The organism is Acidisoma sp. S159 (assembly GCF_009766125.1).
Lineage (GTDB): Bacteria > Pseudomonadota > Alphaproteobacteria > Acetobacterales > Acetobacteraceae > Acidisoma.
Window position 1 is genome coordinate 354,859 of sequence record NZ_LMUG01000067.1, and the last position, 57,671, is coordinate 412,529.

General features: G+C 59.1%; 52 protein-coding genes and 2 pseudogenes (1 of these 54 running past the window's edge). 27 read left to right on the forward strand and 27 right to left on the reverse strand.

Annotated elements, in window-relative coordinates; all coding sequences use genetic code 11:
- The 7 genes and pseudogenes from GSQ92_RS31120 to GSQ92_RS24375 all read right to left on the reverse strand — a co-directional run.
- A pseudogene (locus tag GSQ92_RS31120) lies at positions 1-504 on the reverse strand (putative PEP-binding protein); the annotation flags it as partial.
- A gap of 159 nt (positions 505-663) precedes the next feature.
- A complete protein-coding gene (locus GSQ92_RS24350; protein ID WP_254066678.1) occupies positions 664-1,701 on the reverse strand; it encodes an MFS transporter in 1,038 nt (345 codons plus the stop codon).
- Between the two features lie 121 nt (positions 1,702-1,822).
- Positions 1,823-2,608 (reverse strand): DeoR/GlpR family DNA-binding transcription regulator, encoded by a 786-nt coding sequence (locus GSQ92_RS24355; protein WP_159014163.1) that lies wholly within the window; start codon positions 2,606-2,608, stop codon positions 1,823-1,825.
- 602 nt (positions 2,609-3,210) lie between these two features.
- Complete coding sequence (locus tag GSQ92_RS24360; protein WP_159014164.1) at positions 3,211-5,148, reverse strand: sigma-54-dependent Fis family transcriptional regulator; 1,938 nt, start codon at positions 5,146-5,148, stop codon at positions 3,211-3,213.
- Positions 5,149-5,288: 140 nt separating this feature from the next.
- Positions 5,289-6,764, reverse strand: a complete 1,476-nt coding sequence (locus tag GSQ92_RS24365) for an aldehyde dehydrogenase (RefSeq protein WP_159014165.1) — start codon at positions 6,762-6,764, stop codon at positions 5,289-5,291.
- A 20-nt stretch (positions 6,765-6,784) separates the two neighbouring features.
- The gene (locus GSQ92_RS24370; protein ID WP_159014167.1) at positions 6,785-8,053 is read right to left on the reverse strand and encodes a D-arabinono-1,4-lactone oxidase; all 1,269 of its coding nucleotides are present in this window, start codon (positions 8,051-8,053) and stop codon (positions 6,785-6,787) included.
- Positions 8,050-9,180, reverse strand: coding sequence for an LLM class flavin-dependent oxidoreductase (locus GSQ92_RS24375; protein WP_216856928.1), 1,131 nt, complete (start codon positions 9,178-9,180; stop codon positions 8,050-8,052). Before GSQ92_RS24375 ends, GSQ92_RS24370 begins: the two co-directional genes overlap by 4 nt.
- A gap of 241 nt (positions 9,181-9,421) precedes the next feature.
- Here GSQ92_RS24375 and GSQ92_RS24380 point away from each other — a divergent pair, with 241 nt between their 5' ends.
- Both GSQ92_RS24380 and GSQ92_RS24385 read left to right on the forward strand, forming a co-directional pair.
- Positions 9,422-10,684, forward strand: coding sequence for an FAD-binding oxidoreductase (locus tag GSQ92_RS24380; RefSeq protein ID WP_158802484.1), 1,263 nt, complete (start codon positions 9,422-9,424; stop codon positions 10,682-10,684).
- Positions 10,685-10,886: 202 nt separating this feature from the next.
- Positions 10,887-12,410 (forward strand): APC family permease, encoded by a 1,524-nt coding sequence (locus GSQ92_RS24385; RefSeq protein WP_158802483.1) that lies wholly within the window; start codon positions 10,887-10,889, stop codon positions 12,408-12,410.
- 374 nt (positions 12,411-12,784) lie between these two features.
- Here the strand turns inward: GSQ92_RS24385 and GSQ92_RS24390 are convergent, their stop codons facing one another.
- Both GSQ92_RS24390 and GSQ92_RS30415 read right to left on the reverse strand, forming a co-directional pair.
- Positions 12,785-12,961, reverse strand: coding sequence for a LysR substrate-binding domain-containing protein (locus GSQ92_RS24390; protein ID WP_158802482.1), 177 nt, complete (start codon positions 12,959-12,961; stop codon positions 12,785-12,787).
- A 286-nt stretch (positions 12,962-13,247) separates the two neighbouring features.
- Entirely contained in the window at positions 13,248-13,691 is a 444-nt protein-coding gene (locus GSQ92_RS30415) for a hypothetical protein (protein WP_158802481.1), read from the reverse strand.
- Between the two features lie 143 nt (positions 13,692-13,834).
- On the opposite strand from GSQ92_RS30415, the gene GSQ92_RS24400 reads away from it, so the two are divergent.
- The 6 genes from GSQ92_RS24400 (at position 13,835) to GSQ92_RS24425 (ending at position 18,682) form a co-directional block, all read left to right on the forward strand.
- Positions 13,835-14,221, forward strand: coding sequence for a RidA family protein (locus tag GSQ92_RS24400; protein ID WP_158802480.1), 387 nt, complete (start codon positions 13,835-13,837; stop codon positions 14,219-14,221).
- A 67-nt stretch (positions 14,222-14,288) separates the two neighbouring features.
- Entirely contained in the window at positions 14,289-15,257 is a 969-nt protein-coding gene (locus tag GSQ92_RS24405) for an ABC transporter substrate-binding protein (protein ID WP_158802479.1), read from the forward strand.
- A 22-nt stretch (positions 15,258-15,279) separates the two neighbouring features.
- A complete protein-coding gene (locus GSQ92_RS24410) occupies positions 15,280-16,074 on the forward strand; it encodes an amino acid ABC transporter ATP-binding protein (RefSeq protein ID WP_158802494.1) in 795 nt (264 codons plus the stop codon).
- Entirely contained in the window at positions 16,071-16,742 is a 672-nt protein-coding gene (locus tag GSQ92_RS24415) for an amino acid ABC transporter permease (RefSeq protein WP_158802478.1), read from the forward strand. The genes GSQ92_RS24410 and GSQ92_RS24415 overlap by 4 nt, the downstream gene beginning before the upstream one ends.
- Positions 16,742-17,401: an amino acid ABC transporter permease gene (locus GSQ92_RS24420; protein WP_158802477.1), complete on the forward strand. Its 660-nt coding sequence runs from the start codon at positions 16,742-16,744 to the stop codon at positions 17,399-17,401. The genes GSQ92_RS24415 and GSQ92_RS24420 overlap by 1 nt, the downstream gene beginning before the upstream one ends.
- A gap of 12 nt (positions 17,402-17,413) precedes the next feature.
- Positions 17,414-18,682, forward strand: a complete 1,269-nt coding sequence (locus GSQ92_RS24425) for a D-amino acid dehydrogenase (RefSeq protein ID WP_158802476.1) — start codon at positions 17,414-17,416, stop codon at positions 18,680-18,682.
- Here GSQ92_RS24425 and GSQ92_RS24430 read toward each other — a convergent pair.
- Positions 18,609-19,637 (reverse strand): LysR substrate-binding domain-containing protein, encoded by a 1,029-nt coding sequence (locus tag GSQ92_RS24430; RefSeq protein ID WP_158802475.1) that lies wholly within the window; start codon positions 19,635-19,637, stop codon positions 18,609-18,611. The two genes, GSQ92_RS24425 and GSQ92_RS24430, sit on opposite strands and share 74 nt — an antisense overlap.
- Positions 19,638-19,762: 125 nt before the next feature.
- Here GSQ92_RS24430 and GSQ92_RS24435 point away from each other — a divergent pair, with 125 nt between their 5' ends.
- The 5 genes from GSQ92_RS24435 to GSQ92_RS24455 all read left to right on the forward strand — a co-directional run bounded on the left by GSQ92_RS24435 (position 19,763) and on the right by GSQ92_RS24455 (position 24,985).
- Positions 19,763-20,143, forward strand: coding sequence for a RidA family protein (locus GSQ92_RS24435; RefSeq protein ID WP_158802474.1), 381 nt, complete (start codon positions 19,763-19,765; stop codon positions 20,141-20,143).
- Between the two features lie 345 nt (positions 20,144-20,488).
- Complete coding sequence (locus GSQ92_RS24440) at positions 20,489-21,568, forward strand: ABC transporter substrate-binding protein (RefSeq protein ID WP_216849986.1); 1,080 nt, start codon at positions 20,489-20,491, stop codon at positions 21,566-21,568.
- An 8-nt stretch (positions 21,569-21,576) separates the two neighbouring features.
- Positions 21,577-23,058 (forward strand): sugar ABC transporter ATP-binding protein, encoded by a 1,482-nt coding sequence (locus GSQ92_RS24445; protein ID WP_254065567.1) that lies wholly within the window; start codon positions 21,577-21,579, stop codon positions 23,056-23,058.
- Between the two features lie 65 nt (positions 23,059-23,123).
- A complete protein-coding gene (locus GSQ92_RS24450) occupies positions 23,124-24,032 on the forward strand; it encodes an ABC transporter permease (RefSeq protein WP_158802473.1) in 909 nt (302 codons plus the stop codon).
- Complete coding sequence (locus GSQ92_RS24455; protein WP_158802472.1) at positions 24,032-24,985, forward strand: ABC transporter permease; 954 nt, start codon at positions 24,032-24,034, stop codon at positions 24,983-24,985. The genes GSQ92_RS24450 and GSQ92_RS24455 overlap by 1 nt, the downstream gene beginning before the upstream one ends.
- Before the next feature lie 369 nt (positions 24,986-25,354).
- Here the strand turns inward: GSQ92_RS24455 and hflX are convergent, their stop codons facing one another.
- Complete coding sequence (gene hflX, locus GSQ92_RS24465; protein WP_158802470.1) at positions 25,355-26,710, reverse strand: GTPase HflX; 1,356 nt, start codon at positions 26,708-26,710, stop codon at positions 25,355-25,357.
- Positions 26,711-27,167: 457 nt separating this feature from the next.
- Here hflX and GSQ92_RS24470 point away from each other — a divergent pair, with 457 nt between their 5' ends.
- A complete protein-coding gene (locus GSQ92_RS24470; protein WP_158802469.1) occupies positions 27,168-28,199 on the forward strand; it encodes a methyltransferase in 1,032 nt (343 codons plus the stop codon).
- 443 nt (positions 28,200-28,642) lie between these two features.
- Here the strand turns inward: GSQ92_RS24470 and GSQ92_RS24475 are convergent, their stop codons facing one another.
- The 3 genes from GSQ92_RS24475 to GSQ92_RS31470 all read right to left on the reverse strand — a co-directional run bounded on the left by GSQ92_RS24475 (position 28,643) and on the right by GSQ92_RS31470 (position 30,316).
- The gene (locus GSQ92_RS24475) at positions 28,643-28,873 is read right to left on the reverse strand and encodes a hypothetical protein (protein ID WP_158802468.1); all 231 of its coding nucleotides are present in this window, start codon (positions 28,871-28,873) and stop codon (positions 28,643-28,645) included.
- Between the two features lie 73 nt (positions 28,874-28,946).
- Entirely contained in the window at positions 28,947-29,699 is a 753-nt protein-coding gene (locus GSQ92_RS31850; RefSeq protein ID WP_158802467.1) for a lytic transglycosylase domain-containing protein, read from the reverse strand.
- Between the two features lie 491 nt (positions 29,700-30,190).
- Positions 30,191-30,316, reverse strand: a complete 126-nt coding sequence (locus GSQ92_RS31470; RefSeq protein WP_256367127.1) for a hypothetical protein — start codon at positions 30,314-30,316, stop codon at positions 30,191-30,193.
- A gap of 27 nt (positions 30,317-30,343) precedes the next feature.
- Between GSQ92_RS31470 and GSQ92_RS31855 the strand changes: the two genes are divergently transcribed.
- The 3 genes from GSQ92_RS31855 to GSQ92_RS24490 all read left to right on the forward strand — a co-directional run bounded on the left by GSQ92_RS31855 (position 30,344) and on the right by GSQ92_RS24490 (position 32,379).
- A complete protein-coding gene (locus tag GSQ92_RS31855; protein ID WP_371418584.1) occupies positions 30,344-31,171 on the forward strand; it encodes a cryptochrome/photolyase family protein in 828 nt (275 codons plus the stop codon).
- Positions 31,120-31,887, forward strand: a complete 768-nt coding sequence (locus tag GSQ92_RS31860; protein WP_371418585.1) for a hypothetical protein — start codon at positions 31,120-31,122, stop codon at positions 31,885-31,887. Before GSQ92_RS31855 ends, GSQ92_RS31860 begins: the two co-directional genes overlap by 52 nt.
- A gap of 258 nt (positions 31,888-32,145) precedes the next feature.
- Entirely contained in the window at positions 32,146-32,379 is a 234-nt protein-coding gene (locus GSQ92_RS24490) for a hypothetical protein (protein WP_158802465.1), read from the forward strand.
- Positions 32,380-32,611: 232 nt separating this feature from the next.
- On the opposite strand, the gene GSQ92_RS24495 is transcribed toward GSQ92_RS24490, so the two are convergent.
- Together GSQ92_RS24495 and GSQ92_RS24500 are read right to left on the reverse strand one after the other, a co-directional pair.
- Positions 32,612-33,721 carry an NADH:flavin oxidoreductase/NADH oxidase gene (locus GSQ92_RS24495; protein WP_158802464.1) on the reverse strand — a complete coding sequence of 370 codons (1,110 nt, stop codon included), beginning with the start codon at positions 33,719-33,721 and terminating at the stop codon, positions 32,612-32,614.
- A gap of 54 nt (positions 33,722-33,775) precedes the next feature.
- Positions 33,776-34,234, reverse strand: coding sequence for a hypothetical protein (locus tag GSQ92_RS24500; protein WP_158802463.1), 459 nt, complete (start codon positions 34,232-34,234; stop codon positions 33,776-33,778).
- Positions 34,235-34,368: 134 nt separating this feature from the next.
- Between GSQ92_RS24500 and GSQ92_RS24505 the strand changes: the two genes are divergently transcribed.
- The 8 genes from GSQ92_RS24505 (at position 34,369) to GSQ92_RS24540 (ending at position 44,332) form a co-directional block, all read left to right on the forward strand.
- The gene (locus GSQ92_RS24505) at positions 34,369-35,103 is read left to right on the forward strand and encodes a TetR/AcrR family transcriptional regulator (protein ID WP_158802462.1); all 735 of its coding nucleotides are present in this window, start codon (positions 34,369-34,371) and stop codon (positions 35,101-35,103) included.
- Positions 35,104-35,204: 101 nt separating this feature from the next.
- Positions 35,205-36,428 carry an FAD binding domain-containing protein gene (locus GSQ92_RS24510; RefSeq protein WP_158802461.1) on the forward strand — a complete coding sequence of 408 codons (1,224 nt, stop codon included), beginning with the start codon at positions 35,205-35,207 and terminating at the stop codon, positions 36,426-36,428.
- A gap of 70 nt (positions 36,429-36,498) precedes the next feature.
- The gene (locus GSQ92_RS24515; RefSeq protein ID WP_158802460.1) at positions 36,499-37,554 is read left to right on the forward strand and encodes an alcohol dehydrogenase catalytic domain-containing protein; all 1,056 of its coding nucleotides are present in this window, start codon (positions 36,499-36,501) and stop codon (positions 37,552-37,554) included.
- Positions 37,555-37,709: 155 nt separating this feature from the next.
- A complete protein-coding gene (locus GSQ92_RS24520) occupies positions 37,710-39,224 on the forward strand; it encodes a sugar ABC transporter ATP-binding protein (RefSeq protein ID WP_216849985.1) in 1,515 nt (504 codons plus the stop codon).
- The gene (locus tag GSQ92_RS24525; protein WP_216849984.1) at positions 39,221-40,219 is read left to right on the forward strand and encodes an ABC transporter permease; all 999 of its coding nucleotides are present in this window, start codon (positions 39,221-39,223) and stop codon (positions 40,217-40,219) included. Before GSQ92_RS24520 ends, GSQ92_RS24525 begins: the two co-directional genes overlap by 4 nt.
- Entirely contained in the window at positions 40,216-41,328 is a 1,113-nt protein-coding gene (locus tag GSQ92_RS24530; RefSeq protein WP_158802458.1) for an ABC transporter permease, read from the forward strand. The genes GSQ92_RS24525 and GSQ92_RS24530 overlap by 4 nt, the downstream gene beginning before the upstream one ends.
- Positions 41,325-42,542 (forward strand): sugar ABC transporter substrate-binding protein, encoded by a 1,218-nt coding sequence (locus GSQ92_RS24535; RefSeq protein WP_158802457.1) that lies wholly within the window; start codon positions 41,325-41,327, stop codon positions 42,540-42,542. Before GSQ92_RS24530 ends, GSQ92_RS24535 begins: the two co-directional genes overlap by 4 nt.
- A gap of 167 nt (positions 42,543-42,709) precedes the next feature.
- On the forward strand, positions 42,710-44,332 hold the full coding sequence (locus tag GSQ92_RS24540; protein WP_216849983.1) for an NAD(P)/FAD-dependent oxidoreductase: 1,623 nt from the start codon (positions 42,710-42,712) through the stop codon (positions 44,330-44,332).
- 69 nt (positions 44,333-44,401) lie between these two features.
- Here GSQ92_RS24540 and GSQ92_RS24545 read toward each other — a convergent pair whose 3' ends face one another.
- From GSQ92_RS24545 to GSQ92_RS31865, 4 genes and pseudogenes are all read right to left on the reverse strand, one after another.
- On the reverse strand, positions 44,402-45,685 hold the full coding sequence (locus GSQ92_RS24545) for an FAD-binding oxidoreductase (RefSeq protein WP_158802455.1): 1,284 nt from the start codon (positions 45,683-45,685) through the stop codon (positions 44,402-44,404).
- 596 nt (positions 45,686-46,281) lie between these two features.
- Complete coding sequence (locus GSQ92_RS24550) at positions 46,282-46,569, reverse strand: DUF1330 domain-containing protein (RefSeq protein ID WP_159014168.1); 288 nt, start codon at positions 46,567-46,569, stop codon at positions 46,282-46,284.
- A gap of 110 nt (positions 46,570-46,679) precedes the next feature.
- Positions 46,680-47,108, reverse strand: a complete 429-nt coding sequence (locus GSQ92_RS31130) for an SDR family oxidoreductase (protein ID WP_254066680.1) — start codon at positions 47,106-47,108, stop codon at positions 46,680-46,682.
- Positions 47,093-47,406, reverse strand: a pseudogene (locus GSQ92_RS31865) (SDR family oxidoreductase). The gene GSQ92_RS31130 and the pseudogene GSQ92_RS31865 overlap by 16 nt, the downstream one beginning before the upstream one ends.
- A gap of 164 nt (positions 47,407-47,570) precedes the next feature.
- Between GSQ92_RS31865 and GSQ92_RS24560 the strand changes: the two are divergent.
- Positions 47,571-48,464 (forward strand): LysR family transcriptional regulator, encoded by an 894-nt coding sequence (locus GSQ92_RS24560; protein ID WP_159014170.1) that lies wholly within the window; start codon positions 47,571-47,573, stop codon positions 48,462-48,464.
- A gap of 377 nt (positions 48,465-48,841) precedes the next feature.
- Here GSQ92_RS24560 and GSQ92_RS24565 read toward each other — a convergent pair whose 3' ends face one another.
- Positions 48,842-49,033, reverse strand: a complete 192-nt coding sequence (locus tag GSQ92_RS24565; RefSeq protein ID WP_158802453.1) for a hypothetical protein — start codon at positions 49,031-49,033, stop codon at positions 48,842-48,844.
- 59 nt (positions 49,034-49,092) lie between these two features.
- Here GSQ92_RS24565 and GSQ92_RS24570 point away from each other — a divergent pair, with 59 nt between their 5' ends.
- The gene (locus tag GSQ92_RS24570; protein WP_158802452.1) at positions 49,093-49,749 is read left to right on the forward strand and encodes an SOS response-associated peptidase; all 657 of its coding nucleotides are present in this window, start codon (positions 49,093-49,095) and stop codon (positions 49,747-49,749) included.
- 547 nt (positions 49,750-50,296) lie between these two features.
- Here the strand turns inward: GSQ92_RS24570 and GSQ92_RS24575 are convergent.
- The 6 genes from GSQ92_RS24575 to GSQ92_RS24600 form a co-directional block, all read right to left on the reverse strand.
- Positions 50,297-51,187 (reverse strand): SDR family oxidoreductase, encoded by an 891-nt coding sequence (locus GSQ92_RS24575; protein ID WP_159014172.1) that lies wholly within the window; start codon positions 51,185-51,187, stop codon positions 50,297-50,299.
- Positions 51,188-51,654: 467 nt separating this feature from the next.
- On the reverse strand, positions 51,655-53,379 hold the full coding sequence (locus GSQ92_RS24580; protein ID WP_216856929.1) for an arylsulfatase: 1,725 nt from the start codon (positions 53,377-53,379) through the stop codon (positions 51,655-51,657).
- A 740-nt stretch (positions 53,380-54,119) separates the two neighbouring features.
- Positions 54,120-55,301, reverse strand: coding sequence for an enolase C-terminal domain-like protein (locus GSQ92_RS24585; RefSeq protein ID WP_158802449.1), 1,182 nt, complete (start codon positions 55,299-55,301; stop codon positions 54,120-54,122).
- A gap of 34 nt (positions 55,302-55,335) precedes the next feature.
- Positions 55,336-56,235, reverse strand: a complete 900-nt coding sequence (locus tag GSQ92_RS24590; RefSeq protein WP_158802448.1) for an amidohydrolase — start codon at positions 56,233-56,235, stop codon at positions 55,336-55,338.
- A gap of 40 nt (positions 56,236-56,275) precedes the next feature.
- Positions 56,276-57,244: an ABC transporter permease gene (locus GSQ92_RS24595; RefSeq protein ID WP_158802447.1), complete on the reverse strand. Its 969-nt coding sequence runs from the start codon at positions 57,242-57,244 to the stop codon at positions 56,276-56,278.
- Positions 57,241-57,671, reverse strand: partial view of an ABC transporter permease gene (locus GSQ92_RS24600; RefSeq protein ID WP_158802446.1) — the 3' end only. The gene runs 529 nt beyond the window's last position; 431 of the gene's 960 nt are visible here — the last part of the coding sequence; the start codon falls outside the window, past its right edge; it ends in the stop codon at positions 57,241-57,243. Before GSQ92_RS24600 ends, GSQ92_RS24595 begins: the two co-directional genes overlap by 4 nt.

A 57,671-nucleotide genomic window follows, 5' to 3' on the forward strand; every position in this document is an offset into this window, starting at 1 on the left:
ATACTCGATCCGCTGTCCGGCGGCGGCGAAGACCTGCTCGGCCATGCGATCGACCTGGGCGCGGGTGATCTCCAATTCGCGCTTGCTGCCCACCAGCGGGATCATGATCTCCGGCACCGGTGCTTCGCCGCCCTCGGCCACGATCGCCAGCGCCGCCTCGAAGATGGCGCGGGCCTGCATTTCGTAGATCTCGGGATAGGTGATGCCGAGGCGGCAGCCGCGATGGCCGAGCATCGGATTGGCTTCCGAGAGATCCGCCGCGCGCTGGCGCATCACGGACGTATCGACGCCGATCGCCTGCGCCACCTCGGCCAGCTCCTGCTCGCCATGCGGCAGGAATTCATGCAGCGGCGGGTCGAGCAGGCGGATGGTCACCGGCAGCCCGACCATGATGCGGAAGAGCGAGATGAAATCGTCTCGCTGGAAGGGCATCAGCTTCTCGAGCGCGACGCGTCGCCCCGCCTCGTCGCTCGCCATGATCATCTGACGCACGGCGCCGATGCGGGCCGCCGCGGCATCGACCGCATCGACACTCTCCAGTGACAGCGCGACTTGAGCCCACCCAAGGCGATCTTGTGGAGCACCACCCTCGACCCAGGGGGCGGCCATCAGTTCGAGCTGAAGGCCGCGGGGCAAGGTCGCGATATGAGCGAGCTTCATCGCTTATCCGATCGTCGCACGCCGCGCCGAGATCGGCACCAGGGTCATCAGGCCGGCCAGCAGCCAAAAGGCGGCGTGGAGACCGATCGCCTGAGAGAGGAACCCGATGGCCGCGGGGCCAGCGAGGACGCCCGCATAGGCGGTGGTGGTCAGTGCGGCGACGGCGAGGGCCGCCGGCATGGCTGTCTGCCGACCGGCCAGGTGAAAGAGTACCGGCACGAGATTCGACGCACCAAAGCCAATCAGGAGGAATCCCGCCATCGCGACCGGCGGGAACGGTATGGTCAGAAGCACGATGAATCCCAAAATGGCGGTCAAACCGCCCCAGATCAACACGCGGGCGTTGCCGGCTGCTGCCACGAAGCGGTCACCGGTCAGCCGGCCAATCGTCATCGCGATCGCGAACAGCATATAGCCGAGCCCACCTTGTGCCGCGTCCACCAGTCGCGCGCCGATCACGAGCAGCGCGCTCCAGTTGAGGATTGCGCCCTCGACGAGAAAGGTGATTGCTCCAAGCCCTGCCAGCAGCAAGACGACACCGCGTGGTGCCACGAAAGGCACCGGCGCGCCCCGCGCCCGAAGCAGACGCGGCCAGGCAAGTCCAAGAGCCGTAAGCGCGGCCGCACTGCCGCACAACGCTCCGGCGAACGGTTTCACACCAGCCGAGAGCAGGAGGATCATGCCCCCGGCGCCCGCGAACCCGCCGATGCTATACATCGCGTGAAATCCCGACATCAGCGGCCGCTGTGCCGCGCGCTCAACCTCGACGGCATGGACATTCATCGCCACGTCGATCGTGCCAAGCGAGGCCCCAAATCCGAGGAGCGCCACCGCAAGGACGAACGCGCTGTCCGCGACCGATAGCACCGGCAGCAGCAACACGAGGCCGAAGCCGCCGCCAAGAATCATCGGCTTGCTCCCCAGTCGCGCGGTGAGCCATCCCGTGAGCGGCATGGCCACGATCGAGCCGATCCCGAGGCACAGAAGGAGCAGGCCGAAGGTACCGTCGTCGACGCCGATCCTCCCCTTGGCGAAGGGCACGAGTGACGCCCAGCACGACATGCTGAAGCCCGCAGCTAGGAAGGATAGACGCGTGGCGAGACGTGTCTTTGCGTGATCTGCCGAATGGATTATGCCAATCCCGGGAGGCTGCGCACAATCGTCAGCCACGGGGCGCATCCGCAATTCGGACCGCCGTCCCGGTTTCGCGCAGTGCCCCAACGATTGAGAGGGGCGCGTCATGCTCGACAACCAAATAATCGACGTCGGCGGCCCAACCTATGCGGTAGGGTGCTGCCGTCTCGAGTTTCGCGCTGGCAAGCATCAGGGCTGTCTCGGCACTGACTTCGATCAGGCCGCGCTTGAAGTCGACATCCGCCATATTGAATCCGGCGATGCCGTGTTCGATAGAGATCGCGCAGGTGCCGAGAAAACAAAGATCAATCCGGAAACGCTGCATCTCCGCAACCGACCGAGCGCCGACGCATCCACCGATCGTGATGTCCACAGATCCGCCAATCATGACTAGCGCGATCCCGTGACACTCCATCAGCGCGGCGGCAACTGGGATTGAATTGGTCACGACCGTAAGGCCGGCATCCTGGGGTAGTTCCATTGCAAGTTGGCGGTTAGTGCTACCGGTATCGAGGAACAACGTCTGTCCTTCGCGAACGAGCCGCGCCGCCGTGCGCGCAAGGGCGCGCTTCTGTCCGATGTCCTCGCCTGACCGGACGTGTATTGGTGACGATGCCGGAGACAGTGGCAGCGCGCCACCGTAGACGCGCTTGCACACACCCTCGGCCGTGAGGGCGCGCAAATCGCGCCGGATCGCATCTTCAGAGACGTTGAATTCGGTCGCCAGAGCTGCAGCGCTTACCGCCTCACCCCGGGTGAGGCGACGTGCGATCTGCTGACGACGATCGAGCGGAAGTGCTGATGAACCGTGCATAATTGTGCATTATCACGCCAGAATGCGCACGACAAGCGGATCGACGTTTCATCCGCTCGACCTTGCCCGAGACGCTCACTCGGACCCGGTTGATTTTGAAAAGCCGCCTGCCATGTGCTAGCACTGGCGCGAAATGACTGTCGCCGAGACGCGCGCCAGCGTCATATCGGCGACAATGTCGCTCAGGCCATCATCGACGATGACCGCTATGGCTATAGGGAGATAGTCTGAAACAGGTGTTCGATCGTCTGCAGAGCATCAAGCGTGCGGCGTTTCGTCGGCGGTCGTGCGCACGGTGAAGGATATATCCAACGCTCCGGAGTAGTGTATGCGGGGATTGTCAATACGCGATAATATCCATTCGCGCCTCTTGAGACTGCAGCCAACCGCGCCGTTCTCCCGCGAGAAATAGCAGATTCGGTAACGCCTTAAGATTATGCTGTCCATGAGGATCACTCCCAAAATCGCGGCAGTGTCGTAACGTCGACATTACTGGTGCAGCCTCGAGTCCTTGGATAGAACAACAAAACGCACGGGCGTCGATAGTAGACGGTCGATTCATCATTTTTTGCAGGTAATAAAACGATTGGGTATGACAGTCGCTACCTACGCAAATGGTGCTGCTTTAGTTTGCGGTAGAGGGTTGCGCGGCTCACATCCAGCATCGCTGCTGTACGGCTGGCATCCCCACCGCTTTTTCTCATTGCTTCCACTATGGCTGCGCGTTCAGATAAGGCGCGGGCTGCCCGGGCCGTAGGTCGCTGGTCCGACGTTTCTGTGGTGGAGGAACTGGCGCGATCGGCAGCGCCGATCTCCTCAATCATCAAGTCCGCCGGCAGTATGACATCGCCGACACATAACTGGAGGGCGCGCTGCAACGTGAACTTCATTTCCCGGACATTGCCGGGCCAAGGATGACGACGCATCGCTTCGACAGCGGGAGCCGAGAGGGTCACCTGCCGCCCGTCGCTGAGACGTTTCAGCATCGCCTCGAACAGCGGCACGGCGTCCTGTCGATCGCGCAGCGGTAGTAAGTTGATTACGACGCCAGCAATACGATAATAGAGGTCGGCCCGAAATTGTCCCTCGGCAACACGTGTCTTCAAATCCTGATTTGTCGCCGCGATAACCTGCACATCAATGATGCTAGTCTTACCAGATCCCAGAGGGCTTACTTCTCCGGATTCTAGCACACGTAAAAGCCTGGTTTGCAGAGCGAACGGCATGTCGCCTATTTCGTCCAAGAAAAGCGTTCCGCCATCGGCCTCGATTAGCCGCCCGACGTTGCCTTCGCGCCTTGCCCCTGTGAAGGCACCCGCGGTGTAGCCGAACAACTCGCTGTCGATGAGCGTTTCCGGGACGGCTGCGCAGTTGAACGATGCAAAAGGTCTGTCCCGGCGCGTTCCCTCGAGATGGAGCGCGCGCGCGAGCGCGTCCTTCCCACAACCCGTCTCACCCAATATCAAGATAGGCAATCGGCTCCCTGAGATGCGGCTCAGCAAATGACGCTGTTTGGCCACGCGTGGGTCGTCACCAAGGACTTCGTCAACGGAAAGCGGATCAGCGACCTTATGGCGCGTGCTAGCCGGCGACGGAGTTCCACGCAATCGTGCGGCGCGATCGACACAGCTCGACGACAGGCTCCGACGATCCCGCGTGATCTTGAAGACAGTTTCTCCGTTTCGATGCCGCATCACAAGCATGCCATTCTTGTGCATGTCGGCCTGGGATGGCTGCTCGACCTCAAGCAATGTGCCGAGGAGCTCGGGCTTGAGCGGTCCCTCCTCTAGATTGAGCCACCGACGTGCCAGCTGATTGGCACCCGTTACCTCTGCGCTATCGTTCAGCGCGAGCAGGATGGGACCCGCCTCGCTCCGTGCCTTGAGAAGTGTATTGTCCCGGTATTGACGGCGAAACAGGTGATTGTTCAGCCGATCGGCGGTCTTGCGAACCAGTCCGGAAACCATGATGAATAAGTCTTCGCGTAGATTCGGGTCCGCAGTACAGAAATTCAGTACGCCTGTCATCTCGGCATCCGCGGACAAAACCGGCGCCGCCACACACGACATGGCCGCGAAGTCGCGAAAGAAGTGCTCCGCTTGAAAGACTTCCGTCGGGCGGCGCTCGATCACGCAGGTTCCGACGCCATTCGTTCCAGCAATGCCCTCAGCCCAAAGCGTGCCGGCCCTTTCGGTTTCGACGTGATTGCCGGACTGGTGGTCAGAGCGATAGTAGACGATCGTACCCGCCATGTTCGAAAAGCTGGCACTGAAGTTAACGCTCGAGAGAGGCAGCCAAATGTAGTCGAGCTCTTCGTCGATGGTTGCTAAAAGATCTTCGAAAGGTTCCTGATGCTCGCGCACTTCGTGGGTCGTGAGGCAGCCGATCCTGGGCTTCATGCCCATATCTAAATTGAACCGCTCAACGCAGCGCTGCCGAGAAGGTGTCAAGCTAATCGCCCTGGAGGCGAGCAGATCGCCGGCCTTTACCTCCTTGGGCAGCTTTGCTACGGACCGGATACCCGACCTTTCAACGACCATGGGCAAGTCCAATCGATTGAACTCTGTTCCGATCGATTGTCGGCGCGCGTTGACGGCCAAGTCAAGAAAATGCTGCGTCGCGGGATGGCTCCGCCTTGAGAGTCCCGATCGTAACGTCAGTCACAGCGAGGAGATGTATCTTAGCCGTTTTGAATAACCACCGATTTTGTCTGCAAATATTCCTCCACATGGTGGAGCCCAGATTCCCGGCCATAGCCGCTAGCTTTATAGCCACCGAATGGGATGACGGGGTCGAGCAGCCCGTAACAATTCACCCAGACAGTGCCCGATCGAATGGCCTTCGCCATGAGATGGGCCTTGGCCAGGTTCTGCGTCCAAACACCGCCTCCCAAACCAAATTGTGTGGCATTTGCTAGTGCCGCCGCTTCTTCGGCTGTGTCGAAGGGGATGACGGACGCGACAGGACCGAAAATCTCTTCCTGAGCGATCCGCATGTCGTTTCGCGCGCCTGCCAATACTGTTGGCCGAATGAAATGACCCTCGCGCAAGCCGTCATCATCCAGGCGCGCGCCGCCGGTCTTGATGGATGCCCCTTCCCGCAGCCCGATATCGATGTAGTTCATGATTCGGTTCAGCTGCTTCGCGGACACGACCGGGCCGATTTGGGTCGCCGGATCGATCCCTTTGCCGACCCGTAGGGCCGCCGCAAAATCGGACAACCTCGCAACAAACTCATCGTAGATAGGGCGTTCGACCAGGATTCGTGTCCCGGCGCTACAGATTTGACCCGTATTGCCAAAAACACCCATGCCCGCACCAGCAACGGCGGCGTCAAGGTCGGCATCCGCGAAAATCACGTCGGGAGACTTACCGCCGAGTTCGAGCATGAGCCGCTTGATGTTACCTTTGGAGGCCTCGATGATTTTCCGCCCGGTTTCGTCCGAACCAGTAAATGCGATCTTGTCCACTCCCCTGTGACTGGCTAATGCCGCGCCAGCTTCAGCGCCCAACCCAGGAACAACATTGACCACGCCCGGATGGAATCCCGCTTCCAGCACCAGCTCGCCTAGTCGAAGGGCGGTCAAAGGCGCATCTTCGGCCGGCTTCAGGACCATCGTGCATCCCGACGCTAAAACGGGACCGATCTTCCAAATTGTTGAGGTGAGCGGCGCGTTCCAAGGGGTGATTGCGCCGACGACACCAATGGGGTCCTTCAATGTATAGCTGAAGACGTTCCCTGGAAGCGAATTAGGCAGCGTCTCGCCATTGGTCGACGTGCAAAGCCCTGCATAAAAGCGCAGCATACCGATTGCGCGCTGGCGTCGGCCGCGCGTGAAGGAGATCGGGGCACCCATATCCAGTGTGTCGAGGAGGCTAAACGCCTCAAAATTCTCGTCAACGAGGTCAGCCAATTTCAACAGACATTCCTGCCGCTGGAACGGCGTGAAGCGGCTCCATGGTCCGTCAAAAGCTCGCCGCGCGGCTTGGACCGCTAATTCAATGTCCTGGGCGTCGCCTTCGGCAACCAAGGCCAGGAGTTCACCAGTTGCGGGGTTTCGGCTCTCGAAGGTCCGGCCCGCCACGGCGGGAACCGACTTGCCGTCGATGATAAGATTCCAGACGGTTCCGGCCGGTAGGTTATACTCATAGGACATGACGAACCTTTCTACGCCTTCTAGGTGAAGAGCGCGCGTAAGTGGTCGTTCAAAAAGACCCCATCAGGGTCGATTTCTCGCCGAAGACGTTTGAAATCGTCATATCGGGGAAACAGTTTTTCCATTCGAGAAGGAGACATGAAGTGATGTTTGCCCCAGTGCGGCCGGCCGTCATGGCGTTCGAACACGGCATCGACGTCCCGGAGTAGACCCCAGCTTGACTCCTCCATGGGTCCCGAGACCGACAGCGCATAACCATCCCGCTCGCTGTAAGCGCTGAGATAAGAATCATCCGCCTTCACGGCCCTGCATTCAATTGGATAAAGCGCCTCGGGATATTTCGTCTTGAAGAGAGCGCGGAGCTCGTCAAACGTTTGCTCGAAGGATGCGAAGGGAACAGCATATTCGACCTCACGGAAATTCGGCAGGTAGACGTTCGGATAGATCGCCGAACTATGGCCGAACTGCTCACCCGGGCCGACTGTCGGGGGTGGGTCGGCGACCGGCGCTGCATTGTATACCCGCATATGGCAGATATCATTCTCGCGCGTCGCCTTTGAAGAAACGGCGCCGCTGGGCAGTTCATAGAGATCAGCCGATTCCTTCAGCGGAAGCCAAAAGAACCAGAAGGTGCGATTGTCGCGCAGAAGCTCGTGGAGCGACTCCAGGCAGTCCTCAGTATCAGTGTTCCAGGATCGTTTGTGGATGTTGTAGGAAGGAACTGCCTGGATCGTGATCGATACGATCAGGCCGAACATCCCGAGCGAAGTCCGGAACGCCTTGAAGAGTTCTCCGTCCTTTTCCGCCGAAAGCTCAAGAATGTTCCCATCGGCGGTTACGATGCGCGCGGCAATCATCTGAGCCGACAGGCAGGGCAAGGTAATTCCGGCACCATGTGTGGCGGTGACGATTGCTCCGGCGATGGATTGAGTATCGATGTCGCCCTGGTTGTTGAGCGACATGCCTTGCTCCTTGAGGGCGCGGCTGAGGTCGCCGACCCGAATCCCAGGACGAACCACCACACGCAGCGTATCATGGTCGAAGCTGACGATATCGCGAAACTCGTCAAAATCGACGTGGATCCCTGGCGTCGGCACGATCGCAGGATTGGAATGACCGGCGCCGCTTGCCCGGATCGATATTCCTAGACGGCGAGCGGCTAGAACGATCTGACGGACATCCTCTTCCGTCCTGGGTTTGGCAACATACTGCGGCACAAAATACTGCTCGCCGAACCAGTTCCACCATAAACGTCCGGGCTGCAAAAGGGTCTCGCCATTTCCGGTCATCCAGCTCTCCGACGTTCCAGCGGACGGGTTGACTCCCCGCTGAGTTCCTCACGGACAACAGGCATGACCTTCGTCGCCAGCAATTCCATGGATTTGCGCATGCTTGCTTTAGCGGTCCAATCATGAGCCGTCATCATAAGTGTGCCGAACGGGCCAACTTCCTTACGGAACTTGAGCAGCTTTCGCGCTACAGTCTCCGGGCTACCATGGATGACAAAGTTGTCACGGACCATTACGTGGGTGATGGACGCCGCATCCATACCGGGCATCGGTGCCAGAAGAGCGGCGGCATCCATTCGAGCATAGACCTGGAACATGTAGTCGTAATACCAGTCATAGGCGCCGCCGGGTTGCTTGACGAAGGCTTCGGCCTCCTCGTCGGTTTCGGCGACATGGATGCTTCGCGCAACGCGCCAGTTTTGGCCATCCGGCTCGCGTCCAAGCTTGGCCATCTCGTCGGTGTAAGTTTCCCAATGGGTCTTCACCACCCAGGACGCAACGAAATTGGCCGAGATCGGCATCAGATTGTTACGCGCGGCAACCCGGATCGAATTCGAATTTGGGCTGCTCACTGAAACTGCGAGTGGCGGATGCGGCCGCTGCAAAGTCTTGGGCAGGACTCCCACCCCAAGATCGGGCCACACTGTCTTGCTCAAACCGATGTTCCAGAACTTGCCGGGCAGGTCATAGGGCGGATCGGATGCCCAGATCCGCTGCATAAGGCTGATAGAGTCCAGCATCATCGCCTGACGGTCGGCACCCTCCAGGCCGAAAAGCTCGAAATCGGAACCGAGACCTCCGGTCCCGATACCAAGGATGAGGCGTCCTTTGGTGAGGTGATCGAGCAAGGCTATATGAGCCGCGAGCTGTGCAGGATGGTAAATCGGCAGGGAAACAACGCCAGTTCCGAGCTTCATGGTCCGTGTTAGGTTGGCGATATGGGCAAGGAAAATCAGCGGAGACGAGATCTGCTCGATGTCCGAAGAATAGTGCTCACCGCACCAGCCCTCATCGAAGCCCAGCTCATCGGCGAACTTGAACGCCTCGATATCTTCCTCGAGCGTTACTGGGTAGCTGCGGTGCATGTTGTGCATCGGCATCATGAATAAAGCGAGTTTCACGGTCATCCCCATCCATCACAGACACGACCTCGATCCCGCAAGAGCCATGCCAGTCGGCTAGCCGAACGACTACCTCATGATATCAATAGGTTAAATTAGTCGCATGTCGTTCCTCGGACTCTCGCTGTCTCAGCCCTGAGAGGCGTTCCGGTCGGTTATGAGACAGCGCGCGCCCGTGGGAGGCTCGCCGGGCTGGCATGGCTCTTGCGGCTGATTTCTCCGATGGTAAAGGCTGAGGAGGCTTAAGATGAAGGTGGCCGTGATCGGTGGAGGCGCTCTGGGGGTATCGAGCGCCAGTTGGCTATTGCGTGACGGGCACGAGGTAACCATCATCGACCCGGATCCCATCGCACAAGGATCCTCCTTCGGCAACGCCGGCTGCCTCAATCTGTCTTCCGTTGTGCCGATGTCGCTGCCCGGCAATATATCTAAGGTCCCCGGATGGCTGCTGGACCCGCTGGGACCATTGGCGATCCGCTGGCGCTACCTGCCGCAGATTACCCCCTGGCTCATTCGGTTTCTGCGCGCTGGAACCAGCGCCAGGGTGGGCGAGCAGGCGGCGGCATTGCGGGACCTGCTGCACGATTCAGTCGCCCTGACTTCAGAACTCGCACAATGGGCCGGTGCGCAGGATCTTATTCGGCGGCAGGGACACCTCGTTGTCTATCGCTCGCGGGAGGCGTTTGAAGGGGATGCCTACGGCTGGCGGCTGCGTCGTGACAACGGAATCGTATTCGATACCCTCGGGCAGGACGAGGTCTGGCAACTTGAACCCAGTTTGTCCAAAGACTGTAGAATCGGCCTCTACTTTCCGGGCAATGGCCACACCACTAACCCGAACCGGCTGATCAACAGCTGGGCGGATGCGTTTCAGCGTGACGGAGGCACCATCACTCGTGCGCGGGCCACGGCTTTTGAGTTCGAAGGCACGACTTTGCGCGGCGTTCTGTCAAATCACGGCACTATCGCCGCCGATGCGGCCGTTATTGCAGCGGGGGCCTATTCCAAACCGCTCGCTGGCCAACTCGGTGATGTTCTGCCGCTCGATACCGAGCGCGGCTATCATGTGATTGTGCGAGAGCCGGAAGCGATGCCGCGGCTACCGGTCATGGACGCCGAGGGGAAGTTCGTCGCGACGCCCATGGAGACCGGGTTGCGGCTTGCCGGAACCGTCGAATTCGCCGGGTTGGACGCAGCACCGGATTGGCGGAGGGCCGACAAGTTACTGACGCTTGGGCAACGCCTCTTCCCCGCCTTGCAATCCCGCTATTCCGAAGACCGGCTCTCTCGCTGGATGGGCCGGCGTCCGAGCATGCCAGATTCGCTACCGGTGATCGGACTGTCTCGGCGCTGCCCGCAGATCGCCTATGCCTTCGGCCATGGTCACGTCGGCCTGGCGGCCTGCGCGCGGACCGGTCTGCTCGTGGCCGAACTCCTGGGGGAACGCACCCCCTCGATTTCGCTGAAGCCCTTCAGCCCACGACGGTTCGACAGCTTGGCGTCGAAATGATCATCGAGGGCTGACGTCGTCTCAGGTAATTATCAACTTTGAGAATCGAATAGAGCAGGGATGAGACAAAAATCGCGCTTATGGGGCGGCCGATCCCTTTAGAAGACATTTTATATCGAGTTTGGCCCATTCTTCAGGCATTTCCGCTTTCGGCACGGTGTTTGCCTTAATTCAGTGCAGGCACCGAATTCGGAGAGCAACCATGGCTGATCAAAGGACGGACGACATCGTCAGGCGAGACACCGAGACCCTGCACAAGTTCGGTTATGCGCAGGAGCTGAGTCGCCGGATGTCCGGATTTGGGAACTTCGCGCTTTCCTTCATGATTATCGGCCTGTTCTGGGCGGTTTGCATCAACATCCAGCAGGGCTTCTCGTCGGCGGGAATGCTGGGAATTACCGGCGTTTGGCTCGTGGGCTGTGTAATCGCCGTCGCCACCGCAGCATCTTTGGGGGAGATCAGCTCCGCTATTCCCACGGCGGGCGGACTTTATCATTGGTCATCTGTGCTCGGTGGCCGTGGCTGGGGCTGGGGAACGGCCTGGATCAATCTCCTTGCCTATACATTCGCCGTCGCAGGTTCCGATGTCGCCGTCTATCTCCTGTTTAATCAGATGGCGCTCGGCTGGGTGTTCCATATCGACACTTCGAGCTGGGGCTACTGGCATCAGGTTGCGGGCGTTGCGATCATTCTCGCCAGCCAAGCGGCTCTCAATCATATGGGAGTCCGCATGCTGGCGCGGATCGGCGAGTTCGGCGCCTATGTCACGCTCGCCGGGGCTGCACTTCTGATCGGGGTCATGCTGTTCAGCATCCACCCCGCGAATATCGCGCATCTGTTTGACTATACAAATTACACGGGCGAGGCAGGTGGCGGCATAGTGCCCAAAACAGGCAATGGCATTCTCGTCTTCGGCTACGCGCTTCTACTGCCGATGTGGATCATCACCGCTTACGATGCTTCGGCTCATACCTCTGAAGAAACCATCGACGCGGCACGATCCGTGCCGAAGGCGATGATCAACTCGGCTCTGCTCTCGGCTGGCCTGGGCTTCGCGATGCTCGTCGTCCTGGCCTTGGCCATGAGGGATCCCGGCGCCATCGCCAAAGAGGGCGGGAATGCCTTTTCAACCCTGTTCGATCAGTCTGCCGCTCCGCCACTCGTGAAAGACTTCATCTCCGTGGCTATGGTCCTGGCAGCCTATATCTGCGGCGCGGTCGGCTTGACCGGGTTCTCGCGGGCCACCTTCGCCTTTTCTCGCGACCGAGGCCTGCCAGTGGCCCTACGGCGCGTATCACACCGCTTCCGTACGCCGGCGCCGGCGATTTGGACCTGCGCCATCGTCTGCCTCCTGGTGACGCTGTATTCCTCAGCCTTCGCGGCCCTCGCGGCAGGCACAGCGCTGTTTTACCAGCTCTGCTATGGAATGGCCATTCTTGCTGCGATGTTCGCGAGGAACCGGACCTACGGACCTTTCCGGCTGGGTATCTTGTCAAAGCCTTTGGGTGTGATCGCAGTTCTCGGTGGCGTCTTCATCGTCTGGGTCGGACTACAGCCTCCAACCGCCATCCTGATCAGCTACTTTATCGGCATTCTCGTTCTACTGTTGGTTGGTTGGTTCGGCTTCGAAAAGCGGCGTTTCCCCGGGCCGCCGACGACTGATTCCGCGATCCGTGATCGTCAGCATGAAATCATGCGCGAGGAGGAGGCAATCAGCGGGGCATAAGAACGCGTAGCTTGCGGCGGCACTTATTGCCGCCGACCTGACAAAGAATGAGCGCTGGAATGTGAACAAGAAAATCGCCGCACGCCTGCCCAGGGCCGGGACCGCGCGCAGGCTCAGCGCCACTCATCGAATATCTCTGTCCGCCGCCTCCACGCGATCACGGCAATGCAAAATTCGATGAAGGCGCGCAAGAGCCCCGCTATCCACGAGGTGGTGAGAGCCGAGTCGCATGATTTGCGCTATTCCCGCGCCGGCCTGACAGGCCCCTAGCATTGCGCCGACGTCTGAAACGAGGAGGCGCGAAGAGGTCTTCACGGGTAGGACCTCGGCGCCCTTTCAGAATTCCCAATCAAATGGGTCGACCGGCCGCTGGATCATAGAAAGCGATGCACGTGAATGCTCAGCTCGATCGGATGTTCCGGTTTGCCGTTGGCCGCAATGTAGCTTGGGGAGGCGACGGCAATGATCCGTGTCTCGACGAGCTTACGCGCGACGAATGTGCCTGATGCGGGGTCACCAAGGCGCACAGCCAGATCGCAGCCATCTGCCACAACATCTCCAGCTGCATCACCCCGGTTTCTGGGAGATCTACAGCGCCAGCAAGGCCGCTCTGAACATGCTGATGAAGTGCTTCGCGGGACGCCATTCGGGTAATCCGTGAGATGAAACGTTACGCGCGGTCGGCGACAAATACGGTGCAACAGCAGCGCGAGTCACGATCGCCTGGCTGCTAGACCAAGATGGCGCCATCGCAATCCCGGAAAGCTCGGCGCCTCGACGGCCAGCAGTCCAGTCTCGACGCGCTGAATTTCAAGCTCGACGACGATGATAGGCGAGCTATCGCCGCTCTTCCCAAGAACCTGCGCTACGTGCAGCCGCCTTTTGCTCCAGATTGGACGGAGAAGTCCACTTGACAGCGGCGTGCGCCTCGGCACGCCATCCGAACGGCGCGGCGCGGGATCCCCAGTGTCGGTCAAGCCGTCCAGCCGCCTCGGCCGGGAGAGGGACGTCGAACAGCCGAACCAGCCAGATGTTCCTCGACGTGCCGGCCTTTGCGGTCTTCGAGGTAGAGATGAACCACCGCGGGTGGTCCGGGCCGCACCACGGGCGATCATCCATCGCACAGAACCACAGCCGGGCAATGCGCGTTCGTTTTATGGTTCTATCCAGCACCGGCAGCGGCGTGTCGTCGCAAAAGATCTTCGGGGCGGCCGAGTTGGTCGCCATTAGAGACGTATGCGGCAGTCTTTCGTCGTCTGTCGAGGTAATCGCTTCAGCCACACCGTCTCGATAAGAGCTTCGACTTTCGTCGCCCAGTGACGTCCAGCATGAGCAGCGCGCATTGCCTATAATGAAAACTCATTCGCCTTCCTGCGCGTATTCCTTTCTTCTTGGGTGGACATCGTCTCAAGAGGGTAAGACCGATGAAGACCAAGGTCACTACAACGTTGCCAGAATCCGGCGTTCCATCGGATTGGGGGATCATTGCTGATGGAATACTCTACACCGTCCACTGGGCTTGCCTCCCTGACGGTACCTGCGCCCCCGGCGGCATAAGAGACCAAACACGCGTCACGCTGGAAAACCTGCGCATGACGGTCGAGGCAGCGGGCGGGATCATGGATGACGTGGTCCAGATCCAGGTCTACCTAACCTCGCGCGAAGATTTCGCGGGCATGAACGAAGTCTATGCCGGGTTTTTTCAAAGTCCTTACCCGAACCGCGCCACGCTGGTCGCTGGGAACCTCATTCCAGGCGGTCTCATCGAAGTCATGGCGAGGGCTCATATCGGCACGAGCCGCGTAAGCTAACAAAGAGAGTCTCGAGCTAAACGAAAGTCACCCCGATCGCCAAGGCAAGTCATCAGAGGAGAAGACCATGACGAGACGCCGCTCAAGCGTTGTCCAGCCAACTCTCTCACGCCGTGCCTTTGGTCAAAGATTAGCCGGCCTCGGCCTCGCCGGTTTCGCGAGCCTCGTGGAACCCCCAGCGGTGTTTGCCGCAACACCGCCGTCACTCAAAACCGTTGAGCCCGGCTTCATCACCGTCGCGACGATTCCCGTCATGCCCGTAACCGGTGTGAAGGACGGCGCCTTCATCGGCACAGACGGCTCCATGATCAGCGTCATCGCGGAGAAGCTGGGGCTGAAAGCGAAGCCCGCCTTCATGGAATGGTCAGCCACCATTGAGTCCGTCAAGACCGGGCGTGCGGACGTCATGCTCGGCAATATGGGCTGGACCCCGCAACGCGCTCAAATCATGCTGTGTACCGATGCGATCTACTACACGGGCGCCTTCGTCACGATGCGTGCCGGCACGCCGATCAAAGGCCATGTCAAGCTCAGCGACTTTTCCGGCCACAGCGTCGGCTGCATCACCGGCGTCACCATCGTGCCGGAGCTTAAGAAGATACCCGGCATTACCGAGGTCAAGCTCTATGACACCTTCGATGCCTGTGTGCGCGACATTATTGCGGGGCGGCTTGATTTCGGTGTTCTCGATGCCCCCTTCGTGGATAATCTGATTCAGAGCGGTGCCGCGGCAGGCATTCAGCAGCTACCGATCTCGAGCGATCCCAATTACCCCATCATCTCGAATAAGCAGCATTCGGTTATGGGCATGAATGCCCAGAACACCGACCTGTTCGATGCGGTCAATACGGGTGTTCGCTGGCTTTGGGCGACCAAGGGCAATGCGGAGCTTCTGACAAAATTCGGCATGTCGAATCCTGACTATCTTGTGCCACCCACACCCGATCCCCGCATCGGCGTCGACCGCACGGCAGACGGCGGGATCATCGGCCCCTTCGCCCATACGATGAAGGACTACAAGCAGTATTTCTCCTGACGAGCGCCGCGTGACGGAGACGATGCAAACGACCGCCACCGCTCCGCTCGTGCAGTTGACAGGCGTCTGCAAGGCCTTCGGACCCTTGCGCGTTCTTGAGGATATCGACCTCGATGTGGCGCGCGGGGAGAAGGTCTGCCTGATCGGACCTAGCGGTTCGGGCAAAACGACGCTGCTCCGGTGCGTCAACCATCTGGAGCAGCCGACGGCGGGCCATGTGTATGTCGAGGGTAAACTCTTCGGCGAACGGCAGGTAAACGGACGCTACCTGCCGCTGCGGGACGCGGAACTTGCGCGCATGCGTTCGACCATCGGGATGGTGTTCCAGACCTTCAATCTCTTTCCGCATCTGACCGCGCTGCAGAATGTTAGCATTGGCCCGGTCAAGGTTCTGCGGCAGTCGCGGGGTGAGGCTGAGGCATTAGGTCTGGAACTTCTCGCCAAAGTTGGACTGGCCGAGAAGCGGAACGTCTACCCCGAACAGCTTTCCGGCGGTCAGCGGCAACGCGTCGCCATCGCCCGCGCCTTGGCCATGCGTCCGCGCCTCATGCTGTTCGATGAGGCAACATCCGCGCTCGATCCTGAACTCGTCGGCGAGGTGCTCAACGTCATGCGGCAACTTGCCATCGAAGGCATGACGATGCTCATCGTCACGCATGAGATGGGCTTCGCTGAGGAGATCTCCGACCGCGTGGTCTTCATGGACAAAGGCCGCATCGTCGAAGTCAACGGACCTCACGAGCTCTTTCGCCGGCCACAACACGCGCGAACGCAGAGTTTCCTGAGCGCTGTCCTGCAGAAGAAGCCGTTCCAATGACCGCCTGGCGGCACTTCTTCGCGATTCTGCCCGAGTGTCTCCTGATCCTGCTCCGCGCCGCCGTGACGACGATCGAGATCACGCTCGGCGGGTTGCTGGTGGCACTGGTTCTTGGGCTCGCCATCGCGCTCCTGCGCCGATCATCCTCGCGTGGCGTTGCGGTAATTGCCGCCGCTTATGTCGAAGTGTTCCGTTGCGTGCCCGTTCTGACGCAGCTCTTCGTGATCTACTTCGGCCTTGGCCAGATCGGATTCCGCATCTCACCCTTACCTGCAGCGATCGTCGGCTTCGGCTTGAATGGCGCCGCCTACCTGGCCGAGATCTACCGCTCAGGCATCGAGTCCGTGCCGCGCGGACAGGCGGAGGCGGGCAGCGCTATCGGTATGACCAAGCGGCAGGCGATGATCTGGGTGATTTTGCCACAGGCGATCCGCATCTCGCTGCCGCCCATCGGCAATTACGGTGTTGGCCTGCTGAAGGACAGTTCGATCGCCGTAGCTATCGCGGCGCCTGAAATCACGTTCGCGGCCACCAACCTCATCAACCAGACTTATCTCAGCACGCAGATCTATCTTTTGATGGCGCTGCTCTACATCGCGATGAGCCTGCCATTGTCGCATCTCGTGCGCAGGCTGGAGAGACGCAGCAGCCGAGGGGTGCGCGCGTGATGCCCACCACTCTGCCGCAATATGTCGCGACCTGGTTGCCGGAGATGATCGCCGCCGCCGGCAACACGCTGCGCATGGCGGTCTTTGCGTTCGTCTTCGCGATCTGCCTCGGGCTAGTGCTGGCGCTCGCGCGCCTCTCCGGGCGCCGCATTCTCGCAGGCGCGGCACTGACCTATGTCGAGGTCATTCGTGGGGCGCCCGCGCTCGCACTCCTGTTTCTCATCTATTTCGGCCTGCCGTCGCTTGGCATAGTGCTTCCGGCGTTTCTCGCTGCCGTCATCGGCCTCGGCATGAACGGCGGCGCCTATGTCTCCGAGATCTACCGGGCCGGGATCAGCGCCGTGGATCGTGGGCAGCGCGAGGCAGCGCAGACCATCGGCATGACCAGCGGCCAGACCATGCGTTACATCATCCTTCCCCAGGCAGCGCGAATCGTTTTGCCACCAATCGGCAACTACGCGATCGGTTTGCTCAAGGATACCTCAGTCGCCTCTCTGATCGGAGCTTCGGAACTCACGCTGCGAGCGCGCGATTTGTCGAGCGAATACTTCATGCCCATGCAGATCTATCTGCTCTCGGGCGCAATCTACTTTGTCATGGCAGCACCCTTGTCCGCCGGTGTCCGCTACCTGGAGCGACGCCTGCGGCGTGGCCGCTGACGGGGATATGAGATGAACAGCACATCGCAGGACGTCGTGGTCCTCGGGGCCGGCGTTATCGGCGTCACCACCGCCTATTACCTGGCGCGGGAGGGCCACCGGGTAACGGTCATCGACCGGCAGCCAGGGCCCGGTCTGGAGACCAGCTTCGCGAACGGCAGCCAGCTCGCCGGAAACGGGGCGGGACCATGGAGCACGCCCAATGTTCCGGGCGACCTTTGGAAATGGCTGGGGCGCGAGGATGCCCCCTTGCTGCTTCGCCTGAGAGCCATACCTGGTCTCTGGCGCTGGGGGCCGCAGTTTCTCCGCAACTGTACGGCTGAGCGATGGCGTGAAAACGCCCGCGCCATCACCAGCCTCGCCTTGCTGAGCCTGGCCGAACTCAAGGCGGTCACTGGTGACCATGCCATCGAATACGACGCCCTACAGCGTGGCATCCTCGTCGTTCATCGCAGCCAGGAGAGTCTGGACCGTGCCGCCGCCGGCCTCGCCGCGAGCAACGCGCTCGGCATGCGGAAGGTCGCGCTCGATCGCGAAGCCGTTGTCGCGACGGAGGCTTCGCTGCAGCCGATCGAGCAGGAAATCGCCGGCGGCATCTATTCGCCGGACGACGAAACCGGCGACTGCCTGAAGTTTACCCAGGCTTTGGCCGCGATCGCGGAACAGTCTGGGGTGCGTTTCCTCTACGGCGCCGAGATTGGCCGTCTGCGCGCGGAGGGCAACCGCATCACCGCGATCAACGTCTCGGGATCGGAGATTCGCGGAGACTACTATGTGATGTGCCTCGGCAGCGACAGCATGCGGATAGCGCGCTCCCTAGGGCTGCGGCTGCCGATCTATCCGGTCAAAGGCTATTCCGCGACCGTCTCGGTGGCGGGATGGAATGGCGCTCCAACTGCGTCGCTCGTCGATGAGAAACGCAAGATGGGCTTCTCGCGTCTTGGAGACCGGCTGCGCATGGCCGGCACGGCGGAATTCGCCGGTTTCGACCGCAGGCTGAATACGGCGCGCGGCGGCATGCTCATCTCAGCGCTGGTAGAGATGTTTCCCAGCTTCCCAGCCGATCGAGAAGCAGTGCATTGGACGGGATTGCGGCCAATGACGCCGGACGGGAGGCCCCTGCTTGGTCAGGCGGGGCCGGAAAATCTGCTCATCAACTCGGGCCATGGCACTCTAGGATGGACGCTCGCCTGCGGTTCGGCACGCGTCATCGCCGATCTCCTGGCAAAGCGGACACCGCCGGTCGCGGCCGAGGCGTTTTCCCCACTGCGACCCCAATGACGGGCGTGCGCCCAATGCCTGAGGAAGGCTCGCCGGGTGCGGCGCTCAGACAAAGGCGGTCGAGGTTGCGGCATCGTTCGGTCATCAAGCGGGTCAGCGCCGCCCGGTCGAAGCGCGCTTCCCGTCCCTCCAGCCAATAGGCACAGAACCGGAAGGTGACGCGCGGCTCGAAGCGCGCGAACCAAATGCGGGAGTTGCGGAAGGGGAAAGCCGCGACCGGGTCAAGGATGGCAAAGCCAATGCCGGCCTCAACCATCGCGCAGGCTCCCGTTGCCCCCGCGCATTCGACGACCTGGATAGGCGCCGCGTCCCCATGGCCGAGAAGCTCGACGACCGGATCCGCCAGGCGGTCGGCACGGGGCACATGGATCATGTCCATGCCTGCCAGGTCGCCACCATGGACTACCGAGCGGCCGGCCAGCGGGTGGTCATGTGCCAGGAGGCAGCGCGCCTCGAATTCGAACAGAAGATGCGACTGAACGCCAGGAACCGCCGTCGTTTCCAGAGCAACGCCAAAATCTGCCTTTCTCGCGACGATCTGCCCAATCACCTGCTCATTTGCGGCTGAGTCGATAAGGAAGAAGTCACTTCCAATGCTGCGCCGATATTCGGCGATGACCGGCGGCATGATGGCCGCGGCTGCCACGGGGACCAGGGCAATCGTCACATTGCGCTGTTCGGATACGCGGAGCCGGGCACATACGTCGTTGATGATGTCGAGTCCGATAAAGGACCGCTCGATCTCGTCGAAGATCAATCTGGCACGTCCGGTCGGCACGAGACGGCCCGCTTGGCGATCGAACAGCGAGAAGGCAAGAAGTCCATCGATCTCGCGTAGTAGATGACTGATTGCCGGCTGGGTCACGTGCAAGCTGGCGGCTGCACCGGTAACCGATCCGGTCAGCATCACCGCCCGAATGACTTCGATATGTCGGTAGGTGAGCTTGGTTGCCATGTCGCTCCTAGCGACGCCTATAAGGAAAGGTAATAGACGATCGGGAAGTCTCATGACAAATCGCGGCGGCGTCAATGATAGCGTGATTTCGTTTGGCACACTTTGCCGGGAGAGGGAAGTCGATCATGTTTCGCGTTATTGAAACCGGGCTTGCCCGCACGCCAAACGCGCCGCTCAACGGAACCGTGCAGGCCGGACCCTACCTTCTTTCGACGCACATCCCCAAGGATCCTCAAACGGCGGAAGTTCTTCTGGGCGATATGCAGGCCCAGGCCCGCCGCACGCTCGCCAATGTGAAACAATCGGTGGAAGCGGCGGGGGGAACTATTGCCGATGTGACGCAGGTTATCGTCTTCATCATCAATGCGTCCGATTTCCTCGCCTTCAACGAGGTCTACAGGGAGTTCTTCACGGAGCCATTCCCGAGCCGATCCACCGTCGTGGTAAAGGAACTCTTGGTTCCAGGCATGCTCATCGAATGCGTGGTGCATGCATACCTTGGCTAGAAGAGCCCGAAAGCCTTGAGATCTCCAGTGACGAACGATCCCACTCGATCAGTGAAAGATCTAACAATTCGAGCTCTTCTGCAGCTACAGGTTGAATCTGCGGCGGCCGCGAAATGGATCGGACCCGCTGCCAGAATGCTCTTGACTAATCATCCCATCATAGGATGAAGTTACCGCTCGGCATGCGAATCCAACGACGCTGATCCCGTCGCTTGCGGAGGTTATCCTCGTGCATGACAAAAGACGGTCGTACGCATCACGGCGATGATCAGTGGGAGGCTGAGCTGACCATCGTTACTGCCGCAAATGGCTTGGAACGTTACACATGAAACGTGGGAGCGACCGATGAGGAGCATGCTTCAAGCTAGCGGTGTCGCGTTGCTGGTAGGACTCTGTAGTACCAGTATCGCGTTCGCAGCGGCTGGGGTCGCCACGGGCGACACGTCGAAAAAGCGCATAGCGCTGACAGACGGTTTTAGTTCCAACAGCTGGGAGCAATCGGCTTGGAACGCGTGGAAAGCGGTCGCCAGCCGGGCTGTAAAGGACGGGGTGATCGGCGAGCAGAAGATTATAACGGGAAACGACGATCCTGCTCAGCAAATCACACAAATGCAAAACCTGATACTTGAGGGGTATGACGCCATAGTCGTCGATGCCGCATCGCCGACGGCGCTCAACGGCACCATCAAAGAAGCATGCGACGCAGGAATCGTCGTCGTTATCTACGACTCTCTTGCGACCGAGCCTTGTGCCATCAAGGTCAACGTCGACTACAAAGACTATGGCGTGCAGGAAACGCACTACATGGCACAAGCGCTGGGTGAAAAAGGCAACTTCCTCGAAATTCGTGGTGTCGCTGGTTCAGAGGTCGATATAGATATCTCTGCTGGCATCAACGAGACGCTCAAGCAGTATCCCAATATGCATAAAGTCGGGACTGTCTATGGGAATTGGGACGGGACAATTGCTCAAAGGCAGGTTGCCACGGTGTTGCCGACACTGCCGCAGATCGACGGTGTTCTGACCCAGGGCGGAGATGGCTACGGCTCGCTTCAGGCATTCAAGGCGGCTGGCCGGAAGATACCAACGATCATCATGGGAAACAGGCAGGACGAGTTGGCGGTCTGGAAGGAGATGAGGGACAAGGATGGCTACAAAACCTTTTCGATCTCCTCCGCGCCCGGCATGTCGACCATCGCTTTTTGGACGGCTCAACAAATCCTAGCCGGCAAAAAAGTTCCAAACACTTTCTACGTGCCACTTTTGGCGATCAGGGAAAATACCCTCGATAGCTGGCTTGCCGCCACACCGGTTGGCACCGCGGCAAGTCCTCAATACACGCTGAAAGACACCGTGGAACTCATAGACGACAATCTGGCCGGGGTAAAACCAAAGGATCTGCCGCAACCCAAATTGCCGCAGTAGCCTGTACCGTGGCCATCCAGCGCACTGACGGAAGGGCCGCCGACGAGGGCGCCCTTCTGGCGTTGCGTGGGATCAGCAAGTCTTTCGGGCCGGTTCAGGCACTTAAACAAGTCGATCTGGAGGTGCGAGGCGGAGAGCTGCTCGGGCTGGTCGGACACAATGGCGCTGGCAAAAGCACCCTCATGAATATTCTCTTTGGGGTGACATCACCGGATCGCGGCGACATCATACTTGAGAGCCAAGCCATGGACGAGCGCTATGGCCCTGCCCTGGCACACAGGCTCGGAATACGCTGCGTGTTTCAGGAGCTGTCCCTCTGCCCCAATCTCAGCGCCGTCGAGAATGCGCTCATTGTTCATCCGAGTCTGGAAGGCACAGGTTGGAAGAGGCGCGCGAAGTCACTCATCCTAACGAGATTGCATGAAATATTCCCGGGTCACGGAATAGACGTCCAAACGCCGGTTGGAAACCTACCGATTGGTCAGCGGCAAATGGTGGAAATCGCCAGGGCATTCACCGAGAGCAACAATCTTGCGAAAGTCGTGATCCTCGACGAGCCAACCTCCTCGCTGGATTCGTCGGCGGCGCAACAGTTGCTCAGATTCTTGCAACGGACCGTGCTGGATGGAAAAGCCTGCATCTTGATCACCCATAAACTCACCGAGGTCTTGAATTTCGCGCAGCGTGTGGTTGTCATGAAGGACGCTGGCGTGGTTGCCGACGTGTCGGGAGCGGGCCTCTCCCGGGAACGTCTTTTCACTTTGATGGGATCCGTCGAACGAGCGATGGTCACGCCCGAGGCATCGTCGTTCGCAGGAATGCGGCGCGTGGATGTGGTTGGCAACACTGGAGGGCCATCAGAATTGCGGATCGAGGCGGGGGAGACCGTCGGTCTGGCCGGCCTGGCCGGTCATGGGCAGAAGGAGGTTCTCCACCGGATTTATGCGGCGTCTCGCAGTGGCCGTGACAAGGGATGCAGGGTTACGGGTTCAGCCGCCTATGTGAGCGGCGACAGGCAGCGAGAGGGTATATTTCCGCTGTGGTCGATCGCATCCAATATCACGATAGCAAGCGTCCGAAGTCTGTCCCGAGGCAGTTTCATCAATCCGGTCAAAGAACAGCGCCTTGCCGAGGCATGGCGTGAGAAGATAAATATTCGCAGCAAATCTGTGCTTCAGTCGATTTTGTCTCTAAGCGGGGGCAATCGACAGAAAGCGCTCGTGGCTCGGGCCTTTGCGACAGATGCCGAGATCATTTTGTTCGACGATCCGACCCGCGGCGTGGATTTCGACACGAAGCGCGAATTATATAGCCAAATCGATTCGGCTTCGCGTTCAGGACGGTGCTTCGTCTGGTACACGACCGAGACCGATGAGCTGTTCCTCTGCGATCGGGTATACGTGTTTCACGAGGGAAAAGTGGTGGATTCCTTGGTGAGATCTGAACTAAGCGAGGAACGCCTTCTCCAGGCTTCCTTCCATGAGGCGTGAGGCGGGTCGTGGCTAATACCTCGCGACGATACGCTGAAAACGCCGGATCGGCTCTGGCGGTCTTGATGTCCAAACGCTCGACTCTGTCCGTGATTGCCCTGGTGCTTGTCCTCGTAGCCGTATTCTGGATGCGTCCGAATATCGCGCGCTACAATGGTGTTCGGCTACTGCTGAATCTGTCCCCGGTTCTCATCTTCACCGCGCTCGCGCAAATGTTCATCATGACTGCCAGCGACATTGATCTCAGCATCGGATCCTTCGTCGCCCTCGTCAACGTCATTGTGGCGGGGATCGCGAGTCCAGGATTGGCTGCAGCGGCGCTGCTAGCCTGTGTCGCGGGCTACGGCCTAATGGGAGCCTTGATCCACTGGCTGCGTCTACCTTCGATCGTAGTGACCCTGGGAGCGTCGTTCGTCTGGTTGGGGCTGGGACTAATGGTGCTGCCGCTGCCTGGGGGTGATGTGCCTCTATGGCTGTCCGATGCCATGCGACTGCGCCCGCCGTGGGTTCCGGCTCCGGTGCTTGTGGCGCTCGTCGCCATGCTCCTCGGGCATCTAATTCTATACCAGACATCTTTCGGCGTGATCTTGCGCGGCGTTGGAAGCAGCCCCGCCGCTCTCGAAAGAGCAGGTCGCTCCACATTGCGCGCGCGCATGAGCCTCTATGCATTGGCGGGCATTTGCGGCGTCATTGCAGGCGTCTTCCTGGCAGGAATCACGACGACAGGTGACGCGAATGTGGGACGAGGCCTCACGCTCCTCTCCGTGGGCGCAGTCATCATCGGTGGCGGGGAATTTGTAGGCGGGATCGTATCGCCTGTTGGAACCGTGATGGGGGCATTGGTTATGCAGCTGTCTGGCTCCCTCTTGAGTTTCGCATCGGTGGCTCCTGCGTGGCAGTACAGCGTGCAGGGCGGCATCCTCGTCTGCATCCTGGGGTTACGCGCGATCTCCTGGCGGAGAGTAGTGACGTGATGCCGCTCGCCATTCGGCGACTAGTCGCACAACCCTCCTTCTATGCGACGGCCGGGGCGGTTTTGGTTTGGCTGGTCATCGTCGCACATTCGCATGGCGTAGGCGGAGGCGCGGTGATTTCGGGGGCGCTGAACTACTCCGTGTTTTTCGCACTGGTCGGCGTGGGGCAGATGCTGGTCATGGCCAGCGGTGCCGGCAATATCGACCTCTCGATTCCCGCAAATATCACGCTGGCCGCCTATCTGTCCTCGGGACAGATGCAAGGTGCAAATGCCGGCATGGCGGCGGGATTTGCGATAGGTCTTCTAAGCGGTGTGATCATCGGCCTTGCAAATGCTTTGCTGATTTTGGCGCTTCGGATACCGCCGATGGTGGCCACCCTCGCTTCTGGGCTCGTGATCGAGTCGTTTTGCTTCGCCTATTCGCGGGTTTCGGTCGCGAAGCCTGCGCCATTGTTGGTGAGCTTTACCACCCAGCGCCTTGCCGGGATTCCGTTGGTCGTGATAGCTGCTATCGTTGCCTCCGCCGCTGTCATCGCAGTATTGAAGCGTTCGCTTTTCGGCAGACATATTTTCGCCTGTGGGCAGAACATGACCGCAGCCTGGCTTGCCGGAGTGAACGTCCGGCGAACCCGTGTATTTGCCTATGTGGCCTGCTCGACCTTTGCCGCTCTCGCCGGCATTCTATTCGCAGGGTTTACAGGCGGGCCATCGCTCAATATGGGCAGCGAGTTTCTCCTGAGCTCTATCGCGGTGGTTGTGATCGGCGGCACCAATGTGGCAGGCGGACAAGCCAGTGTCGTGGGCACGTGGAGCGCCTCGATATTCTTATTCCTGCTCCTCACCATGCTGAACGTGTTCCAGGTTGATCCGGGACTCAAGAACGTTATCACTGGCGCTCTGATCATAGCGGTCTTGGCCTTGGGCAAAGCAAATAGACCTCAAGCACAGTGAACGGTGTTCGCGCACGATGACGAAGACGATCTTGTCCGGGGTTATGCTACCTTATCGCCTAGACGCGGATACGCACGAAGACAGTTGGGTGGCGGGCGAGTTTCCAGTTTAACTTGGAGCCGTCGTGCCGCACGTTGCATTGAGCGTCCGGGCCAAGGTGTTGCGCTCTCATGCTTGACACAAGTGCTTTTCGTCGAGGTGCTGCGGAGCGGATGCCCCGGGCTGCTGCGATAAATCCGTCCGCTGGAGCGTAGTCGCGCCGGGGCCGTCAGATACATCCCGGTCATCAAATAGGCTGTTTGGCTGTCAGGAATTTCCGAGAGCAGTTTGCCACTGAAGGCGGCGGCCAACGTGTTTCTACGACGGGGATCATCCTCCAGCAATAGCTCGTTGCAAGCGCGCAATTGCACCTGGCAAGCCGCGCACCTTCAAAATCCGGCCAGTGACGTCATAGTCCTCGGAGAGCACCCGGGCGCCCTCGTAGACATCGCCGAGGAGCCCTTGTTTGGCGTAGGGCAGCGCAAGCTCCTCCTCCACCATGGAGGCCTCGAAGAACGCGATGATGGTCTCGCGCAATGCGGCCACGTCTTCCGGCGACTTCGCTGAAGTCAGGATCGCATCCGGATGCCTGGCGATCAACGCCGCACGCGCCGCTTCGTCCACCCGGTCGATCTTGTTGAGGAGGAGGCGGGAGGGTACGACATCTGCGCCGATTTCCCGCAGCACGGCGCGGCTCACCTCGAGCTGCGCCTCGTAGGTCGGATCGGACGCATCAACGACGAACAGCAGCAACGACGCCTCCAGCGCCTCGTCGAGCGTAGATTTGAATGATGCGACGAGGTCATGCGGCAGATGCTTGATGAAACCTACCGTATCGGAGACGAGCACGCGTGGTTTCGCTTCCGGCTTGAGCGCCCGCACCGTCGTGTCGAGCGTAGCGAAGAGCTGGTCCGCAACGAGCACCTCGCTGCCGGTCAGGGCGCGCATGAGCGAGGATTTTCCGGCATTCGTGTATCCCACGAGGGCGACGCGCAGCTGGTCGCGGCGTGCAGTCCGACGCTGCTCGCTATCGCGCTGCACGTGTTCCAGCTCCTCTTTCAACTCCGCCAGGCGATCGCGAATGTTGCGGCGATCCAGCTCGAGGTCGCTTTCACCCGCGCCTACCCCGCGTTGGCGTTCGCTGCGCGACGCGGACTCCCGCAGTCGAGGTGCCACGTATTTCAGGCGTGCCATCTCTACCTGCAGCTTGGCTTCTCGGCTGCGGGCATGGCGATGGAAGATTTCCACGATAACGCCCGTCCTGTCGAGGACCTGCGCACCGGTGGCGTTTTCGAGATTGCGCGCCTGACTGGGTGATATCTCGTGATCGACAATGACGAATTCCGGCCTACGCGCACCGTCCGGTTTCGGTTCGGGAGCACTAGGCGTCGTGGCCTCGGCATTCTCGAAGCGCTCGCGTGCCTTCGATTTCTGGGGAGCCGTCCATCCTCCCACGACCCCGGTCCCACCGGTGATCGCGGCCAGCTCGGCGAGCTTTCCCTTGCCCAGCACCGTGAGCCCGCCAACGCCGTCGCGTTTCTGCGACACCGACCCTGCGACCTCGTAACCGAGGGTCTCGACCAGCCGGCCGAGCTCGTTGAGGCTCGCCTCGTGCGCGACGTCGTCAATGCCGTCGAGTTGGATGCCGACGAGGATTGCCCGCGGCACAGGCTGCTTAGTTTCCATCGCCCACCCTTAGCACGCCAGCAGCGGCGCGCCGATGGGGCTGGGTCGGCCGCACGCCAGAGCCAATGCTTCGCGCCGGCGACAACGATCTCATCGAGGAGCCACTCGTCACCGCGACCGGGTGCTCGATGACGGATGCGGTGGGCGAATCCCGGGACATATCCAGACACTATTGTGGGACAGGCGGGGGAGACACCGATGAGGGCGACGCCGCGGACAGCGGTGGGAACGGGCGGCACTTTTTACCGGAACCATGCCGCCAACGGAGAGTTTGCCGCTCCCTATCGAAGGCGGCGGCGTGTCAGTTATGGCGGTCGGTTTTACCGATCGCCATCTAACCCAGCGAAGGGGTATCGACGCTCAGACCTGCTCCTCTGGCCTGTAGGCCCTGACGATCCACAGCTTGACTATTTCTGGTCCCTGGAACACGGTTCCGCTATCAAAATGGAGAGTCCGAATGGATCAGTCAAAGCCAGACCCTTCCAAAATTCTCCAAATCGGAATGGGATTTTTTGCATCCAAGGTGTTGTTGAGCGCAGTCGAACTCGGCGTCTTCGAGACGGTTGCCGGCGGCCCAATTTGCTTATCCCAATTACGTGATCGTCTTGGGCTGCACGAGCGTGGTGCGGCTGATTTCTTTGATAGTCTCGTGGCACTTGGCCTGTTATCCCGGGAAGGCGATGGCACCAGCGCCCGTTACGGAAACACCGCCGACACGGCGGCGTTTCTGGTTCCTGCAAGTGCCGGCTATATCGGCGGCATACTGAAAATGGCAAATAATCGGCTCTACCATTTTTGGGGAAATTTGACTGAAGCCTTGCGCACGGGCTTGCCGCAAAGCGAAATAAAACAGAGCAATGGCCACGATGCTTTTGCGGCGCTCTATGATGATCCACGGCGGCTCGCCGAGTTCCTGGACGCCATGGCAGGTGTCCAACGTGGCAATTTCGCGGTGCTAGCAGAGACATTCGAGTTCGACCGATTCACCAAGATCTGCGACGTTGGCGGCGCGAGCGGGGCGTTGTCAATTGCCCTCGCGAAGCGTCACCCTTCTCTACAATGCATCTCTTACGATCTTCCGGCGGTAACCGAGCTTGCGCGCCAGAAAATTCTGGATGCGGGATTGAGTGACAGGATTACGGCCGTGAGCGGCAACTTTCTCGCCGACGGCCTGCCTCACGCGGAGGTAATAACAATGGGCAACATTCTGCACGATTGGGGTACCTCAACAAAAACGCTACTTATTGAAAATGCATATGGGGCCTTGCCGTTTGGGGGGGCGTTGATTGCAATCGAGAATGTCATCGACGATGCGCGGCGCGCGAATTCCGGCGGCCTGCTGATGTCGCTCAACATGCTCATTGAAACACCGGACGGTTACGATTACACGTTCGCCCAGTTCGATGACTGGTGCTGCTCAGCGGGCTTCCGATCGACACAAAGTTTCCCTCTCACCGGGGCGGCAAGCGCTGCAATCGCCTGGAAGTAAGAGTCGTAGGGCAAAGAGCGGTGGATAAAATCCTGCGTTTAAGGAGAAGATCGGCGAATTGGCTGTTACGGCCTTAGTTCGGCTGAGCGTCGTCGATACGCGGTAAGAAGGCTTCCTCGTGTTGACCAGCGGCTGGAACTCAACCTCTGGCAGGGAGGCTATTGTCGCGTATCGTGACTGGCGCCTATGCGTCGGAGAGGCCTTCGGTTGTCATGATTGCGGATCCGCCGGCGGTCGGCGGCGCGGGAAGAGGCTTCGGGCGACAGCAGGGCGTTGAAAAAGAGCGTGAGGTTTTGCCAGGCCAGTGCGGACCGGACGGCACCTTCGGCCCGCACACGATGCAGATCGCCGGCGAAGCATGGCCGTCGAAGCCTAATCACTCCGCGATAATTGCGCCGATCTCAGGTAGTTGAGGCTTTGGAAATTGGCCACTGCCAATGGTCTCATTTATATCGCCGTGCTGCCAGAATCTGAAGATTGATACCTGCCACGATATCGGTCATCTTTTGCTTGTCACCCACTGCGATGCGTTCTGGTATGAAAACTACGTCCGCGGCGTCGGCCATCAACGGATCACCGGCAAAACGTAGGTCTGCGCAGCGCTCTGGCAGAGAGATGCGCCCGATAACCAACAAGGTATAGAATCCAGTTGACTGCCCCGAGAAGTGACGCAACCGGGGACTTCTTAACAGAAGCGGTCGCGAAGTTGCACTGCGCCAGAGGCTCGCGACAAGCTAGTTCCATATTTTATCGATGGTTTCCATCAGGGGCCCGCCGGCTGCGTGCAACGGCGGTTTGCAGATCGGCGACGTCTGACGCCGCCTCACGTTGGGGAAAATGAGTTTTACTTACATAGTATTTAGCGACATAGCCATTGAAGAAACCCTTCGAAAAGCTTCCCGTGTTGTAGGCGGAAAGTGCAGCTCGAAGGGCGGTCTGTGGGTCTGGCCAGGTTTGCACGGCCGCTAGATAGTCAGCCGTCAATATGCTCGCCCCCGCTCGGATATTCGTACATGCATCGAACATATCGCGAACCGAGTAGCCTAGGTCGCTAAGATTCGCGCTATCAACCTGCATCAAGCCCATGTCGACCCTATAGCCGCGCTTGATCCAAGCTTGGGCAAGCCTTGTGGCATCTCCAGCACGACTTGCGGGCATTGGCTGTGCACTCAGTCCGTTCACATGAATGGCATAGGGGTACCCGTCCGACTCTATTCGGATCACAGCGCGAAGTGTGCTCGCGGGCACGGTACGACTGCACCGAAGAAGAGCATCGTCCTCCGTTGTCACGGCTATCGGCGCCGGTGCCCGCGCCGGGCCGGCAGTGCATACTGACGTATCAGAGGCAGTGTATCCGCACACGAGGACGGAGCGGGTGTCGGTTTCTGCGGCCGTCGAAAACGCCGCCTCTTGGCGCGAGCTGATCGGCCCGGCGAGGCACATGGAGGCATTGAGCACGAGTAAAAGACCGACAAGAGAGGCTTTGAGGCTGTCGAGCATTCAGTTCGCTGTCTTTCATCCAGACGAAACATGTGGGCGCTTGCAACGGACTCGAATTTCCACCTTAAACCTGCGCCGCCTGGCCGCCGCAGGCTCTTCCGTACCGTCAGTCATTGGCCCACTACCTATCTCGACCGATTTACCCTCGCCGAACTATCCGAGTAGGACGACCCGGAGACGTTTATGCAGGTTTTAGGACGAAGTCGATACACTAAATAGCATTTGACGAAATGACTTTTGTTCCGTTTTCAGTTGTTGAAAAGTCATGCTCGAATATCGAGACAAAGCAGCGCTTCGTGGCTAGACGAGTACTATAGCTGCTCTTAGATACAAACATACAATCCTTGCGTTCGATGGAGTAGCTCTAGGGCAGTGACGTATGAGTTTCACCTTTGTCGTGCTAAACGCTGTCGAGGCAGGGAGATGACGCAATCGAGGATCCGATCCCCCCGTGCGTGTCTGGTGCGCGACGTCGCGCGACCGCGCACCGCCTAGGCGGCGTTGCCCGTCGCCTTGTTGACGTCGGGAAGGGCCGCGTCCGTGGCCACTGTGCCGAGGTCGAGCAGTCCCGCCGCCTTGATACTACTGGCGGCCGTTGTGTCTAGGCGGGTGGTCACCATCTATCGGGTGAGAGGTGGAAAGCGATGAAGAGAAAGCCTACGCTGCGGTTTATTCTGGGCGATCAGCTATCCCGAGAAATCTCCTCCCTTCGCGATGCTGACCCGGCGCGCGACATGGTCTTGATGGCGGAGGTTGCGGAGGAGACGGTCTATGTGCCCCATCACCCCAAGAAGATCGCGTTTCTGTTTTCGGCCATGCGCCACTTTGCGTTGGAACTGCGCAACGAGGGATTTTGCGTCGACTACGTGACCTTAGCTGATCCCGCCAATAGCGGCTCTTTTGCTTCAGAGCTCGCCCGTGCAGTTTCGCGCCACCAGGCGGTCTCCGTCGTGGTGACCCATCCTGGCGAATGGCGCGTCTTGGACGCGATGCAGGTGTGGGAGCAGGCCGCCGGTGTTCCCGTTGAAATCCGAGAAGATGATCGGTTCGTTTGTCCGCTGCCGCGTTTTCGTCGGTGGGCGGAGGGGAAGCGCCAGCTTCGCATGGAATTTTTTTACCGTGAGATGCGGCGAGCAACCGGCTTGCTGATGGAGCAGGACGGCGAGCCCGTGGGCGGCCGCTGGAACTTCGACACAGAGAACCGTAAACCCGTGCCGGCGCGGCTAGATATGCCACCGGCCTTCTTCGTAAAACCCGACGCGATTACGCAGGAGGTTCTAGCTCTTGTCGGAACTCGCTTTGCTGGCAATTTCGGAACGCTGGATGGCTTCGACTACGCGGTGACAGCGTCCGATGCGCGACGTGCCCTCGCGCATTTATTGCCCATTCGCTGCCATCCTTTGGCGACTACCAGGATGCGATGCGGCAGGGCGAAGATCGATTGTTTCACTCAATGCTTTCGCCCTATCTGAATGCTGGATTACTCGACCCTCGCGCGGTTTGCGACGCAGCAGAGGCTGCCTGGCGGGGTGGCCAGGTTCCGCTCAATGCTGCGGAAGGCTTCATCCGTCAGATTCTCGGCTGGCGCGAATATGTCCGTGGCCTGTACTGGCTAAAAATGCCTGGGTATGCCGACACCAATCGGCTTGGCGCCGATCGCGCGCTTCCCGGCATTTATTGGGGCGGCCCGACCGAAATGAACTGCCTGCGTCAGTGCGTTGATCAAACACGGCGCCTGGCACATGCGCACCACATCCAGAGACTGATGGTGACAGGAAACTTCGCCTTGCTGATCGGTGCCCGACCATCCGAGGTAGAGGCTTGGTATCTTGCCGTCTATATCGACGCCTATGAGTGGGTGGAGTTGCCAAATGTCCACGGTATGATCCTTTATGCTGATGGGGGTTATCTCGGGTCGAAGCCCTATGCGGCAAGTGGCAAATACATTGATCGAATGTCTGATTACTGCGGCCGTTGCCACTACGACGTCAGGCAGACTTTGGGTTCCAAGGCATGTCCCTTCAACTTCCTCTACTGGAACTTTATCATTGCGAAGGCGCCTGAATTGCGCGGCAATCAGAGGATGGCGATGACCTACGCCTCGCTCAACCGCATGGACGATATGAAGCAGGCCGCCATCCAAAGGCAGGCGGCTGAATTTTTGGCCGATTTGCCGGTAGAGTATTGAATAGTTGCAACAGAGGGTGCCCCGCTCGTCCCTGCTCAATCGTCAAACTGCACTATACGAACAAGGATCGGCTGGCCAATTGGGAGCCATCTCAACCGCTTCCAGGACATTGTGGGAGGCAAGTCCTCCCGGTCTAACTGACGTGTAGGGCTATCGACCGAGTAGAGCTTTCTCAATCCGCACGCTGGTCACCGGACCTGCAGAAGCCGCTGTCGCCCGCTGGGTTTAGTGCAGCTCGCCCGAGGCCGACAGCTAAGGTTGACGCCGCCCCGGCAGCGCGCCACCATTCTCATGATCATTGTCGTTTTTCTCTTCGAGACGAACCTTACGGTGAACGCAACGCCCTTAGGGAAAACGTCTGGGATTATCTGCGGCCGCCGCGTCTCGAGCTGGTCCGAGCGAGAATTCGCCGAAGAGTTTCGGAAAACGCCGGTGACCTACGTCCGCACCACCCAGACCGAGATGATCCCCGAGAATGAATGGCCCTATTGAAGGAGCGGCCCGGTCCGAAAGTGCCCGACACAGATCGCGCGCCGGCAGTCGCACGTAAGTGGGGTCAAGAGAATGCCTGACACCGGTCGAACACGAGGATAATCCAAGTTTGACTTTGGCTATGTGGGCAACGTCGCCCAAAAATTTACCATGCCCATGACCTTTACCCGAAAATCTTTAATCGGATGATACCCTATTTTGGATCGCGACTGCGATTCACTGAGTCGGGTCGCTAGCGAAAGCCTGGCGTTGCCGAACGATATCGCTCAAGCCAGTGCGCATACGCAGGGGGGAGCGTCCACGCCGGCCGACTCACGCCAAGCGCGCGTGCCGCCGCATAAGGCCAATGATGGTTTTCCAGGAGAGCGCGGGCAAGCATAACGAGGTCGACCTGATGGTCGCGAACCAGGGCGTTAGCCTCGTCGGGCTCGCTGATATACCAGCTGGTGGCTGTTGGGATGTCAGCCTCACGGCGTATGTGGCCGGCGATAGAGGCCATGAAATTGGGGCCAAACGGAATTTCAGCGTCTGGCGTGGAGAAGCCAAGGCTGACATCAATGAGGTCGAGCCCGCGCAGCTTAAACTCGCGAATAACCGCAACCGATTCCTCGAGCGTCTCTTCCCGATCATCATATTCAATGACGCCCATGCGGGCCGTGAGCGGCAAGTGATCCGGCCAAACCGCTCTCACGGCTGACAAGATTTCGTTCAGGAATCGGCTGCGGTTCGAAAGACTGCCGCCATAAAGGTCGCTACGATGATTGGAATGTGGCGATAGAAAATTTTGCCCGAGATAACCGTGCGCGAAATGCAATTCGAGCCATTCAAAACCAATATCGCGAGCCCGTTCAGCCGCCGCCACAAATTCGCCTGTCACACGAACGATGTCCTCGAGCGCCATCTCTCTGGGCACGCGAGCCAAACCGCCGCCATATGCAATAGCCGACGGTGCAATGGGCTGCCACGCTCGTGGGTCTTCCTCAGGGATATGGTCGTCGCCTTCCCAGGGCCGGTTGGCGCTCGCTTTTCTGCCCGCGTGCGCAATTTGGATTCCGGGCACGGCTCCAGCGGCCCGGATCAGCTCGACCGCTTTCCTGAGCGCCTCGGACTGGCGATCGTTCCAAAGACCCACGCAGCCGGGCGTGATGCGCCCCTCACCCGAAACCCCGGTCGCTTCAACTATCACGAGAGCCGAACCGCCTCGAGCTAATCCGGCAAGGTGGGCATAATGCCAGTCGTTGACGACACCATCGATCGCGGAATACTGACACATAGGTGACACGGCAATACGATTCTTAAGCGTCACGCCCTTCAGTACGAAGGGATCGAAAAGTGCCGTCATAGTCGCTCCTCCCCCGATGAGCAGCTTCAGCTGCATAGATTCAGATTGCAGCCCTCATGATACGACGTTCGCAGGTTCAACTGTGGTGGACCTGCGTACCAAGTCGGGAATAGCAAGCGCCGGATTCGCGCTTTTCAGAAATTCGACGGTCGTAAAAAGTAGCTCGGTATCGCCAATGTTCTCAAGGTCGTGAATCATCGACTGGCCGGAGGGAAATGTCATGTCCCTGGTATCCCCGGAGCGATAGGTCGTCTCGACAGATCGGCCGTCATTGTAGTGGGAGCGCGCGACACCATCCGAGATTACGGTCCAGAAATAGTCGAGTGCATGGCGATGAAAGCCAATTCTCTGGCCCGGTCGCAATCGCAGGCACCAAACCCTAACGCGTTCAGTCTCCGACACAAGTTCAGTGCCAACACAGCCATTTCCGGCGCTTTGCGCGAGCTCCGCCGTCAATAGCTGGTCCCAGCTTGGATCAGGACGCAATTCTGGAGTATTCACTCCGTGGGACATTTGCTTTCTCCTCTATCCGCAGCTTATTGTTCGATCGATCAATGTCAAGAGGATATATCTCGCGCCACCCCCGATGGCCTTGCGGGCACCCGATTGAGGTTATATCGGCATAGGCTTCGACGCCTGGAGGGCGAATGCGGCGCACCGGACCTAATGCTGATTACGCAAATGTTACTCAAAAGCGGACAAACCCTCTGATGGCAAAGAAGGCAATCGTGTCGGTGAAATCGTCTGTCGGCATCCGGCGGCGGCTCCGGCCGGAAGATAGACGAAGACAGATCCTTGACGGAGCGATCTCCTTCTTCGCAGAGCACGGTTTCGAAGGCGGAACACGCGATTTAGCGAAACAGTTGGGCGTCACGCAGTCTTTGATTTTCAACTACTTCCCGACCAAGGAAGAGCTGATCCGAGAGGTCTACCAAAGCGTCTATGTCGGCCGTTGGCGCTCAGAATGGACTGATCTGATCAGCAACACCAGTGTTCCGCTCCGTGCTCGGCTGATCGAGTTTTACATCAACTATACGAGCGTGATTTTCTCTTCAGACTGGCTCCGTATCTATCTGTTTTCCGGATTGAAGGGCCTGCCAATAAATTCCATGTGGATCGCCTTCGTGGAAGATCACCTGATCCGCCGCATTTGCGTCGAGGTTCGCCGTGAGAATAACTTCTGTGAAGGCACCATGTCCGAAATCTCAGCCGAGGAGATCGAGACCTTCTGGCTCTTCCACAGTGGCATCTTTTATTACGGTGTTCGCCGGGAGGTCTACCGGTCACCAGTACATCTTGGCGTGCAGAAATTCGTGGAGACGAGTGTCGACGCTATGCTGGCTGCGCTTCCCGCGATCATGCGGGCCAAGGTTGCGCAATGACTTTCGGCTTGACACCCGTTCTCGACCCCTCCTATTTATAGATCGATCGAACTATAACAATAAAACACCTCGGGGTAACCTGCGGGGGATAGGGTGGCGATTTGAGCTCTCAACCGAGCAAAAGCGCGATTATTGTGGGGGGCTCAATCGCGGGCCTCACGACAGCTCTTCTACTGCATCGCCAAGGATGGAGTGTCGATGTCTTCGAACGATCCGAAGTAGAATTGGCCGGCCGGGGAGCAGGCATCGTCACTCACCGGGATCTGTTCGACGCGCTCCAAGCTGCTGGCATCGAGCTAACCGCGGACCTAGGAGTGAGGGTAGAGGGCAGACGCGTCTTCGACCCTTCCGGAGCGGCTGTTCTGGAACTCGCCTACCCGCAGGTCCTGACATCCTGGGACCGGCTTTATCATGAGCTGCGATCGCGCTTGCCAGATGAATGCTATCACATGGGACACACGCTGGAATCGGTTGAGAATGGTGCCGACGCTGTGGTGGCACGGTTTGCCGGCGGTTCCGAGGCGCGCGCGGATCTTCTGATAGGTGCCGATGGCTTCCGCTCTTCTGTGAGGCGGCACTTCTTTCCGGACATCGTGCCAAACTATGCAGGCTACGTCGCATGGCGCGGGCTTGTCGATGAAGGGGACGTCACAGAGACAACCAGGCGGGATATTTTTGGGCATTTCACCTTCTCACTGCCGAAGGGTGAACAGATGCTTGGCTATCCCGTTGCTGGTGTCAACAACGACATGCGGGTTGGCCGGAGGCGCTATAATTGGGTCTGGTACCGCCCGGCGGATGAAGCGGTCGAGCTGCGAAAACTACTTACGGACGCCCAAGCTAATGTCCATGAGCTATCCATTCCGCCACGCCTGATACGCGGAGAGATGATCGAGGCCATGCAGCGGTCAGCGTCGCGTTCCTTGGCTCCGCAGTTTCAGGAACTCGTACACTTGACTGTCCAGCCCTTCTTTCAGCCGATTTATGATCTTGAGACGCGCCGGATGGCGATAGGCCGTGTGGCGCTCCTCGGGGATGCCGCCTTCGTGGTCCGGCCGCATGTTGGTGCCGGTGTCACCAAAGCAGCTCAAGATGCCCTGTCGCTAGCTAAATCGCTCCGGAATGATGATGGTGTCGAGTCTGCTTTGCTGGGATTCGAGCAAGAGCGTATGCCGGTTGGAGCCAAAATCATGCGGCGGGCGCGGCAACTTGGAGCTTACATGCAGTCGCAGGTTAGTACGCAAGAGGAGCGGCAGGACGCGGAACGGCATCGGACCCCCGAGGCGGTGGTGCAGGAAACGGCATCACTCGAATTCCTCCACTGACCGCATGTCCGAAGCCGCCTCTGAACAAAGTATCTCGTAGACAGAAACGTTCGAATTAGGGATCACGCAGATGCCAAAAATGAGAGCCGCCATCTTCGCCGAGGTCGGCCGCATCGTCCTGGACGAGAAGCCGGTGCCGGATGTCGGACCTACAGATGCTTTAGTACGCATTACGACGACAACAATTTGCGGGACAGATATTCATATCCTCAAAGGGGAGTATCCCGTGGCTAAGGGGCTGACGATCGGTCACGAGCCGATTGGCATCCTTGAAAAGGTTGGTTCTCAGGTCACCGGCTACAAAGAAGGGCAGCGCGTCCTTTGTGCCGCTACGACGCCCTGCGGACAATGCAACTCCTGTCTGATGGGATTTCACTCTCAGTGTGGCGGCAAGACTGCGGGCGGATGGATGCTCGGAAACTACCTTGATGGATGCCAAGCCGAGTACTTTCTCATACCGAACGCCCAGGCAAACATGGCGGTCATCCCAGATAATGTCACAGACGAAGAGGTCCTTCTTGTTCCGGACATTGTGAGCACCGGCTTTTCTGCGGCCGAACATGGCAATATAAAAATCGGCGACACTGTAGTCATTTTCGCCCAGGGTCCAATCGGCCTTTGCGCAACAGCCGGTGCCCGGCAGCTGGGAGCGGGGCTCATCATCGCCGTGGACCCAGTGGCGGAGCGCCGAGAAAAATCGAAGTTGATGGGCGCGGACGTCGTCCTCGATCCCAACGCGACCGATGTAATTTCGGAAGTAATGAGGCTGACCAACGGTGCCGGTGCCGATGTCGCACTCGAATGCCTCGGCCGCACCGAAACCTTAGCGGGTTGCCTGAATTGTACCCGGCCTGGGGCGATAATCTCAAGCGTCGGTATTTATTCCACCGATGTTCCCCTGCCGCTGCAAGGCATAGGAGCTGGACTCGCGAACAAGACGATCGTTACCTCAACTTGTCCCGGAGGCAAGGACCGCATGGCGCGGTTGCTGAAGATCATCGAGAACGGCCGGGTCAAATTCGGCTCTCTTGTGACGCACCGCTACAAGCTGGACGACATCGAGGCAGCCTACGAGTTGTTTGCAAATCAGCGCGATGGCGTCATCAAGGTCGCGGTCACGCCCTAACCACGTCGATACGGAGCAGTTGGCGCCGGAACCCTCCGCGCCGGCTGCGCCATATGGGCCAGAGGCCGGTCCAGCGGCCGGCAACGAGGGGCGCGATGCAACACCAGACCGACGAAATCGATGACGCTAGCGGAGGTCCCGCACCCCAAACGCCTGTGCTGCGCGTCGCGGGCGTGTCGAAGGCATATGGCGCCACGATCGCTCTAAACTCAGTCACACTCGAAGTGCTATCGGGCGAGGTGCATGCTTTGCTCGGTGAGAACGGCGCTGGCAAATCGACCTTCGTCAAGGTTCTGAGTGGCATCGTCCGGCAAGGCGGCGGCGCGCTCTCGCTGGACGGCACACCCTACGAACCCCGATCCCTGATGGACGCGCGTCGTTCTGGCGTCTCTACCGCCTTTCAGGAGCTTAGTCTCCTACCCAACCTCACCGTCGCGGCCAATCTTACACTCCCTCATCCCCTAAAGGGGGGGCTCGGGCTAGCGTCGCGATCACGCAATGAAGCCCGGGCCGTAGAACTCCTCCACCAATTCGATGCCGCCGATATTTCGCCCCGCTCGATCGTCAGCCGCTTATCTCTTGCGCAAAAGCAACGGATCGAGATCATCCGGGCCATCAGCCATAGACCCCGTTTGCTGGTACTGGACGAACCCACCGCTGCGTTGGCGGAACCCGAATGGCTCTTTCGCATCGTTGAGCAGCTGGCTGCTAGTGGAATGGCGACGCTGTACATATCGCACCGTCTTAGTGAGGTGCGCCGCCTCTGCAATAAGGGAACGATCCTGCGCAACGGGGACAGTATCGGCCCGATTGCCATCGCTGAGACAAGCGATAACGAAATCTTCCGCATGATGGTCGGAAAGCGCTCCGAAGAGCGGCGACAGGTCGCGAGCGGTTCCTCTGTGGTCCGGGATGTTGCGATCGAGGTATCCGGGCTGACCGGAGAATCGATCCACGACGTTGGCTTTTCGCTTCACAAGGGCGAAGTGGTGGGTGTGGCTGCACTTGAAGGGCAGGGACAGCGCGAGCTCTTTCGCATTTTGGGCGGGGTGGCGCGACCATTGCGTGGCACCATTTCGCTCGAGGGTTCACTAGTCAACCTGAAGTCCCCGGGACAAGCTTTAGCGGCGGGCGCGGGCATTGCTTTCGTGCCAGAGGAGCGCAAGTCCGAAGGCATTTTCCTTACTCAATCGACATGTGCCAACGTCACGCTTCCTCTGCTGAATCGGCTCAGCCGGTTTGGGCTCGTCAGCAGCAGACGCGAATATGCTGTCGCGGCTGACCAGATACAGCGTGTGCAGCTCGCCGAGCGGCTCCTTCGCCTACGCATTTCTGCGCTCTCGGGTGGAAATCAGCAGAAGGCGCTCATCATGCGCGTTCTCTTGTCGGGCGCGCGAAGCCTGATACTTTTCGATCCAACACGCGGCGTCGACGTGGGAACCAAGCAGACGATCTACGAGGTGATCCATCGCTTTGTACAAGATGGCGGCAGCGTGCTGATTTACTCAACTGAGCTGCCGGAACTGGTGAAGCTTAGCCATCGCTGCCTTGTCTTATACAGAGGCCGGGTGGCGGGTGAGCTTTCAGGTGAGAACCTAAGCGAGGAGGGTTTGGTGGCTCTGGCCACCGGACACAACATCGAAGAGATCCGCTCGAGGGAGACAGCGTGAGCGCTTTTGTAAGCCGAAAAGTTTCCGATCAGACCGCCGATCGTTCGATCAGGCTGTGGCTGGGCAACGGCGCCCTCGTCGTCTCGATCCTCTATGTCCTTTTGTTCGCCTTCTACGCGGCAGCGCAAGGAGACGTCTTCGGCCTTCAGCCGATGAACGACTTAGCCAACGACACCTTGCCACTCGCACTGGCGGCTGCCGGCGGCACAGTCGTGATGTTGACGGGCGGTTTCGATCTGTCTGTCGCCGGGGTCATTTCTCTCGTCAATGTTTGTATAGCGACGCAGATCGGCGATGGGCCGCTCAACGCGTTGTGGGGATTGCTGCTGGCCATCTTGATTGGACTCGCCGTTGGCATGGTCAACGGCGCGCTGGTTGCCTTTGGCAAACTCCAATCGATCGCCTCCACGCTCGCCACAATGATCGTCTGCTCGGGCCTCGCCATCGTGGTGCTTGACGCACCTGGGGGCAACGTATCCGACTTTATCGCGGACAACGCTACGGATCCGATCTTGGGTGTCTTCCCGGCCGCAGGCGCTATCGCACTCGTTATAGTCCTACTTTGGCTCGTAGTTCGCAGCACGGCCTTTGGCGTGGCGATTTACGCGGTGGGAGCCGATGAGACCGCTGCCTCACTGGCGGGCGTGCCGGTCCTTCGCACCAAATTCCTCGCCTATAGTCTGGGAGGAATCTGCTACGGCCTTGCAGGCTTTATGCTCAGCGCAGTGACTGCTACGGGCAGTCCCTCCGCCGGAACGCCCTTTCTATTACTGATGTTCGCCGCCATCGCTATAGGAGGAACGTCATTCGCAGGCGGCTACGGGGGGCCGATCGGCTCAATGGTTGGAGCCGCTCTTCTTGTCTTATTGCAGAAGGCGCTGTTCTCCGCCGGTGTGTCATCCTTCTACACCGTCATCTTCCAGGGAGCGATTATGATTCTCGCGGTCCTTGTGGGCGGCATTTCTGCTTCGATCGCCGCGGGGCGGAGCCGATGACGAAGACTAGCCCTTCCGAGCACGCTACAGCGGCTCCGGTCCCGGAGGCTTCAGCCAAGGCGACGGCAGCCAGATCCGGATTCAGAATTGGGCCTGAGGGCTGGACCACACTTGCCTTGTTTGGGCTTACTGTCTTTATGATCCTGGCGTCTCGCCTCATCAGTTCCGGGTTTGGCAGCTGGCAACAGGCCCAGGCAATTCTCTTACTTTCCTCTTTCACAATCGTGCTGGGATTCGGGCAGGGTCTTGTCATCCTGATAGGCGGTCTTGATCTGTCTGTTGGCGTTGTCATGACTTTGGGCGGAATCCTTGCATACCGTTGGATCGGGACATCTCTCGTCGCCCTCTTTTGGGCGATCCCCTGTATCTTGCTCGTAACTGGCTGCGTCGGAGCAATAAACGGCTTGGGGGCTACACTACTTAGGCTACCGCCTTTTATCATGACTCTTGCTACCAGTTTAATCATTTACGGCGTTTTTCTCGGATTTACGGGAGGCCAGCCACGTGGGGTCGCTTCGCCAGCCTTGACCAGCGCCTATACGAGCACGTTCGCAGGCCTTCCCGTGATCCTCTGGCTGCTGTTGATCTTTATCATTCTTGCCACGCTGGTGCAGTCACACAGTAGTTTTGGCCGCCGACTCTATGCGGTAGGGACTAGCCCGATGGCGGCCTATATCGCGGGCCTTCCGGTGCGCCTGCTGATCGTTGCCGCGTATGCAATCAGTGGCGCGACATCGGGCCTGGCCGGGATTCTGCTCGTCGGTTATGCGACCGGCGCGACACTGACAATGGGTCAGTCTTACTTGCTTCCGTCCGTGGCCGCAGTGGTGGTGGGTGGCGCGTCAATCCTAGGCGGACGTGGCACATATCTGGCGACTGTGGGCGGCGCGCTTTTGCTCACGACCCTCTCCACTATCATCGAGGCCCTCGGACTAGCCGAAGGATGGCGCACGGTCATTTACGGCCTCGTGATTATGCTTGCTCTCCTCGCATTGAGAGAAAACATGGGGATCGGTTGGGCCCTCACGCCCAAATTCAGAAACACCGCGTCCCGCAGTCGCCCGGGCGGCGCAGGTCACAAACCAAATAAAACAGGAGGAAACGGATGATCGGTCAATACCTCAAGCGCGGGCTTTTAGCCTTCAGCGCTGCCGCGGCGTTATTCATGGCGGCGCACGGAGAATCGAAAGCCCAGGATAAGAAGTTCAAGATTTACCTGAGCCTCAGCTACTCGGGAAACGACTGGCAGACCGAGGCGGCCAATATCGTGAAGGCCCTTGCCGCAACACCCCCGTACGACAAGTTGGTTGACCTCAGGGAAGTCATCTCGGGGACGGACGTACAGGCGCAAATCTCCGCCTATGAGAGCATGATCGCTGACAAAGCCGACGGCGTGATTAGTTTCCCCGTCTCGCCCACAGCTCTAAACCGCACGATCCGGAAAGGCTGCAAAGCGGGGGTGCTGTTCTTCATGTACGATGCGACAGTCACTGAGCCCTGCGCCTACAATGTAAGCTATATTACCTCGGGCTTCGGTGAGAACACCGCGCAAGCTTTGGTGAACATGTTGGGCGGTAAAGGTATCATCTTTGAGAACCGGGGTGTTCCGGGAAATTCAGTTGACAAGAGGCATGTGCTAGGAGCCGAGGCTATCTTCAAGAAATACCCCAACATCCATATCGTCGCTACATATTATGGGATGTGGAGCGCTCAGACCTCTCAGCAGGAAACTGCTAAGGCGTTGATTGCTCATCCGGAGGTGACGGGTATATGGTCGGAATATGGTGAGGAAGGCGTGCTGAAGGCGGTGTTAGCCTCCAAGCGTTCCGAACTGTTTCCAATCACTGGTGAGGACTCGAATGCATTCCGCCTCGCGTTGATTGACCCCGCTTTGAAGGCGAGAGGTTTCACCGGCGCTTCCTCTGGATCGCCACCCGCAACAGCCGGCTATGCGTTCAAGATTATGATGGAGGTCCTGACCAAGAAGAGGAACCTCGCTATACACAACATCGAGTATCCTTTGCCGTGGGTGCCCGCCGACAAAGTCAAGGTGTGCCCGGGCGACGAGTTCGAAAACGGCTGTAACGTGTTCCCGAAGGACAAGGTTACGGACTCCTTCACCACCGAGGTTTTCGAGCCGGTATTGCTGCCTGAGCTCACGATGAAAACAGCACTCACAGGCCTTCCCAAGCCCGGAGCGACAATTCAGCCATTACCTGCAGCGCTCCACCCGGCTCCGTTGGAACCCGGAATCAACTGCGGCCACTGTGAGCCGCCGGCGGATCTCTACAAACTCACCAAGGTCCAGCCCGCGGTCCACTAAAAAGAAAGTCAGACCAAGCGACACCAAGTTGTATGCGGCGCGGCAGCGACCCGCATACAACTTGCCGCAGATTCCGTTACGACAGGTGTTATCGTGCAGCAGTGGGCACCTCCGACGTGCCTCGAGGCGAGAACCTGTAGACGGTAGTCCTTGAAATGGGAAATGTAATGACGGGTCAAGAACAACGCAGGACGCCCATTGAGCTTGATGTTGCCATTATGGGGGCGGGTTTCTCCGGCTTGTATCAGCTTAAAATGTTGCGGGAGCTGGGACTGCGGGTAAAAGTCTTCGAGGCCGCCGGATCGTTGGGAGGAACTTGGCACTGGAACTGCTATCCCGGTGCGCGTGTTGATACACCATCGAACATTTACCAGTATTCCGACGAAAGTCTCTGGCGAGACTGGAAATTTCTTGACCTGTATCCCTCCTACAAGGAAATACGTGAGTATTTCGAGTTCGTGGATAAAAAATGGAGCCTGAGCAAAGACATCTATCTCAATACAAAGATCACACACGCCGAGTTCAATCAGGAAAGTAACGCTTGGATCATTTCAACCGACGGGACGCCCGCTGCTATCGCTCGCTTTTTCGTGACATGCACCGGATTCGCTTCGCGACCCTATATTCCGAACATTCCGGGCCTGCAAGATTTCAAGGGAAAAATGCACCACACGGCACGGTGGCCACAAGAAGGCGTGAAGCTTGAGGGCAAGCGAGTCGGTGTGCTCGGGACAGGCGCGAGTGGTGTTCAGGTCATCCAGGAGGTCGGGAAGATCGCCAGCCATGTCACGATCTTCCAACGCACTCCGAACACGGCGCTACCTATGCGCCAGAAACACTTCGACGACGAGGAAGTCCGCAAGTTTAAGGAAGAATTTCCCGCCCGCTTCGAACTGCGAGGACAGACACCCTCAGGTTTCGACATGGATGTCCAACACAAGCGCGGCACCGATGTCACAGAAGAAGAGCGCAGACAAGTCTACGAGAAGCTCTGGGAGCTTGGAGGGTTTCGCTTCTGGCTGGCAAATTTCGACGACCTCATAGAGAGCGAGGAAACAAATCGGTCCGCGTATACGTTCTGGCGGGACAAAGTGCGGGCTCGCGTTGCAGACCCAAAAATGGCTGAGATCCTCGCGCCGACGGAGCCGCTTCATCCGTTCGGCGTAAAACGGCCTAGCCTTGAGCAGAATTTCTACGAAGTCCTGAACCAGCCGAACATTGCCCTGGTGGACCTGAAGACTTCGCCTATCAAGTGGGTCACGCCTTCGACCGTCGTGACTACGGAGGGCGAGTACGAACTAGACGTTCTCGTGCTTGCCACGGGGTTCGACTCCATTACTGGCGGCCTAACGGCGGTCGATATCCGCGGAACCGACGGTCAGACCTTCGCGGAGAAATGGGCCAGCTGCGTGCGGACCCACCTCGGCATGGCTAGTACTTGCTTCCCGAATCTGTTCTTCGTTTTCGGGCCGCAGGGCCCATCAGGATTTGCGAACGGACCGACTTGCGCCGAACTACAAGGCAATTGGGTGATCGACTGCATCGCGTTTATGGTCAAGAATAACCTCACTAGGGTAGAAGCCAAAGCGGATGCTCAGGATCGTTGGACCGACCATCTCGATGTGCTCTTTCACAAAAGTCTCTTTCCACAAGCGGAATCCTGGTACAACGGCGCCAACATCCCGGGAAAGCCGAGACAAATCCTCGGTTATCCAGGCGGTTTCTCGAGCTATCTCGAAATATGCGCGGACTCAGCGCGACGGGGATACGACGGCTTTACGCTGAGTTAGTCCTGGGCTCCAGTGCCACGCCGACTCAAGTGGGCCATCCTCAAACTGAGGATGGTCCGGCACAACGCATCAGAACCTAGCGCCGACCAGGTGCGCGAGTTGAGCGCCACCTTTGTAATATGCCTCCTTGATCCGCCGAAACGGAACATTAACGGGCGTTGAAAGGGGTAGGGGAAGATCCGCGTCCGTGATTTCGCCAAGGAGCAATTTCGCCAAGGTGCGTCCGAACACGGTGCCAGGCGCAATCCCCCGCCCATTGTACCCGTTGAACGATACCACATTGCGTCCCAGCCTATGGAAATGCGGTAGGCTATTCCTTGTCATTCCAATCTCGCCATACCATTCATACTCGAACTCAATATGTGAAAGCTGCGGAAAGAGACGGGTAAGTGCGCGGCGCCCCCACGCGCGATGAATCGGCAGTGCCCTATCGGTCAACGCACCGACGCTGCCGAAAACAAGTCGCCGTGCATTATCGAATCGGAATGAGGTGAGAATCTTCCGCGTATCCCATGCGCCCTGGCCTTCCGGCAGGATCAGCTGACGGGTCTTGTCGCCCAGCGGGCGAGTTGCCATGTTGAAATATGGGAGATGCGCCACTTCCTGTCGCAGTTCCGGCCAAACATTTTTAGTGTAGGCATTGGTCGCAACGACTACCGCTTCCGCGCGTACCTGGCCTGACGCCGTCTTGATTTCCCAATGATCGCCCTGGTCGGTCGCGGAGTGGACGAGACTTCCGGTGTAGATGGTTGCGCCGGCGTCAATTGCCGCGTGTGCCAGGCCGTGCGCATACGCGAGGGGTTGGATGGTACCGGCGCGGCGGTCCAGTAACGCGCCGGAATACCCATCTGTCCCAACTTTTCTCGCGGTTTCCGCAGAGCCCAGCACCTGCACGGGTGCGCCCCGTCCCTGCCACTGCCGGGAGCGCTCTTCGATTTCCGCTAACCCTTTGCGACCGACAGCACAATGGAGCGTCCCCTGCTGTTGAATTTCGCATGCAATTCCGTACTTCTTAACAAGCTCGAAGACCAGGCTGGGAGCGTCACTGAGAAAATCAAGAAGGCGCTCACCATGTAAGCTGCCGAGGATTGCGAGAACGTCGTTCGGCATGATCCACAGACCCGCATTAACTAGGCCGACATTGCGGCCAGAGCCACCGAAACCAACCTCAACCGCCTCAAGGACGACGACGGACGCCCCTCCCTCCGCCAGATGCAGCGCCGCCGACAGCCCGGTATACCCACCACCGATGACAACGACATCCGCCGCGAGTTTTGTTTCTAGCGAGCGGCACGGTGGGGCAGGGGGAGCGGAAGCATCCCAAAGCCCATGGCTGCGGGGATCACCCTGCACGGAAGGAGCCCCGCAAAGACATGCTGCAGTCTCGGCAAAAGCTATTCAAAGCGCGATCCTTAGGAAGTCACTGCTGGAGGGTGCCCAGAAGTTTTCAAAGCCTGAGATTTGGCAGTTAGCCCGTCTAAAACAACTACCTTCAACCGGGGCAAATTGAGTCCTCCGCGCCACAGCTCAGAGTGATTGCAAATAATGCTAAACGCGCCAGCCATTGAGTTGAGGTGTTATCGATAAAGCGCTATTTCGGCTAGCTGTATAGTTAGACGATGGCCTCGGCGTTTAGCTCGGGCCTGGAACGGCCAAGCGCTGTCGCTCCCCGGCAAATTCCTAGTCTCGCCCTACTGTTAGGCACATCCTCCGGTGCCGACCACCTCGAAAGAGCCGAAGCGCATTTCCAAGGAGCCGTCCTACATGACCGGCGCCGAAATATCCGTGGGCGGGGGATACACCGCAACCAGTCAGCGGCAGGATTCCACGTTCGCATTGATACCGAAGAGATGTTCCGCCAGTTCTTTTCATCATCGAAGGCGCGGAAAATCATCCCGCATACAGCGAAACCCACCGTCGGCTCTCGGCGCAGCCGCCCATATCAGCGTCTACGCCCCGTCAATGAAGAAGGCTCTCGACCTCGATCCGGCATGACGGAATCTGACAGCCGACTGATAAGCCGGACTGTCATACCATGCCCGAGCCGCGATCATGTTGGGGAATTCGAGGATCACTGCGCCTTCGATGGTGTCCCCCTCTAGTTGGTCCAGGGCACCGTAGACGGTGAGCGGCTTCAAGGGATGGCTCTGCGCTGCCAGAGAGGCCCTTGGTCCGTACTCAGCAAGCGATGTGGCGTCGGTAGTCTGTTCCCGGATCATCACAAAATAGACAGACATAGTGGGCACTTTCTAACGATGAAGGAGAGCTTCACGCAGCGACGGTCTGCATGTTTAGGCTCTTGAATAACACTTGAGCGGAATCGTCTGGAGTGCCCGCGCGGAGCTTTTCAGACTTGAGCCAAGCCACCATCGACAGGGAGATCAATGCCAGTGACGTAGCTGGACTCACCAGATGCCAAGAAGTAAGCGCCTGCGGCGATTTCCTCGGCCAAGCCGAGGCGGCCGAGCGGCGTCATCGAGGCGAACGCGGTCTTGGCAGCATCCGAGGCGGCATCACTATCGAATTGGCCGCGGATTTTCGGGGTCTCTGTCGCGCCGGGGCTCAACGTGTTGACACGGATTCCCTTGCCCTTGAGTTCCTGGGCCCAAACCCGCACCAGTGCCCGCACACCGGCTTTCGCGGCCGTATAGGTGCCGTGAGCAGGAATGCCCTTCACATTGACGACCGAGGACACGACGACGATCGAACCGTCGCGAGTCATCATCGGCAAAGCTTTCTGAACCGTAAACACCACGACTTTCACGTTGATATCCATCGTCTTGTCGCAATGCGCCTCGGAGAGATCGAAGATTTGGGCATGCTCCTGAAACCGGCATTCGCGACCACGATATCGACAGCACCCTTCTCGGCTTTGACCGTCGCGTAGAGCCGGTCGAGGTCGGCCATGCTGGTCACGTCGCCCTGCACCGCTGTTACGTTTCCCCGATTTCGGCTCTGGCATTGGCCAGTTCGGATTGCCGGCGACCGGTGATGAAGACGTAGGCGCCTTCTTTGACGAAGCGTTTGGCGGTGGCGAGGCCGATGCCGCTCGATCCACCCGTGATAATGGCAATCTACCTTCGAGATGAGACATGAAATGCTCCGTGTGCCGCCGTTGGTCCAACGGCGTCTGAGTGGGGAGCAGCTACGGCTTGGTGCTGCTCGCGAGACGGAGTGCTATTCCTAGTCACGAGTTTCAGAGCCGTATAAGCGATATTGGGTATTCTTACAGGGAATAATGGGCCGATTGCAGGCAATGACGACGTTCGTAAGGGTTGTGGAGATGGGATCCTTCTCCGCCGCGGCCCGACAACTCGGCGTAGGGCAGCCGGCCGTGTCCAAGACAGTCGCCCAATTGGAACAGCAACTTCAGGTAAGATTGCTGGTCCGTTCAACGCATGCTCTCGCTCCAACCGATGCCGGCCTACGTTTCTACGAACGCGCCCGACACGCGCTCCAGGAGGTCGATGAGGCGGAATTGGAGGCGCGAGGCGCGGGCGCGGGGCTGCCGGGCCGGTTGCGGGTCTCAGCGGCCACGACTTTTGCCCGGCTGATGATCGTACCGCACTTGCGGGAGTTCATGGCGTGCCATCCATCACTCGATATCGACGTGGTCCTCGACGACCGCGTCATTGACCTCGTGTCTGAGGGAATTGACATCGCCCTGCGGCTCGGGACGCTGGCCGACTCGGCTGCGGTTGCGCGAAAGATTGCGAGTGGTGGCCGGTCCGTGGTCGCAACGCCGGCCTATTTGGCATGTGCAGGAACGCCGAAGCTGCCCGCCGATCTCGCACACCATCACGCAGTGGTTTACAGCCAGCTTAGTGATAACTGGGTTTTTAGGCAGGGTGGCGAGGAAGTGTCCGTCGCCGTGCGTGGTCGGCTGCGGGTCAGCGCGGCGGAGGGACTCCGCGCCGCAGTGCTTGCCGACATGGGGTTGGCGGTGGCGTCGGACCGGATGTTCGTCCCTGAGATCGCGAGCGGAGCGGTGCAGTGCGTGTTGCCACAGTGGAAGCTCCCACCGATCGACCTTTGGGCCGTCTTCCCAACGGGACGTTTGGTAAGTGCGAAAGCTCGCGCTTTCGCCGACTTTGTAGAGGAAACCTTGGGCACCAAGTACGCTTCCACCTAGACTAGCGCGGGCGTTAAACCACGAGCGGGCGCGAAAGGCCCCGCCACCCGCGGGAGTCGACCGCAGACGGCTCGAGTCACGCCGGATAAGACGTTTCTGCGCGGAGAGGTTCGTGCGACGACCCCGATGTTCGTAAACTTGTCCGACCTGGCACGAAGGCCGCCCCCACCAGGCGGGTTTTTCGCTCGATCAATTTCCGTCTTGTCGTTGGCCAGCAGCACGTGCACCGCAGGATAATCCATCTTCGACCGTCTGCCATGAATGATCAATCACCCGCGAACTCGGGTTTCGCAGGTCGCGAAATGCCAGCGAAATAGAAGTAGTCCCCGTCGTCCAGGATGAACCTATAGGCTCGGCCTTCGCTCCACAGGCGAAATTCAGACGCTGGCACGAGGCAGCGGTGGCTTGAGACGGTCCGCCAAGGCGCGCACCAACGTGTAGGGACGATCGGCGTGCTGGCCGGGCCGAAGACCCAGGCCGCCTCCCATCTCAACACCGTCGCTGTCGCGCCGTATGATGGCGCGGTGCTGACCCAGCGGAGCGTCCAGATCGAATTGGGTTGCGCTCATGCTTGTGCACAGAATAGGAACGGTGGCTCGCTGCAATCGAGTCCGCTGCGGAGACCTGCATGTGCAACAATTATCGATTGGAAGTGGAGGCCTCGGTAATTTTCGAGGAGTTCGCTGACCTCAAGATCAAGATCCGCTTCTCCGAAGGGACGCCGAACGTCCAGGCGCGCCAGGACATTAAGATCACGGATATGGCGCCAATCGTACGCACGATCGACGGCGATCCGGACGCCGGCGATCTGGTGCAGCGGCGATGGAGCTGGCCGGGGCCGAACGGCAAGCCCGTCTACAATCTCCGCTCGGACGGCCGCGAGTTTGCTTCCGGTCGCTGCCTCATCATCGCCGACGGCTTCTACGAATTCACCGATCCAGCGGACGAAAAGAAAAAGCGCAAGGACAAGTGGCTCTTCACGAAAAAGAACGAGCCGATCTTCTGCGTCGCGGGAATTTGGCGCGCCAACAAGGATGTCGGCGAGGCGTTCACGATGCTAACGATGGAGCCTGGCCCGGACATAGCGCCCTACCATGATAGACAGATCGCGATCCTCAATCGGGAGGATTGGAAGGCGTGGCTCGATCCGTCGATTTCTGCGAAGTCTATCCTAAAGTCGCTCCCTGCCGACAGCCTGTCCGTCGAGCAAGCAGGCATTTCTCGGGGCGGCAATCTGAGCGAGCACGTCGCAAGCCTTCAAATGTCCGTGCATCCGGCCAGATGAGCCGTTCATTCCTCGGGCGCGGCGTCGCCGGTCTGAACCTTCTCGCTGCCTCGAGTTTCTGATGAGGCTGGGGGGTCCTGTTTCTCGCCCCTGGCGACGAAATCAGCGCGTCATTCGCGAGCGGTCGCTGCGGCTTCAGCGCCTCGGCGGGCTGCGCCGTCGTTCAGATATCGATCTCCTTCCTGGGTCGTCAGGATCACAGGCATGGTTTTGAGTTGATAGGCATGGACGCGGGCGTTGGTCTCGTTGTCAGAAACCCGAAGATGTTGTTGGTGGTCTCGTGGGGTCGCCAATGTTTAGAGGGCGATTGCGACGTTCCTCACGCCCGAATCCGACCTCTTCCAGCGCCCTTTACGGTCGATCAGGTCATGCCGGCGTCATCGGTTTGCCCCAGCGCGCCGTGGTTAGTGTGACCTGACGCCGGCTATCAGATGTCCCGACAGGAGACAACAACTCTGCTGATAGGCCCGCCATCGCTCCGTGCTGATACCGTCGCGACTCGTGGCGCGGCCTGGTCACCATTGGACGGGTGAAACCACTCACGTGCTCATCCCGCTTCCCTGTTCTGACCGAACAGGAGAGGCAAGCCGAGCATCCGCAGTCGGATTTTATCGAGGATTCGGTCAGGAAGAATTCGCGGCAGCGTCGTCAACAGCGTCGCGTCCTTGCCAGCACGGTATCGAATCTTCGGCCTATCGCTGGTCAGCGCGTGGTAAATGGCTAGGGCCACGACGTCCGGTACGCTGCCACGATTCTCGCGCGCTGTGGCACGTTGCGAGAAGATGCGGAACATCGCGCCGTAACGGCTGCGTGCCTCTGGGGGCCAGCTCTCGATCTCCGTATCGACGCCACCCAGGGTCTTTTCCACAGCAGGCGTCCGGATCGAGCCGGGTTGGACGACGCAGACCTGGATACCGAAAGGATGCAACTCCATGCGCAACGCGTCGCTGAACGATTCAAACGCGGCTTTGCTGGCGCAGAGCGCGCCGCCGAAGGGTATCGTGATCTTGGCGCCCACCGATCCGACATTGACGATGCGGCCCGAACGTCGGCGTAGCAATGGCAGAAATACCTGGATCATTGCGAGTTGGCCGAAGACATTGACATCGAATATGCGGCGGACCCGTTCGAGGTCGACTGCCTCTACGGGAGCCGACATACCAATCCCGGCATTGTTGACCAGACCATCGAGGCCAGCCCCGTTGGTAGCATTTTCGATCAACTGGCGGCCACGCGCGATGCTCTCAATGTCAGCAACATCCATAATCAAGGGAATGATTAGGCCATGGGTCTCCCGCGCCAGGCTCGCGCCGTCCTCGAGGCGCCGGCAGGCGGCAAAGACACTGACCCCACTTTGGGCGAGGTGAAGCGCTGTGGCCCGGCCGATTCCGCTGGACGTGCCTGTAACCAGAACGGTCCGCTTCGAGACGTTGGACATGGCAGACTCCAAGCCGATTGCTGGCGAATCGTTTCTTAACAAAACTGCCGATCGGTGGCCATGCTTGCCACCGCCACGTGCTGGCGAGGCCTAGAGGCTAAATCGGCTAGAAGTGTCTGCCCCCGCACCGGGCGGGAAAGTCGCCGGACAACGTGGCAGCGTTGTCCGAGACGAGTGGAGGCTTTGGACGATGGCTCTCACGTCGGGCTCTACTCCCGCCTTGACCCCTAAAAAGCCAGTCTCCGAGGAGCCGCCGCCGCACTCGAATTATGACGGACAGGGAAACGGTCGAACGCTGCTTGGCCGCCTAGGCATCTGTCTGAGAAGGAAGGCTTCGGAAGGGGATGATGCTCCCGAAGCTATGAAGCACGAGTCGTCATGACATTACCGTGCCTCACCAGAAGGGCAGGGCGGGTTGCCTCAAAATCAGAGTCAAACCCGCCGTGACCACCGCAATGGAACAGACCCTAGTCGCCCGCGCCGATAGTCGCAGCAAGTTTATGAATATCCATTAGAGGCAACGGATTTGCCGGATTCTGAAGATTCGGATTCATGTCGTTCGATGCTCCGCCGGGGAAGCGCTTCATGTTCGGGAAATCCACGATGGACTTGTCGAATTCCATGATCACCGGCGCGAGCAGCGAAATAGCCCAGCCATTGTCGTAGCCGGCGTAGCGGCCCGGCGAAGTGGTCGGCAAGCGAGTGCTCACCGCACCGTTAAACGTCATGTCGTATTTCTCATACGGGTCCATGGTGAGATTGTAATAGGAGCCTATGGCGCCGAGGCTCTGCTGTGGACCAAGCCAAGTGTCCTTGGCGGTATAGAGGACTTTCCAAGCGATGTGCGTGTCGGGGTTCGCGGGATCATCGCCGACATCAGCGCGAGCGCCTTCGAAGCTCTCACCGTCGGTATAGATCCACGAGGTGCGCGCCGAATGACGAGCCTTGCCCTCGATGTAGGCACTGTTGTCGATACTGTCGAAGTAGATCGGCTTGCCGTCGTTGTCGGTCCAGGCGCCATGGGGCGGCGGGGTGAGGCCTACCATCGTCGCGAGCGTCGCCCAAAGGTCAATGTGCGACATCATCTCCCCATAACGTGCGCCGGCCGGAATCTTTCCCGGTGCCCACATGATGCCAGGCACACGGAACCCGCCCTCAAACGGCGATCCTTTCTCGCCGCGGAACGGGACAGTGCCGGCGTCAGGCCAAGCATCCTGCCACGCGCCATTGTCGGCCGTAATGATGACGATGGTGTTAGGAGCCTCGGCACGAATGGCATCCATAACCTTACCGATGTTGGAATCTAGTTCCAGCATGGCGTCGGAGTAATTCCCGAGATGCGATTTTCCAATGAACGCCTTGGCCGGGATGTTCGGATTATGCATCTTCATGAAATTCACATCCATGAAGAAGGGCTTGGCGTCCTTAGCGTGCTGCTGGATGTAGCCGACCGCCGAGTCAGCTTGCCGAACATCGAACTCATGTAGATAGTCGTAGTCGATGCGGGCGACCTTGATCGCGGGTTTGCCAGCGGTGCCCTCCCACTCGAACAAGTTTACAACCTTTTGGTATGCGTCCCAATAAGGGGCGTTGAATTTCGGGAACCAAGGATGTGCGAAGCTATCCGTGTCATCATACGTGTAGACGCCCGGATAGTATGCGGCAAACTCCTTCATTTCGTCGAAGCCGTGTTCAATGGGGTAAAATTTGGGTTGATCGCCCAGATGCCATTTACCCGAGTAATAGGTACCATAGCCGTGTTTTTGGAAAAACTCGGCAATCGTCGGCGTTGATTTTGTCAGTCCGTTCGGATCGCCAGGCACAACCACGACCGAGAGAGCCGAACGGATGGGGATGCGCCCGGTAATAAAAGAGGCGCGCCCGGCAGTACAACTCGCCTGACCATACCAGCTCGTAAACACCGCACCTTCCTGGGCGACGCGGTCGACATTCGGCGTCGGATGGCCGAGGTTCGCGCCCCCACCATAGGCGCCGAAATCCCCCCAGCCGGTGTCGTCGGTCATCAGCATGACGACATTCGGACGCTTCTCTTCCTGCGCCTGTGCCGAGCTCGCTACGGCGGCCAAAGCCAACATAGCGACGCCCGCGCTCAGTCCCGCTACGAAGAGCGATTGCGTCTTCCTGACAGTCTTTGGAAGCTCTTGCTGCTGCAGGAGGTGTTTAGTGCGCATTTTTATTCTATCCTTCTTGTGATTCCGCTTGTGAAGCCAGACTGCTACATAGGCCGATCGTTTTTCAGAATTTGCCACAGGCTTAATCCAAAAGCTCAGCGGTGGGACGTTATCGGCTGCAATCCCATGGATAATAGCGTTTTGCGCTACTGAGGCTCCCCGCGGTCGTCATTGTCCATAGCCAACATCTGCCTAGACGAGGCTAGGCGCCAATACCATTTCAGAAAAGCAAAAAATGACAAACCCCGTCGGGGTGTTTTTTGTTGCACGCAACGGCGTATTGTCGGCCCCACCTGACCTTCTTTGGAGATTGGTCGGGTTACGGACGGCTACCTCGCGGCCAACCAAGCATCGACCAGCTCGCGAACCGCTTCCGGAATCGGACGGCGTAGCAGGGTGCCATCGAGCGCTGCCCGCGTGAGCCCGATACGCTCGGCTAGAGTGGCAACTGTCGCGGGCGAGCGGTGCCGCTTGGCGCGCAACCACTCTTGCTCGATCTCAATCGGATGCGCCCGGATCAAGAGCGGTCAGGGGCGCTATAGGTCTCCGTCGCCGGCGGGTGTTGTTGTCAAAGGTGGCGGGCAGTTCCGACGGGTTGACGTGAATCTCCCGCGCAAGCTGCCCTAGCGACCAGTGGCGCCATGAGAGAGCGCTCGATCGCGGAAGGCGAGGGACCCGGTGTCGTCGCTCCGCCACCAACCGGCCGATTGGCTAGATCCGTGGTCCGTCGGAACTAAACCTCAGGAGAACGCGTGCTCCACTAATTTATTCCGCATAATGAACTCCCAATCATAACTCACGCCTAGGCCTGGGCCGGTTGGGACCGGGACGCATCCATCGGAGCCGATGGATTCAGGCTGGTCCGAGTAGCCGCAGGTATAGACCGGGGGCACGACGTTGGGCATGCCGGGTCCGACCAGCGCCAGCTCGTAGTAGTGAGTGTTCCGCATTGCGGCGACGCAGGCACGATGGGCCGGCCCGCAGGCATGGACTTGCACGTCGATACCGACCGCCTCACCAAAATGGGCGATCTTCATCGCTCCGGTGATGCCCATATCGTATTCGGGATCCGCGTGGATCATGTCGCATCCGCCGGCCAGGACGAAATTCGCCTTTTGCTCAAGGCCACGGATATGTTCAGTGACGAGCAGCGGCGTCTTGAGCTTCTCCCGCAGCATGCGCTGCCCGTGAGCCGAAACGGATGCGTCCCGATACGGATCCTCATACCAAAAGAAGCTCGCCTCGTCGCAGGCCCGCCCGACATAGAGCGCGTCCGCATAGGTGCGAAGTTCGCAGGCGGGATCGAGCATCAGCGGGTAGTCATCCCCGACAGCGGCCCGAGCGCCAAGCACATTCGCAGCCTCCCGCCGGCGATCTCCGTCGTGCCATCCGTGGATCTTGAAGCCGGCGAAGCCCTGTTCCTTGCAGGCGCGGGCGTAGTCGGCGAAGGCCTCAATCGAATCGAGGCCGCCGCCATCCTCCTGCCCATGGTGCGTACTGGCATAAGTCGGCAGTTTTGAGCGATACGCGCCGAGCATCGTGGCAACTGAGATGCCGTATTTCTTGCCGACCAGATCCCAGAGCGCGATGTCGAGTGGACCGTGGCCCATATGATCATAGGCGCGCAGTTCCCGCTTGAGATCGTCGTAGATTTCCTCACGGTGTTCCGGGTTTCTCCCCAGCAGATGTGGCGCCAGCATGATGGTCTGGGCAAGGGCGGCCGGCGTCCCGACCCAATGAGTGACATATTCGCCCTGGCAGCCATCATCCGTCCTGATGCGTATGGCATAGCGACTAACGGTCAGGGTGCCCCCAGGCGCGTGACGTAGATTGCTAACCCCCATGGCACGGTGCTGTCCGAGGCTGAGCCCCTGCACGGTGAATTCAAAAGGAAGGACGCTAACCTGGGAAATGACGCTCATCTAAATTTATCTCCAAATTAACCTGGGCGGCGACTCATAGGCGATAGATTGCAGCAGCATTTTCAGCGAACAGCTTCCGCCTCTCATCCTCCGGAAAATCGCTCACGATTCTTCTGAACGATCCATAGAGATGATCGAAGCTGCTGTAGAGTTTGTCGACTGGGAAGTTGCTGGCAAACATGCATCGGCTGACGCCGAAGATGTCTATCGTCTCTAGGACAAAAGCGCGAATAGACGCCTCATTCCATTGCCAGTCGGTCATCCCAAGACCAGAAATCTTAACCGAAACGTTTGATTCTCCGGCGAGCCGGCGCATGCCTTCCCGCCATTGGGTGAGGCCTGCTGAATCGCGATCAACCGGCATCCCGGTATGGTTCAAGATGATCGACGTATCAGGATGGTTGTGCGCGAGAGTGGCGGCGTCCATCATCTGAGGCGGGTAGATTTGCAGATCGAAAGACAAACCATGGCGCTTGAGCAAGCCGAAACCTCGTAGCCACGCTGCATCGGTCAAAAGGTCCGGACGTGCCACAAATGTCTTTTCCGGGTCCGAATGCCAGTTCACGATATGCCGGATGCCTCGCAGGTTGGCAAACGCGCAATGTCCTTCCAGAACCTCCGCAACGTTTGGTGCATGCAGCTCCGCTCTTGCCACGATTCCGTGGGGAAATCCATTCTGATTTGCGATCGATTGCAACCACCTCGTCTCCTCGACCGGCCGTGTCGGATCAAACCCGCCATCGACATGAACGGATTTGATCAGGTTTTGGCCTGACGCGTCTGCCAGGTAGTCCTTCAGCAGATATGATCGCGCAATCGGTTCCACATTTCCCGCGACACTTGGAGGCAAAGGCCTTGTGGTCAGCCAGGGGTAGGGGAAGCGGTCAAGATCCCAGAGATGATGATGGGCGTCTATAATTGGCAAGTCGTCCATGAGATCCTCCTCGAACAGGGTGGCCCGCAGCGACCATGATTTACTCGCGTTCACGCGTGTAGGCGCGATAGAGCAGGACAGCAGCTATGATCACGAGCCCGTAGATGATGTTGCGAAAACCGATCGAGATATTGACGATCGCCAGGACTGTCGTAAGAACCGTCAGGAAGAAGGCGCCGACGAATGTGCCGGCATAGCTACCCCGCCCTCCGTAGATCGAAGCCCCGCCCAACACGACAGCGGCGATTGCCGGCAGGACGAATTGATCGCCCATGCCAAGAAAGCTCATCGACGAGAAGCCTGTGAACAAAATCCCGGTCAGGCCCGCGCAGAAACCGCTAACCGTGTAAGCCGCGATCAGGACGAAATCATTATCGATGCCGGTGAGGCGGCTGACCATGGGACTTTCGCCGACGCTGTAGAGATAGCGGCCGCCGCGAGTAGCGTGAAGGCAAGCGCTGACGACGATTGCGAGTCCGATCCAGACGAGTACGATGATAGGAATCGGACCGAGCCAACCGGTCGCGATTTCCTTGATGCTCGCTGGCGCCGAGCCGGAGGGCGTTCCCTGCGAATAGATCAGGGTTAGTCCCTGCATGATGTTGTTCATGCCGAGCGTCATCACGATCGGTGAAATGTTCAGCTTGGCGATACCTAAGCCGTTAGCCAAACCAGCGAGAGCGCCGACACCGAGACCTGCCGCGACCCCAATCCAGAGGTGCCCCTCATTGCCTTGCGTGATGCCGGTGAAAATGATGCTCGCAGCCGTGACGTTCCAGGCGATGGAGAGGTCGATCCCTCCCGTCAATATAACGACCGTCTCACCGATCGCCGCGATGCCGAGGTCAGCGGAGAGGGCCAGCAACATCAGCACATTCGACGGCGCCATGAAGCCGCGGGCCAGGATGCTGCCTACGAGGAACAGAAGGACAGTGCATCCGGTGATCGTCAGTGGCGCGAGGACGACAGGCCGGGCAAAGCTATTCCGCATGCGTCGCGTGTTCGTCATTGTCGCCCTCCACGCACGGCAAGAAGGAATCTTTTCCGGATCATGTCGAAGCCGACGACGCCGACGAGAATCAGGCCGTTGATCAAGCTCTGGTAGAATGAGGATAGGTTCGCGAAGTACAGCAAGCTTCCAATGATGGTTAACGTCAGGGCTCCCATGACGACGCCGAGCGGCGAACCGCGCCCACCGACGATCGCGACTCTGCCCAGCACGACGGCCGCAATCGACAAGAGGATAAAGCTGTCGCCGATCGTAGGCGACCCGTTCGCGGTCGCGATGGCCAGGTAGAGGCCACCCAACCCAGCCAACAGGGCCGCAAGCACATAGGCCCCGAACTTGACGGCCGAGACCGCGACACCGCTGGATCTGGCCGCGCCCTCGTCCCCGCCCACTGCGCGAAGCCAAATTCCGAAGCGGGTCGTCATCG

Excerpts from the sequence above, each read along its gene's own strand:
- GSQ92_RS24560 (WP_159014170.1), top strand. The coding sequence starts at position 47,571 with ATGGGCCGATTGCAGGCAATGACGACGTTCGTAAGGGTTGTGGAGATG.
- GSQ92_RS24470 (WP_158802469.1), top strand. The coding sequence starts at position 27,168 with ATGGATCAGTCAAAGCCAGACCCTTCCAAAATTCTCCAAATCGGAATG.
- GSQ92_RS24570 (WP_158802452.1), top strand. The coding sequence starts at position 49,093 with ATGTGCAACAATTATCGATTGGAAGTGGAGGCCTCGGTAATTTTCGAG.
- GSQ92_RS24420 (WP_158802477.1), top strand. The coding sequence starts at position 16,742 with ATGCCCACCACTCTGCCGCAATATGTCGCGACCTGGTTGCCGGAGATG.
- GSQ92_RS24430 (WP_158802475.1), bottom strand. The coding sequence starts at position 19,637 with ATGGCAACCAAGCTCACCTACCGACATATCGAAGTCATTCGGGCGGTG.
- GSQ92_RS24450 (WP_158802473.1), top strand. The coding sequence starts at position 23,124 with ATGTCCAAACGCTCGACTCTGTCCGTGATTGCCCTGGTGCTTGTCCTC.
- GSQ92_RS24415 (WP_158802478.1), top strand. The coding sequence starts at position 16,071 with ATGACCGCCTGGCGGCACTTCTTCGCGATTCTGCCCGAGTGTCTCCTG.
- GSQ92_RS24585 (WP_158802449.1), bottom strand. The coding sequence starts at position 55,301 with ATGAGCGTCATTTCCCAGGTTAGCGTCCTTCCTTTTGAATTCACCGTG.
- GSQ92_RS24435 (WP_158802474.1), top strand. The coding sequence starts at position 19,763 with ATGTTTCGCGTTATTGAAACCGGGCTTGCCCGCACGCCAAACGCGCCG.
- GSQ92_RS24455 (WP_158802472.1), top strand. The coding sequence starts at position 24,032 with ATGCCGCTCGCCATTCGGCGACTAGTCGCACAACCCTCCTTCTATGCG.
- GSQ92_RS24590 (WP_158802448.1), bottom strand. The coding sequence starts at position 56,235 with ATGGACGACTTGCCAATTATAGACGCCCATCATCATCTCTGGGATCTT.
- GSQ92_RS24550 (WP_159014168.1), bottom strand. The coding sequence starts at position 46,569 with ATGTCTGTCTATTTTGTGATGATCCGGGAACAGACTACCGACGCCACA.
- hflX (WP_158802470.1), bottom strand. The coding sequence starts at position 26,710 with ATGGAAACTAAGCAGCCTGTGCCGCGGGCAATCCTCGTCGGCATCCAA.
- GSQ92_RS24565 (WP_158802453.1), bottom strand. The coding sequence starts at position 49,033 with ATGAGCGCAACCCAATTCGATCTGGACGCTCCGCTGGGTCAGCACCGC.
- GSQ92_RS24530 (WP_158802458.1), top strand. The coding sequence starts at position 40,216 with ATGACGAAGACTAGCCCTTCCGAGCACGCTACAGCGGCTCCGGTCCCG.
- GSQ92_RS24495 (WP_158802464.1), bottom strand. The coding sequence starts at position 33,721 with ATGACGGCACTTTTCGATCCCTTCGTACTGAAGGGCGTGACGCTTAAG.
- GSQ92_RS24440 (WP_216849986.1), top strand. The coding sequence starts at position 20,489 with ATGAGGAGCATGCTTCAAGCTAGCGGTGTCGCGTTGCTGGTAGGACTC.
- GSQ92_RS24405 (WP_158802479.1), top strand. The coding sequence starts at position 14,289 with ATGACGAGACGCCGCTCAAGCGTTGTCCAGCCAACTCTCTCACGCCGT.
- GSQ92_RS24425 (WP_158802476.1), top strand. The coding sequence starts at position 17,414 with ATGAACAGCACATCGCAGGACGTCGTGGTCCTCGGGGCCGGCGTTATC.
- GSQ92_RS24355 (WP_159014163.1), bottom strand. The coding sequence starts at position 2,608 with ATGCACGGTTCATCAGCACTTCCGCTCGATCGTCGTCAGCAGATCGCA.
- GSQ92_RS24385 (WP_158802483.1), top strand. The coding sequence starts at position 10,887 with ATGGCTGATCAAAGGACGGACGACATCGTCAGGCGAGACACCGAGACC.
- GSQ92_RS24595 (WP_158802447.1), bottom strand. The coding sequence starts at position 57,244 with ATGACGAACACGCGACGCATGCGGAATAGCTTTGCCCGGCCTGTCGTC.
- GSQ92_RS24400 (WP_158802480.1), top strand. The coding sequence starts at position 13,835 with ATGAAGACCAAGGTCACTACAACGTTGCCAGAATCCGGCGTTCCATCG.
- GSQ92_RS24380 (WP_158802484.1), top strand. The coding sequence starts at position 9,422 with ATGAAGGTGGCCGTGATCGGTGGAGGCGCTCTGGGGGTATCGAGCGCC.
- GSQ92_RS24535 (WP_158802457.1), top strand. The coding sequence starts at position 41,325 with ATGATCGGTCAATACCTCAAGCGCGGGCTTTTAGCCTTCAGCGCTGCC.
- GSQ92_RS24500 (WP_158802463.1), bottom strand. The coding sequence starts at position 34,234 with ATGTCCCACGGAGTGAATACTCCAGAATTGCGTCCTGATCCAAGCTGG.
- GSQ92_RS31130 (WP_254066680.1), bottom strand. The coding sequence starts at position 47,108 with ATGGATATCAACGTGAAAGTCGTGGTGTTTACGGTTCAGAAAGCTTTG.
- GSQ92_RS24540 (WP_216849983.1), top strand. The coding sequence starts at position 42,710 with ATGACGGGTCAAGAACAACGCAGGACGCCCATTGAGCTTGATGTTGCC.
- GSQ92_RS31855 (WP_371418584.1), top strand. The coding sequence starts at position 30,344 with ATGAAGAGAAAGCCTACGCTGCGGTTTATTCTGGGCGATCAGCTATCC.
- GSQ92_RS24370 (WP_159014167.1), bottom strand. The coding sequence starts at position 8,053 with ATGACCGGAAATGGCGAGACCCTTTTGCAGCCCGGACGTTTATGGTGG.
- GSQ92_RS24580 (WP_216856929.1), bottom strand. The coding sequence starts at position 53,379 with ATGCGCACTAAACACCTCCTGCAGCAGCAAGAGCTTCCAAAGACTGTC.
- GSQ92_RS24515 (WP_158802460.1), top strand. The coding sequence starts at position 36,499 with ATGCCAAAAATGAGAGCCGCCATCTTCGCCGAGGTCGGCCGCATCGTC.
- GSQ92_RS24575 (WP_159014172.1), bottom strand. The coding sequence starts at position 51,187 with ATGTCCAACGTCTCGAAGCGGACCGTTCTGGTTACAGGCACGTCCAGC.
- GSQ92_RS31850 (WP_158802467.1), bottom strand. The coding sequence starts at position 29,699 with ATGCTCGACAGCCTCAAAGCCTCTCTTGTCGGTCTTTTACTCGTGCTC.
- GSQ92_RS24360 (WP_159014164.1), bottom strand. The coding sequence starts at position 5,148 with ATGGTCGTTGAAAGGTCGGGTATCCGGTCCGTAGCAAAGCTGCCCAAG.
- GSQ92_RS24505 (WP_158802462.1), top strand. The coding sequence starts at position 34,369 with ATGCGGCGCACCGGACCTAATGCTGATTACGCAAATGTTACTCAAAAG.
- GSQ92_RS31860 (WP_371418585.1), top strand. The coding sequence starts at position 31,120 with ATGCGGCAGGGCGAAGATCGATTGTTTCACTCAATGCTTTCGCCCTAT.
- GSQ92_RS24365 (WP_159014165.1), bottom strand. The coding sequence starts at position 6,764 with ATGTCCTATGAGTATAACCTACCGGCCGGAACCGTCTGGAATCTTATC.
- GSQ92_RS24375 (WP_216856928.1), bottom strand. The coding sequence starts at position 9,180 with ATGACCGTGAAACTCGCTTTATTCATGATGCCGATGCACAACATGCAC.
- GSQ92_RS24410 (WP_158802494.1), top strand. The coding sequence starts at position 15,280 with ATGCAAACGACCGCCACCGCTCCGCTCGTGCAGTTGACAGGCGTCTGC.